The 57,671-nt window shown below is 44.5% G+C and carries 55 protein-coding genes, 3 tRNA genes, 1 rRNA gene and 1 pseudogene (2 of these 60 only partly in view); 40 read left to right on the forward strand and 20 right to left on the reverse strand.

Annotation, left to right across the window (positions count from 1 at the left end):
- From ACXMYH_RS00720 to ACXMYH_RS00735, 4 genes are all read left to right on the forward strand, one after another.
- Positions 1-1,528, forward strand: a 23S ribosomal RNA gene (locus tag ACXMYH_RS00720) (it extends 1,359 nt beyond the left edge of the window).
- Positions 1,529-1,598: 70 nt separating this feature from the next.
- Positions 1,599-1,671: transfer RNA gene (locus tag ACXMYH_RS00725), tRNA-Asn, on the forward strand.
- 143 nt (positions 1,672-1,814) lie between these two features.
- Positions 1,815-1,886, forward strand: a tRNA-Glu gene (locus ACXMYH_RS00730).
- Positions 1,887-1,899: 13 nt separating this feature from the next.
- Positions 1,900-1,970 (forward strand) — tRNA-Cys (locus tag ACXMYH_RS00735).
- 378 nt (positions 1,971-2,348) lie between these two features.
- On the opposite strand, the gene ACXMYH_RS00740 is transcribed toward ACXMYH_RS00735, so the two are convergent.
- From ACXMYH_RS00740 to ACXMYH_RS00755, 4 genes are all read right to left on the reverse strand, one after another.
- The gene (locus ACXMYH_RS00740; RefSeq protein WP_486555300.1) at positions 2,349-3,596 is read right to left on the reverse strand and encodes a tyrosine-type recombinase/integrase; all 1,248 of its coding nucleotides are present in this window, start codon (positions 3,594-3,596) and stop codon (positions 2,349-2,351) included.
- 80 nt (positions 3,597-3,676) lie between these two features.
- Positions 3,677-5,677, reverse strand: a complete 2,001-nt coding sequence (locus ACXMYH_RS00745) for a hypothetical protein (protein WP_486555301.1) — start codon at positions 5,675-5,677, stop codon at positions 3,677-3,679.
- 385 nt (positions 5,678-6,062) lie between these two features.
- Complete coding sequence (locus ACXMYH_RS00750) at positions 6,063-7,223, reverse strand: hypothetical protein (protein ID WP_486555302.1); 1,161 nt, start codon at positions 7,221-7,223, stop codon at positions 6,063-6,065.
- Positions 7,224-7,448: 225 nt separating this feature from the next.
- Positions 7,449-7,622: a helix-turn-helix domain-containing protein gene (locus ACXMYH_RS00755; protein WP_486555303.1), complete on the reverse strand. Its 174-nt coding sequence runs from the start codon at positions 7,620-7,622 to the stop codon at positions 7,449-7,451.
- 470 nt (positions 7,623-8,092) lie between these two features.
- On the opposite strand from ACXMYH_RS00755, the gene ACXMYH_RS00760 reads away from it, so the two are divergent.
- The 5 genes from ACXMYH_RS00760 to ACXMYH_RS00780 all read left to right on the forward strand — a co-directional run bounded on the left by ACXMYH_RS00760 (position 8,093) and on the right by ACXMYH_RS00780 (position 11,515).
- Positions 8,093-8,395 carry a ribbon-helix-helix domain-containing protein gene (locus ACXMYH_RS00760; protein ID WP_486555304.1) on the forward strand — a complete coding sequence of 101 codons (303 nt, stop codon included), beginning with the start codon at positions 8,093-8,095 and terminating at the stop codon, positions 8,393-8,395.
- A complete protein-coding gene (locus tag ACXMYH_RS00765) occupies positions 8,382-8,894 on the forward strand; it encodes a relaxase/mobilization nuclease domain-containing protein (RefSeq protein ID WP_486555305.1) in 513 nt (170 codons plus the stop codon). The genes ACXMYH_RS00760 and ACXMYH_RS00765 overlap by 14 nt, the downstream gene beginning before the upstream one ends.
- A gap of 86 nt (positions 8,895-8,980) precedes the next feature.
- On the forward strand, positions 8,981-10,243 hold the full coding sequence (locus tag ACXMYH_RS00770) for a Y-family DNA polymerase (protein WP_486555306.1): 1,263 nt from the start codon (positions 8,981-8,983) through the stop codon (positions 10,241-10,243).
- Between the two features lie 18 nt (positions 10,244-10,261).
- A complete protein-coding gene (locus ACXMYH_RS00775) occupies positions 10,262-10,576 on the forward strand; it encodes a thioredoxin family protein (protein ID WP_486555307.1) in 315 nt (104 codons plus the stop codon).
- Positions 10,577-10,963: 387 nt separating this feature from the next.
- A complete protein-coding gene (locus ACXMYH_RS00780) occupies positions 10,964-11,515 on the forward strand; it encodes an SOS response-associated peptidase (protein WP_486555308.1) in 552 nt (183 codons plus the stop codon).
- 60 nt (positions 11,516-11,575) lie between these two features.
- On the opposite strand, the gene ACXMYH_RS00785 is transcribed toward ACXMYH_RS00780, so the two are convergent.
- Positions 11,576-11,911: a helix-turn-helix domain-containing protein gene (locus ACXMYH_RS00785; protein WP_486555309.1), complete on the reverse strand. Its 336-nt coding sequence runs from the start codon at positions 11,909-11,911 to the stop codon at positions 11,576-11,578.
- A gap of 261 nt (positions 11,912-12,172) precedes the next feature.
- Here ACXMYH_RS00785 and ACXMYH_RS00790 point away from each other — a divergent pair, with 261 nt between their 5' ends.
- The 12 genes from ACXMYH_RS00790 (at position 12,173) to ACXMYH_RS00845 (ending at position 25,095) form a co-directional block, all read left to right on the forward strand.
- Positions 12,173-13,579: a hypothetical protein gene (locus tag ACXMYH_RS00790; RefSeq protein ID WP_486555310.1), complete on the forward strand. Its 1,407-nt coding sequence runs from the start codon at positions 12,173-12,175 to the stop codon at positions 13,577-13,579.
- Positions 13,580-13,601: 22 nt separating this feature from the next.
- The gene (locus ACXMYH_RS00795; RefSeq protein WP_486555311.1) at positions 13,602-15,110 is read left to right on the forward strand and encodes a hypothetical protein; all 1,509 of its coding nucleotides are present in this window, start codon (positions 13,602-13,604) and stop codon (positions 15,108-15,110) included.
- A 151-nt stretch (positions 15,111-15,261) separates the two neighbouring features.
- Positions 15,262-16,194, forward strand: a complete 933-nt coding sequence (locus ACXMYH_RS00800) for a DUF932 domain-containing protein (RefSeq protein WP_486555312.1) — start codon at positions 15,262-15,264, stop codon at positions 16,192-16,194.
- A 249-nt stretch (positions 16,195-16,443) separates the two neighbouring features.
- Positions 16,444-16,968, forward strand: coding sequence for a JAB domain-containing protein (locus tag ACXMYH_RS00805; protein ID WP_486555313.1), 525 nt, complete (start codon positions 16,444-16,446; stop codon positions 16,966-16,968).
- A gap of 197 nt (positions 16,969-17,165) precedes the next feature.
- Positions 17,166-18,098 carry a YqaJ viral recombinase family nuclease gene (locus ACXMYH_RS00810; RefSeq protein ID WP_486555314.1) on the forward strand — a complete coding sequence of 311 codons (933 nt, stop codon included), beginning with the start codon at positions 17,166-17,168 and terminating at the stop codon, positions 18,096-18,098.
- A gap of 18 nt (positions 18,099-18,116) precedes the next feature.
- On the forward strand, positions 18,117-18,875 hold the full coding sequence (locus tag ACXMYH_RS00815; RefSeq protein WP_486555315.1) for a hypothetical protein: 759 nt from the start codon (positions 18,117-18,119) through the stop codon (positions 18,873-18,875).
- 18 nt (positions 18,876-18,893) lie between these two features.
- Positions 18,894-19,193 (forward strand): hypothetical protein, encoded by a 300-nt coding sequence (locus ACXMYH_RS00820; protein ID WP_486555316.1) that lies wholly within the window; start codon positions 18,894-18,896, stop codon positions 19,191-19,193.
- Positions 19,194-19,195: 2 nt separating this feature from the next.
- Positions 19,196-20,113 (forward strand): DUF5688 family protein, encoded by a 918-nt coding sequence (locus ACXMYH_RS00825; protein ID WP_486555317.1) that lies wholly within the window; start codon positions 19,196-19,198, stop codon positions 20,111-20,113.
- Between the two features lie 48 nt (positions 20,114-20,161).
- Positions 20,162-21,058: a DUF5688 family protein gene (locus tag ACXMYH_RS00830; protein WP_486555318.1), complete on the forward strand. Its 897-nt coding sequence runs from the start codon at positions 20,162-20,164 to the stop codon at positions 21,056-21,058.
- Positions 21,059-21,173: 115 nt separating this feature from the next.
- A complete protein-coding gene (locus ACXMYH_RS00835) occupies positions 21,174-22,253 on the forward strand; it encodes a phosphoadenosine phosphosulfate reductase domain-containing protein (RefSeq protein WP_486555319.1) in 1,080 nt (359 codons plus the stop codon).
- Positions 22,254-22,344: 91 nt separating this feature from the next.
- On the forward strand, positions 22,345-23,700 hold the full coding sequence (locus tag ACXMYH_RS00840; RefSeq protein WP_486555320.1) for an ATP-binding protein: 1,356 nt from the start codon (positions 22,345-22,347) through the stop codon (positions 23,698-23,700).
- Positions 23,701-23,730: 30 nt separating this feature from the next.
- Positions 23,731-25,095 carry an ATP-binding protein gene (locus tag ACXMYH_RS00845; protein ID WP_486555321.1) on the forward strand — a complete coding sequence of 455 codons (1,365 nt, stop codon included), beginning with the start codon at positions 23,731-23,733 and terminating at the stop codon, positions 25,093-25,095.
- 83 nt (positions 25,096-25,178) lie between these two features.
- Here ACXMYH_RS00845 and ACXMYH_RS00850 read toward each other — a convergent pair whose 3' ends face one another.
- A complete protein-coding gene (locus ACXMYH_RS00850) occupies positions 25,179-25,859 on the reverse strand; it encodes a recombinase family protein (protein WP_486555322.1) in 681 nt (226 codons plus the stop codon).
- 189 nt (positions 25,860-26,048) lie between these two features.
- Between ACXMYH_RS00850 and ACXMYH_RS00855 the strand changes: the two genes are divergently transcribed.
- Positions 26,049-26,735 (forward strand): recombinase family protein, encoded by a 687-nt coding sequence (locus ACXMYH_RS00855; RefSeq protein WP_486555323.1) that lies wholly within the window; start codon positions 26,049-26,051, stop codon positions 26,733-26,735.
- 65 nt (positions 26,736-26,800) lie between these two features.
- Here ACXMYH_RS00855 and ACXMYH_RS00860 read toward each other — a convergent pair whose 3' ends face one another.
- The 10 genes and pseudogenes from ACXMYH_RS00860 to ACXMYH_RS00905 form a co-directional block, all read right to left on the reverse strand.
- Positions 26,801-27,076 (reverse strand): hypothetical protein, encoded by a 276-nt coding sequence (locus tag ACXMYH_RS00860; protein WP_486555324.1) that lies wholly within the window; start codon positions 27,074-27,076, stop codon positions 26,801-26,803.
- 14 nt (positions 27,077-27,090) lie between these two features.
- Positions 27,091-27,621: a hypothetical protein gene (locus tag ACXMYH_RS00865; RefSeq protein ID WP_118532673.1), complete on the reverse strand. Its 531-nt coding sequence runs from the start codon at positions 27,619-27,621 to the stop codon at positions 27,091-27,093.
- Between the two features lie 407 nt (positions 27,622-28,028).
- Positions 28,029-28,997, reverse strand: a pseudogene (locus ACXMYH_RS00870) (transposase); the annotation flags it as partial.
- A gap of 174 nt (positions 28,998-29,171) precedes the next feature.
- Positions 29,172-30,422, reverse strand: coding sequence for a sigma-54 interaction domain-containing protein (locus ACXMYH_RS00875; RefSeq protein WP_486555325.1), 1,251 nt, complete (start codon positions 30,420-30,422; stop codon positions 29,172-29,174).
- 59 nt (positions 30,423-30,481) lie between these two features.
- Positions 30,482-30,709, reverse strand: coding sequence for a hypothetical protein (locus ACXMYH_RS00880; protein ID WP_486555326.1), 228 nt, complete (start codon positions 30,707-30,709; stop codon positions 30,482-30,484).
- 140 nt (positions 30,710-30,849) lie between these two features.
- The gene (locus ACXMYH_RS00885; RefSeq protein ID WP_118532671.1) at positions 30,850-31,977 is read right to left on the reverse strand and encodes a 2-hydroxyacyl-CoA dehydratase subunit D; all 1,128 of its coding nucleotides are present in this window, start codon (positions 31,975-31,977) and stop codon (positions 30,850-30,852) included.
- A 1-nt stretch (position 31,978) separates the two neighbouring features.
- Positions 31,979-33,298 carry a 2-hydroxyacyl-CoA dehydratase subunit D gene (locus tag ACXMYH_RS00890; protein ID WP_243022342.1) on the reverse strand — a complete coding sequence of 440 codons (1,320 nt, stop codon included), beginning with the start codon at positions 33,296-33,298 and terminating at the stop codon, positions 31,979-31,981.
- A gap of 5 nt (positions 33,299-33,303) precedes the next feature.
- A complete protein-coding gene (locus ACXMYH_RS00895) occupies positions 33,304-34,089 on the reverse strand; it encodes an acyl-CoA dehydratase activase (RefSeq protein WP_118532669.1) in 786 nt (261 codons plus the stop codon).
- Between the two features lie 83 nt (positions 34,090-34,172).
- On the reverse strand, positions 34,173-35,375 hold the full coding sequence (locus ACXMYH_RS00900; protein WP_486555327.1) for a CaiB/BaiF CoA transferase family protein: 1,203 nt from the start codon (positions 35,373-35,375) through the stop codon (positions 34,173-34,175).
- Positions 35,376-35,414: 39 nt separating this feature from the next.
- A complete protein-coding gene (locus ACXMYH_RS00905; protein WP_486555328.1) occupies positions 35,415-36,197 on the reverse strand; it encodes an enoyl-CoA hydratase/isomerase family protein in 783 nt (260 codons plus the stop codon).
- A gap of 97 nt (positions 36,198-36,294) precedes the next feature.
- Here ACXMYH_RS00905 and ACXMYH_RS00910 point away from each other — a divergent pair, with 97 nt between their 5' ends.
- The 7 genes from ACXMYH_RS00910 (at position 36,295) to ACXMYH_RS00940 (ending at position 43,898) form a co-directional block, all read left to right on the forward strand.
- Complete coding sequence (locus ACXMYH_RS00910) at positions 36,295-36,519, forward strand: hypothetical protein (protein ID WP_486555329.1); 225 nt, start codon at positions 36,295-36,297, stop codon at positions 36,517-36,519.
- A gap of 201 nt (positions 36,520-36,720) precedes the next feature.
- Entirely contained in the window at positions 36,721-37,908 is a 1,188-nt protein-coding gene (locus ACXMYH_RS00915) for a thiolase family protein (protein ID WP_329752580.1), read from the forward strand.
- Between the two features lie 55 nt (positions 37,909-37,963).
- Complete coding sequence (locus tag ACXMYH_RS00920) at positions 37,964-38,854, forward strand: 3-hydroxyacyl-CoA dehydrogenase family protein (protein WP_118532659.1); 891 nt, start codon at positions 37,964-37,966, stop codon at positions 38,852-38,854.
- 48 nt (positions 38,855-38,902) lie between these two features.
- Positions 38,903-40,228, forward strand: coding sequence for an SLC13 family permease (locus ACXMYH_RS00925; protein ID WP_329752582.1), 1,326 nt, complete (start codon positions 38,903-38,905; stop codon positions 40,226-40,228).
- 188 nt (positions 40,229-40,416) lie between these two features.
- Positions 40,417-41,742, forward strand: coding sequence for an RNA polymerase factor sigma-54 (gene rpoN / locus ACXMYH_RS00930; RefSeq protein WP_486555330.1), 1,326 nt, complete (start codon positions 40,417-40,419; stop codon positions 41,740-41,742).
- 103 nt (positions 41,743-41,845) lie between these two features.
- The gene (locus tag ACXMYH_RS00935) at positions 41,846-42,526 is read left to right on the forward strand and encodes a DUF554 family protein (protein WP_329752584.1); all 681 of its coding nucleotides are present in this window, start codon (positions 41,846-41,848) and stop codon (positions 42,524-42,526) included.
- 340 nt (positions 42,527-42,866) lie between these two features.
- Positions 42,867-43,898, forward strand: coding sequence for a 3-deoxy-7-phosphoheptulonate synthase (locus ACXMYH_RS00940; RefSeq protein ID WP_486555331.1), 1,032 nt, complete (start codon positions 42,867-42,869; stop codon positions 43,896-43,898).
- Positions 43,899-44,009: 111 nt separating this feature from the next.
- Here the strand turns inward: ACXMYH_RS00940 and ACXMYH_RS00945 are convergent, their stop codons facing one another.
- The 3 genes from ACXMYH_RS00945 to ACXMYH_RS00955 form a co-directional block, all read right to left on the reverse strand.
- Positions 44,010-45,050, reverse strand: a complete 1,041-nt coding sequence (locus ACXMYH_RS00945; protein ID WP_486555332.1) for a DNA-3-methyladenine glycosylase family protein — start codon at positions 45,048-45,050, stop codon at positions 44,010-44,012.
- 163 nt (positions 45,051-45,213) lie between these two features.
- Positions 45,214-45,603 carry a thioesterase family protein gene (locus ACXMYH_RS00950; protein ID WP_021905862.1) on the reverse strand — a complete coding sequence of 130 codons (390 nt, stop codon included), beginning with the start codon at positions 45,601-45,603 and terminating at the stop codon, positions 45,214-45,216.
- 173 nt (positions 45,604-45,776) lie between these two features.
- Positions 45,777-46,016 carry a hypothetical protein gene (locus tag ACXMYH_RS00955; RefSeq protein WP_243019601.1) on the reverse strand — a complete coding sequence of 80 codons (240 nt, stop codon included), beginning with the start codon at positions 46,014-46,016 and terminating at the stop codon, positions 45,777-45,779.
- Between the two features lie 306 nt (positions 46,017-46,322).
- Here ACXMYH_RS00955 and ACXMYH_RS00960 point away from each other — a divergent pair, with 306 nt between their 5' ends.
- The 11 genes from ACXMYH_RS00960 to ACXMYH_RS01010 all read left to right on the forward strand — a co-directional run bounded on the left by ACXMYH_RS00960 (position 46,323) and on the right by ACXMYH_RS01010 (position 57,459).
- A complete protein-coding gene (locus tag ACXMYH_RS00960; RefSeq protein ID WP_486555333.1) occupies positions 46,323-46,952 on the forward strand; it encodes a lactate utilization protein in 630 nt (209 codons plus the stop codon).
- 23 nt (positions 46,953-46,975) lie between these two features.
- Positions 46,976-47,365 carry a zinc ribbon domain-containing protein gene (locus ACXMYH_RS00965; RefSeq protein ID WP_215702572.1) on the forward strand — a complete coding sequence of 130 codons (390 nt, stop codon included), beginning with the start codon at positions 46,976-46,978 and terminating at the stop codon, positions 47,363-47,365.
- 3 nt (positions 47,366-47,368) lie between these two features.
- On the forward strand, positions 47,369-48,064 hold the full coding sequence (locus tag ACXMYH_RS00970; protein WP_486555334.1) for an MBL fold metallo-hydrolase: 696 nt from the start codon (positions 47,369-47,371) through the stop codon (positions 48,062-48,064).
- Positions 48,065-48,077: 13 nt separating this feature from the next.
- The gene (locus ACXMYH_RS00975; protein ID WP_486555335.1) at positions 48,078-49,301 is read left to right on the forward strand and encodes a hypothetical protein; all 1,224 of its coding nucleotides are present in this window, start codon (positions 48,078-48,080) and stop codon (positions 49,299-49,301) included.
- 32 nt (positions 49,302-49,333) lie between these two features.
- On the forward strand, positions 49,334-49,708 hold the full coding sequence (locus ACXMYH_RS00980; RefSeq protein ID WP_015552238.1) for a VOC family protein: 375 nt from the start codon (positions 49,334-49,336) through the stop codon (positions 49,706-49,708).
- Positions 49,709-49,841: 133 nt separating this feature from the next.
- A complete protein-coding gene (locus tag ACXMYH_RS00985) occupies positions 49,842-51,116 on the forward strand; it encodes a dihydroorotase (protein ID WP_486555336.1) in 1,275 nt (424 codons plus the stop codon).
- A 148-nt stretch (positions 51,117-51,264) separates the two neighbouring features.
- Positions 51,265-51,951, forward strand: a complete 687-nt coding sequence (locus tag ACXMYH_RS00990) for a YjjG family noncanonical pyrimidine nucleotidase (RefSeq protein ID WP_021905869.1) — start codon at positions 51,265-51,267, stop codon at positions 51,949-51,951.
- 289 nt (positions 51,952-52,240) lie between these two features.
- Positions 52,241-53,065 carry a hypothetical protein gene (locus ACXMYH_RS00995; RefSeq protein ID WP_117515863.1) on the forward strand — a complete coding sequence of 275 codons (825 nt, stop codon included), beginning with the start codon at positions 52,241-52,243 and terminating at the stop codon, positions 53,063-53,065.
- A 191-nt stretch (positions 53,066-53,256) separates the two neighbouring features.
- Positions 53,257-54,756, forward strand: a complete 1,500-nt coding sequence (malQ, locus tag ACXMYH_RS01000) for a 4-alpha-glucanotransferase (protein ID WP_329752595.1) — start codon at positions 53,257-53,259, stop codon at positions 54,754-54,756.
- Positions 54,757-55,106: 350 nt separating this feature from the next.
- Entirely contained in the window at positions 55,107-55,319 is a 213-nt protein-coding gene (locus ACXMYH_RS01005) for a cold-shock protein (protein WP_015552243.1), read from the forward strand.
- Positions 55,320-55,821: 502 nt separating this feature from the next.
- Positions 55,822-57,459 (forward strand): ABC-F family ATP-binding cassette domain-containing protein, encoded by a 1,638-nt coding sequence (locus tag ACXMYH_RS01010; protein WP_118297534.1) that lies wholly within the window; start codon positions 55,822-55,824, stop codon positions 57,457-57,459.
- A 124-nt stretch (positions 57,460-57,583) separates the two neighbouring features.
- Here ACXMYH_RS01010 and ACXMYH_RS01015 read toward each other — a convergent pair whose 3' ends face one another.
- Positions 57,584-57,671: the 3' end of an MATE family efflux transporter gene (locus tag ACXMYH_RS01015; protein ID WP_486555337.1), read on the reverse strand. The gene runs 1,271 nt beyond the window's last position; the window shows 88 of its 1,359 coding nt (coding positions 1,272-1,359); the start codon falls outside the window, past its right edge; it ends in the stop codon at positions 57,584-57,586.

Genomic DNA, 57,671 nt, shown 5'->3' on the forward strand with positions numbered 1-57,671 from the left:
CTGGGTAAGTCGGGGCCTAAGGCAAGGCTGAGAAGCGTAGCTGATGGACAACAGGTTTAGATTCCTGTACCACATGATATCAGAACTGTGGGGACGCAGAGGGATAAGATGACCGGGGAACAGAACCCCGGGCAAGCGTAGGAGGTGTCAGGCAGGCAAATCCGCCTGATAAGCCAAAGACGTGACGCGGACCGAACTAAAGTAGGGAAGCATCTGATTCCAGCTGCCGAGAAAAGCCGCTATTGTGTATCATGTGCCCGTACCGTAAACCGACACAGGTGGATGAGGAGAGAATCCTAAGGCCGGCGGGAGAAGCATTGTTAAGGAACTCGGCAAAATGACCCCGTAACTTCGGGATAAGGGGTGCCAGAGAGATCTGGCCGCAGAGAATAGGCTCAAGCAACTGTTTAGCAAAAACACAGGTCTATGCGAAACCGTAAGGTGATGTATATGGGCTGACGCCTGCCCGGTGCTGGAAGGTTAAGAGGAGAGGTTAGAGCAATCGAAGCTTTGAATTGAAGCCCCAGTAAACGGCGGCCGTAACTATAACGGTCCTAAGGTAGCGAAATTCCTTGTCGGGTAAGTTCCGACCCGCACGAAAGGCGTAATGATTTGAGCGCTGTCTCGACAATGCACCCGGTGAAATTGAAATACCAGTGAAGATGCTGGTTACCTGCGCCAGGACGGAAAGACCCCATGGAGCTTTACTCCAGCTTGATACTGGGATTCGGTAATGCATGCACAGGATAGGTGGGAGGCTACGAGTACGGAACTCCGGTTTCGTATGAGCCGCTGTTGGGATACCACCCTTGCGTTACTGGGTTTCTAACCATGGTCCATGATCTGGATCGGGGACAATGTCAGGTGGGGAGTTTGACTGGGGCGGTCGCCTCCGAAAGGGTATCGGAGGCGCTCAAAGGTTCCCTCAGAATGGTTGGAAACCATTCGAAGAGTGCAAAGGCAGAAGGGAGCTTGACTGCGAGACCGACGGGTCGAGCAGGTAGGAAACTAGGACTTAGTGATCCGGTGGTATGAAAGTGGGATTGCCATCGCTCAACGGATAAAAGCTACCCTGGGGATAACAGGCTTATCACTCCCAAGAGTTCACATCGACGGAGTGGTTTGGCACCTCGATGTCGGCTCATCGCATCCTGGGGCTGAAGTAGGTCCCAAGGGTTGGGCTGTTCGCCCATTAAAGCGGTACGCGAGCTGGGTTCAGAACGTCGTGAGACAGTTCGGTCCCTATCCGGCGCAGGCGGAGGATATTTGAGAGGAGCTGTCCTTAGTACGAGAGGACCGGGATGGACGGACCGCTGGTGTACCGGTTGAGCTGCTAAGCTCATGGCCGGGTAGCCAAGTCTGGCAGGGATAAACGCTGAAGGCATCTAAGCGTGAAGCCCCCCTCAAGATGAGATATCCCATTCGAAAGAAGTAAGACCCCTTGAAGACGACGAGGTAGATAGGGCAGAGGTGGAAGTGCAGTAATGCATGGAGCTGACTGTTACTAATCGGTCGAGGGCTTATCCAGGAAGGTCAAGTGAAGATTCGAAGGTTGATGATGTTCAATATGTGGTTTTGAAGGTATGTTCCTTCATTATTCCTCGATAGCTCAGTCGGTAGAGCACGCGGCTGTTAACCGCGCTGTCGTAGGTTCGAGTCCTACTCGGGGAGTTTTTTCATACTATCCAATGTGTTCGGTAAACCTGATGAGATGTGGGTCTGAAACGCCCTGGTCACCAGTTCAAATCTGGTAATCGATGGATTCGCGTTTATCCGGTTGACAGAGGCAAGTAAATATGATAGTATATATTTAAGGCCCCATGGTCAAGCGGTTAAGACATCGCCCTTTCACGGCGGTAACACGAGTTCGAACCTCGTTGGGGTCATTTAACTAAATATGGCGACATAGCCAAGTGGTAAGGCGTGGGTCTGCAACACCCTGATCACCAGTTCAAATCTGGTTGTCGCCTCTCTTATGAGAGCCTCAGAATCCTTTATTTATAAGTGTTCTGGGGTTTTTGCTTTATAATTTTGATGTTTGCGCGTGTTTGCGGTCTGAAAACAGTGTGTTGTATGGGCATTTATTTATCTATATTCATACAATAAATTGATTTGATCTTGAATATGGCACATTTCCAATGCATTAAAGAGACTATATATCGTTTGCGCAAGCGGGCCTATCAATGGCAATGAATATTACTGATCCGCTCATACATATAAAAAATTTGCGGATCAATAAGATCCTTTGTCTCACTTATCTCTCGTAAAAAATATTTTGAAGAGTAGTTGTTTGCGCAAACAGCCATTCATAACTCTCTCATTAGGTTAGTAAAATGGTCACTATACCTTTAACCAAGGATAGCGGCCATTTTATTTGCAGTTTCTTCGTTGGAAGTGATATTGCATAAATAGTGTCGTGTCATGGAAAGCGTCGTATGTCCAAGCAGTTTTTGTAATTCGGTGTCTTCCATACCGTTCTTATACATGATAGATGCTGTCGAGAAACGCAGCTTATGAGAGGAACGGTATTCAATCCCTAATTCATCACAACATTTTTTCAAACGTCGATTGAAGGTAACGGTTGCCAATGGACTGTCGCCACGATAAAAGATAAATTCCTGATCGTCAGGTTGTAACTTTCGTACCTGATTAAGAATCGCTTTTGTTGCAGGTGTCAGTGGCATAGAGCGGATTCCATCTGCTGTATTACCCTTGATGGAATCGATGACTCGGTTCTTGTCATCTACAAATCGTTGTATACGAATTGAGTTCCCATCAATGTCAGACCATTTTAATCCCTTTAATTCTCCGATTCGCAGTACCATGTGAAAATCAAAGAGAATTGCCAGGGAGTAGAAGTCAGTCTCGTTGGACAAATGTTCAATGATCCGCAGCCGGTCCTCTTCTGTGTAAGGTGTTATTTGCGTATTTACAGGCTTGAAATCGAACTGCTTATAATTAATGCTATTCAGACAGTTATAGCCTATAATGCCTTGCTCAACGGCCAGGTAGAGCATTCCGTTTAGAATACTCTTCATGTCATTGAAACGCTTTCTTGTCAAGGTACGCCCTTTTGTGATCCGGCGGAAAAAGGATATGTAGTTCTGAACCGTGATGTCCTTTAATTTTTTAGAAGCTAAACTGGATTCCTTAATCAAGGCATTCCATAGAAAACGGTTCTCCTTTATGGTCTTTGGAGTAACGTTCGTTTCTTCTTCTCGCCATTTCATCCAGATCTCAAAATATTCAGTCAGAGTCACATTCAGAGTCCCAAAATAATGATCGTGTAATTTTTCAATGAGACTCGGATAGTCAGCGCTGCTGATTGTTTTGCGATTTATGAGGATATAAATCCGTCCGTCATCGGGACGAACTTTAATCCTGCTCAAATCGCAGACACCTTTGACTTTCTTTTCTTTGGTTGTAAAATTCATAATCTTACTACATGCCGATGGGGTCATTTTACCATTAGGAACCAAACATTGCAAGATAGGTTCCGGCATGTAGTCTGGATCAATATCCGAAGAATGCGGCGTTGATGCCGCCAAAATATTTGCAATGGCAATATTCTGTTCTCGGAATTTGCTTTGCGACATGCGCCGCACCTCCTTTCTCTGATGTCAGATGTATAATATATATTTAAGCAGGCTGGTAGTACAGCCCTGAAGACTCGGTGTTATTCGAGATATGCGAGCCTCCGACCTGTGTCTCTCATTTTGGTTAGCCAATCAGTATGTCTTCCACATTCTTTGGAACAACTGCTAGAAGAATCAGATTCCCTTGATGTGAGATCCAAAACCGGCTTGATTAAATCCTTAGGAAGATTTAGTACATATACCGATTCATCCTCCAGATAAATATCTTTGCTGAACCGGTCAAGGTTAATACAAGGGTACTCAAGCGAATAATTTAAATAGTTTTTTTCAGCATCGTTGCGTGGCTCTCCAAGTAATACTTTGTTTTCCTTAAGTGCTTTTCGAAAGTCTTTAAATGGTACAAGTTGTGTATGCGGGACAAAACTACTGGTACACGATAAGGCTGTTTCATAGGCAGTCATAAAAGCATCACGCTTTAGTACGAGTAAAACACGCTTGCGAGAGGCATTGCGATAATTTTCAACCTGATAGCAATCCTCAATATAAACTCCGTTGGCTCCAATGCGGTTATCGATAAATACGGTGTGACCATAATTCTCGCGTTCAAAGATATCGTATCTGCGTCTGGGGTAGATGGAGGTTTCGTATTTATAATCTGGATATATACGTTCTTCGGCAGATGCACTTGTAATCTTCATGTTTTTTAGGACGCTGAGCAGAGTGCCGCAGGTGTATTGCAGAGGATTGAACGTCATCTGCTTTTCAAAGCTAATTTTTAATATCTCAATGTACTGAAGCAGCAGAGTCTTTGCCTTTTCTTCTGTAATTGCCGGTATAGAGACTCCATACGTTAAATAGACCTTCAGCGCCCAGTATGAGAGCATGAAGTTATCTTGCTGGCGGTAAGAAGCGTTGTCTCTAACAGGGAATAAGTTAGAGAATTCATCTATGACTTCACTTGTTAAAGCATGGAGTTCTCCATTATCCATATTGTCAGCAAGATACTGGATAAAATAGCGGTAGCCTGTACGGAACAGGAGTGGGTTTTTTGTTTTCAAGGATCGGATAATCGATCTCCGGTTATCGAGAGATTCAGCATCAAAGTTGAAAAATACTTGGATCAAACGGTTGTTCCATGATTCGGACATTCTGTAGAAGGAATTGGCTTCTCCCGTTATGATAGGGAGCGCTATTCCATGATTGTCCAAGTAAAATGAACGCAATATGTCATCCATGACCGTAGTGCTCTTATTCTGGATATCGTAGGAGCTGGACTTTCGGTTATCATCCAGAATATTTGTACAGTCACAGAGACCGGAATAATCCTGTTTGTACTTTTTCAGTGAGTTCTGAAGGATAAAAGTATTCCGAAGATTCCCGGTGTGATCCGTCAGGATGCGCCCAACATGGATTGCAAGCTCCGTTTTACCGGTCTGGGTCTTTCCACTAATCATACAGCCAGGAGTGCTGTACGAAAGAGCTGCGTCTTTCAGTGGCTGCATGAGGCTTAACAATGCACAGCAAAAAATAGGGTAAAGCTCACCGGGAGCTTGATTTAAAATCTTCAGAATCTGCTTGTAAGTGTCTTCTGGAGTGCGTATTTTGTCATAGAACAAATAACCGTTTGAGGCCAGCGAACGGCAGTCACTTCGTTCTCCAGCTTTGTCGATCCCATATCCGGAAGTAAGGTAGATCCAGGATTGATTATCACGGATCCATCCCGTGCGTTTGGAAATATGGTAGATACCATCGAAGTCTGTACTGCTTGCAGTGTCACATATAGTTTGTAGGCAGGACAGTACCGGGAGCTTTTGAGACTTCTGACGGATCAGCGTGAGTGTACGCAGTTCTTTAAGGCTTTCATCCATATTCTCTGGGTAGTAGATAAAAGAGACTGGATGATTAGTGGTGTAATCTCGCAGCACAATGAAAAAACGATAATGGCAAGGTAATTCTGTAGATATACTTTCGGCGTAGCCATCATGTTCAATGAACTTCTCAATTCCGACGATATTGATGGAGAGAAGATCTTCGAGTGCGGATTTACTTGTTTCAAATGTTGCTGATGATGTCTCATTCATGAGTACTCCTCCTTTGGTTTTAATGAAAATATTAAGTATGGTGGCATTCTATCATATATCGTCGAACGATGTATGCTAAATAATGTGGGCTTGAGCTGGATACAATAAGATGTGAGAATGCAAAATATGCAGATGTTTTGAAAAATATCAGATAAATATAAAATTATAGATATAATAAATGGACAATATCGGGCTAAAATCTTGAAATTAGAGCTATAATTTGAATAACTAAAAATTTTATTGATTGCAAATAGACGTATTTAAAAGGTATGGTAAGGGTGAATTTGTTTATTTAGAAATTGTTTAGACAATTGTAGATATAAAAAAGCAAAGCCAGGCAAAAACAACCATGCTGTCAATGTCCAGCATGGTTGCAAACAAAATACTATTCAAATATTTGGTGCGGGTTAATTGCTAATCTATGGAGATTAGTAAGACTAAGAAAATAATACTCATCATATGCTGAAAAAAGGTCGTAGTAGGTGTCAAAAAGCTGGTCAATATCTTCATGAGAAACTTTTGAGTCAGCGATTATCAGATCTTGGGTTTCGTTAACCCATGACATAAAGGTAAACATTTCTCTGTACAGTGATTTAATACTACGCCCAACGGATTTCGTGAAGACAGCATCTATTATGTCAAAGGCATCAGGATTTTTTTCTACCACGTATCTAATCGGTTCAAGATGTTTTGCAAGGTTTTCAAGGGCACTTGATATGTCACGGGACGTGTTTATACAATCGAAGCACTTTTTTAGTTCATTTGTTTCCTTATATGTCAATTTTGCGGGAGGTTTGCGGTATGCATTAATAAAATTTTTAACTCCATGTCGGAATTTTTTATAGCCAGCTGGAAAGTTAACCAATAGGGATTGCATACGATATTGATCAATGATATTGTTGATAAATAAGCAATCTTGTTCAAGCTGTTTTTGATTTTTAAAGCGGAGTACGGTTGTGAAATTATCTTTTGCTTGAGTATCAGCAGGGGAAAATGGAAAAATATAAGAACAAAGAATATCTCGAATATCATCCAAATAAAAAGGAATTACCCCCCAAATATCGATATTGTGTAATATTAATATATGATGTAAAATGGTAAATAATGCATTAGAATATGCTTGGCGGTTTCCTGTAAAGGGCAAAGAATAGAATTCTTTATCCTTCTCATCAAGTTTAAAAAGAGGGAATGCATATGTCGAATGATTTATCAAGTCCATGCCAAATAACGAGCGTAATTTTTCATAGTTTTTTTTATCGATGTCTCTATCGATAGAGTTATTCGAGCATAAAGCGCGGAGAAGGTTATCTAAATCTTTACGAAAGCTAGTACCTGGAGAACCAGAAGTGAATCTATCCTCTATGATAGCAATTGTGAGTCGTTCGGCTGGGTATATCGTTCTTAAATAATCGAAATCAATACCTTGTTTACCATCCGAAAATTTCAAAGATATATCGTTATTAGAAAAGCACCAGAAATCTGTGGTTTTAACTTCTTTTAGAGAACCATCTTCGTAGAGTATTTTATACTGTCTACTTCTTCCCATAAATTCAAATACCTCCTTAATACATTTGCTGACGTTATAGTCAGTTTTACTATGGAATAGCTGTTGAGTTTCAACATGATTCTATTTTATAAAACCAGCAGTATCCAGATAAGAAGACATAGGAATGAAAATTCATTCTAAGAATTATTTAAAAAAAAGAAGAAAATTTTGTGGTATTTGTGGTTATTAGGGGTCCTACAGCAGGGGATTTTGAGTTTATTTATTTTAAAAAATATTTTTGCGCTTCTCCAGATCAGCAATTACGCTGAGTGGGACCCTGTAATTTCTTCCAACCTTATATGCAGGAAGCTGTCCATCCCGGATCATTCGGTAGGCAGTTGAACTGCTGATCTGAATCCTTTCACAGAATTCTCGTAATGTAATATACTCCTTATTCATCTATAAAAAACTCCTTTCGCATAAGAATTTATTTTTAAAAGAGATTCGCAAATCTCTTTAAATAAGTGTTGTTGAATACGCATGAGCATTTAAATACGTCATCCGAGCATAAGGACAAAATAAATGTAAAAGGCAGCAGGAAATTGATTGAGTGATTAGTGATTAAATCTATGTTGGTGGTATTTGACAATCTATGAGTATTCATGAACGTAATAGAATTTTAAAGAAGTATAACATATCACTAAATCTACAGAAATGTAGAAATCGATCATGAAATCGATAATGCCCGTATAGAGGATAAATCGTAGATGGTAATAGGATACTTATTGATAGATAAGGTATGGTATATAAAGAATGAGTAAGAGTGTTATTCAACATCATTTCCGGCCGTAGGCCTTCAAGAATAATACTTACGTCCAGCGTATTACCAATAAAATTCTCGTATGACAATTATCGGGATTGGAGCAATTATGCAAGAAAAGAATTTAACACCGATATCTGTAAAGATACCGAATAAACTAAAGGATCAGTTGGGGGAAAAAGCCCGCGAAGAGGGATACCAAAGTATATCAGAGTTTATTAGGGAAACCTTAGAAGAAAAGGTATTACCGGAGGCGGCAGTTGCGATAAATGAAAAGAAAATTTACCAGAAGATGGTCAGACTATTGGTTAATCTGGAAACACAGATGCAGCAGAATCATGTTGAAGATCCAAAGATTAGGAAGACCATTCAGGAGTTGAAGAAAGAGGTAAAGGAACATGGCTACTGTTAAGATTTTTGGACGTAAAAGCTATAACGAGAATTACAAAACGCACTATTATACGAATCGTGACTCAACGGCGACAGTATTAAAGTACATATATCGAGTTGGAAGAGACAAGGGGGATTTAGTGGAAAATTGCATAGGCGGTTTTGGTGTGAATATGCCCTTGGTCAAGAATATTTGTGATGACATGGAAATGGTTCGGGCTGTATATAATAAAACAGATGGAAGACAGATCCGGCACTTTGGAGTCTATCTCAATGAAAAAGAGATGGAACAGATCGACGATTTCAATGCCCTTGCAATCGACATTGATAAATACTATAGTGATCGTTTCCAAATCGTTCATGCAGCACACTGGAAGAAGGGAAAAATACATTTTCACATGTGCATGAACTCTGTGAGCTATGTAGACGGGAAAAAGTATACGGACAAAGATGGGGATTTGAAACGATTTAAGAGTTATGTGAACGGGTGTGTTCAGAGACATATGGGAAAGATTTCCTAGAATTAAGGTAAAAGCATGTCTTGACATATAGAAGCGCAGAGATTAAAATAATGAATAGAACAAATGTTCGATAAAGGGAGGACGCCATGAAACGGGTGATTTTCCATGTAGATGTTAATTCGGCCTTTTTATCGTGGGAGGCCTGTTATCGGATCCATCATCTAGGGGGCACCCAGGATCTGCGAAATTTGGTAAGTGCAGTGGGTGGAGATCAGGAAAAACGTCATGGAATCATCCTTGCAAAGTCGATTCCAGCAAAGAAATATAAGATCCAGACAGGTGAGACGGTGGTATCAGCAAAGCAGAAATGTCCGGGGCTGATCCTTGTGCCACCAAACTATGACCTGTATAACCGATCCTCGAAGGCACTGGTGAAGTTATTAGGAGAGTATTCTGACCGGATCGAGCAGTACAGCATTGATGAGTGTTTCCTGGATATGACTGGGTGTTGTGCTGATCCGATTCAGACAGCATACGAGATCAAAGATAGAGTAAGGCGGGAGCTTGGTTTTACTGTAAATATCGGTGTCTCTGAGAATAAACTTCTGGCAAAGATGGCATCTGATTTTGAAAAGCCTGACCGGGTTCATACATTATGGAAGTCAGAAATTAGGGAAAAGATGTGGTATCTTCCCGTAGGGGATCTGTTTTATGTGGGACACAGTTCTCAGCAAAGACTACGCAATCTGGGAATCTTTACTATTGGAGAATTGGCGGCGATGGATCCTGTAATTCTCCGATCCTTTATGAAATCACAGGGAGTACTGATCTGGCAATATGCGAATGGGATTGATGAATCTGCGGTGATTGATGTTCCGCCCCCAGCTAAGGGATATGGAAATTCCCTTACAACACCAAGAGATGTCACGGACAGGGAGATCGCAAAGCAGTATTTATTATCACTCGCTGAGACTGTTTCAGCAAGGCTCCGGGCGGATGGGGTAAAGATCGGTGTCGTGTCGATTAGTCTCCGTGACTGGAACTTGCAGTTTTGCGGACATCAAATCACTTTATCGGTGCCGACAGATCTGACATTAGAGATTTACGAGGCAGCTTGTAAGTGCTTTGATGAGCTGTGGGATGGAACGCCACTTCGACATCTTGGGATTCATACAAGCCGTGTATCGACAGATTCCTGCCGTCAAATTCAGATGTTCGAGCGGATTGATTATGAGAAAGTTCATAAAATGGAAGCAGCAGTAGATGGGATTCGCAGGAGATACGGAGCAGATAGTATTAAAAGAGCGTGCTTTTTGCCAGAATCAGGTAGAGAATGGATCGATCACATGGGCGGCGGGGTGAGCCGTGAAAAGCGTACCGTTGATTATTCCAGAGAGAAGATATTATAATAAAGGAGTTGATGTAGCGTGGCAGGGTTTGCGGATGCAACAAAATATGGAATCGAAACAGATAGCGGTGTACCGAAAGGAACCAGATATGAAATTGCGTGCATGACTTGGTTTACTTCGACCGGGAAAACTATGCCACGGTACTTTAAGTTCGAGGATGACAGTGGTGCGATCCAGACAGTGACGGATATTGTAGTAAATTACACCGAAGAGAAGAATTACAGCGGGATTCCGAGCCGAGAATATGGCTGCAAGGCAATCATTGGTGGTCTGAACCGGGAGTTTCGTCTGATCTTTTATCAAGAAAACTGTAAATGGGTGATGTTAATATGATGAGATATTTTGCGGATTCATATTGGAGAAGGAGACTTTATTATGTGTGATACAAAAAAATATTATAAAATATATGAGGAAATTAAAAACTGACTCCGGAAGACACATTGAGACTGATGAAAGACGCGAAAAGTAAAGAAGAACAGGATTTTTTCGGAGTTGTAGGTGATTTCCTACTCCAAAAGAGACAAAAAGAACTAATTGATAGGAACGTTTACTGATGACCATATAGGCTATTTGCAGAAGAATTCAAGACTTAAATAATACCAAAGTAATTTTAGGCAGTTTTATCAATAAGAAACTGCATTTACCCTACAAGAAGGCTGAGTATGCGAATTGGAAACATGAGGAGAGCACATGTGCGGACGGTACTTTGTAGATGATGGAATGGAAAGAGAGATAAAGAATGCGTTCCAGTCGGTTGATATTTCTAAGTTCCAGGCCAAGGCGGGAGATGTGTGTCCGACGGACTGGGCATTCATCTTGACTGGAACGAAAGAAATCTATCTGACACAGATGAGATGGGGATTTCGGAAAAAGGACCAAAAGGATCTGCTCATCAATGCAAGAGTGGAGACGGTAAAGGAAAAGCCCATGTTTAATGAGAGCATGCGGTACAATCGTTGTGTGATACCGGCATCGGGATTCTATGAGTGGAACAAAATTGGGGAAAAGGCTTCATTTCGTCCGCCGCACAGGAAAATTCTGTTTATGGCGGGAATTTGGCAGAAGGTAGAAGATGAGAAGCAGTTTACAATTCTGACAACGGTTCCGAATGCTTCAGTGGCTCCGGTACATGAGCGAATGCCGTTGGTGCTCGATAAAAATGAAGTTTCTCAGTGGCTTATGGACTGGAAGCAAGCTGAAGAACTGCTAACAAAAAAACCTGCACTTTTGGAGCGCAGGCAAGAGTTTGAGCAATTATCACTATTTGAGTAAGGCCAGCGACATGTGTTGGCAAAGTATAAGATCATTTATCAAATCTGAATAATTCTATAATCAAAGCTGATCGGTGATGTTGACCAACGCTTCAACTAAGCGGATATACTTCTTATATTGCACATCACCGTATTTTTTTGCCTCAGAGATGGCATGGAGAACTGTGTCATCCGTATCAGGCATCATATCTTTTAACAGATAATCTGCACTTACAGAGAAAGCCTGGCAGATCGAGACGAAGGTTTCAAGGGACATGACTTTGATACCTCGTTCAATGTTGCTGTAAAAGGAAGGAGAAATGCCACAGCGTTCGGCAGCAGCTTCCTGTGAGATTCCAAGCTCCTCGCGGCAGTGACGGATCCGTCTGCCAATTTCTACATAGTCCAATTTATCCAATGAAACGGTCTCCTCTCAGATTATTTCTTATATTCTAACGGATGCATTGCTGGAAAATAATGATCTATAAGAATAGAACTTGCCTATAAGAATACTAAGGGGTATAATTATGGATAAGTATGAGAGGAGGAAAATATATAGTTATTCACTTGAAGGGAGGAAATTTGCTACCTGCTAAGAGGGCTGAAAGAATAGTAACTTAAATACCATGTCCAATTTTCTATGCGATAAGCCTTATTATACTGAAAAGGAGAAAGTACTATGGATAGTGTTATAGGTAATACATGGATGTATTTATGCTTGATATGTGCTGTTTTGTTGTGGATTGTATATCATAAGCTAGTTCATGTTTATTATGTTGATTTGTTTAGAGGGATATGTAAAGAGATATTTTTTAGCTTATTTTTTGGTATCTTGTTAGGAACCGCTATAATGAAATACCCAGCTGTTGCAGTAGTATTTGTAGGTATTATTGTACTTTATCTATATAGCAAGAGAAGAAAGCGTACAGATGATATCAAAATGCAAACTGAATATAGCAGAATGAGCAATGCGACTGCACAAAAAAATGCAGAACCTGAGAATAAATATAGAGTAGATAAGTTTACATTTTATTCAGAGGTACAAGCTCAGTCGCTCGTAGAGCCATTCCAAACCAATATAGGTGAACGAATTAAAATAGCGAATACAAAATATCTCAAAAATGTATTTTCACAGATGGATGTAATCACTTCAAATCCTCCGCTTGAAATTGAATCACTTGAAAATGTAAAGAATTATATAGGTAGATTTCTGTCCGGGAAAGAACTTGTATATATGATCCTTCCAGATGAAAAAATTGTACTAGCGGATAAAGGTATTATAACTAAAAATACCAATCATGGTCGGCCAGCGGAATTTTTACATTATAAGCAGTATGTATATTTAGGACAGGATTTTGTAACGATGGCATCAGAGAGACATGCCGAAGCATTATGTAACTTCTTTAGATATGTATATTTAAATGAAGAGGCTCCTGAAAATAACGAATCACTTGTATATACTCAGGTATTAGCAAAATTGCAGTCTTTGCCTCAAGAAGTTGCAACAGCGGATGAACACTTTAGCACGCAAAAAGAATATGAGAAATATGTAAAAATGGTGAAAGCTAAGGTGCTCGAAAAGCTGAAAAAGGATGATCCTGAGACGTATCAGCAGTATTTGAAGAAGCAGTCTAACAAAAAAGAAGATTTTGATAACTGGCAGTTACGTGTAGGAATAGGTGCGATAGTAGTATTTGTAATTAAAATATTTTTATCAGGTTTATTCAGCGGAATCATACCGGCCATAGTGGTTCTGATTGTGGGTGGCATAATCGGAAACCATTTGGAAAAAAAGAAATATGGAGAAACATTAAAAGCTTTGCCTGACTTTATAAGGAAGGTGGAAGAAGAAGATAAAAAGGAGAATATAAAAAAGACTGGAAATGTTCGGGTAGATGAATATGAGAAAATTCTGCAAAGCTCATTTGGGGTTGAGTATGAGACTTGGAATGAGCCAAATCAGTCGAGTGATGAAAATGTATTGAACGATGATTTCGATCCGGAAAGAGATGCAGAAATTAAGAAAGAAAGAACTATTCTAACTGTAATTTTAATTGTGGTGTGCATTATTGCAATCAGGCTATAATTTACAGAGGGAAGGAGATTAAATGATAGCATCAAATAGCGTTGAAGTAATTGTAATGATTTTGACGATCTTAGTATTAGCTCTGGTAGTATTTGCAATATTTGTAGAAGTTAAAGTAAGAATGCAAGTGAACAAAGCTGCTAGCCAATACCAGGATAGATTAAGAAATAATGAATTGGTGAGGGTTCCCAATATCCCAATAGAGGAAATCGCTGTAAAGTTAAGACAGTTAATGCCATTTAAAAAATTTGATGTAACTGTCACAGGGGACGATATAAATATACGTTGTTATATAGATGAAAAAAAGCAACTGTATACAATAACGATATCCAAACAAAATGAATATTATACTCTGCATATAAAAGGAAAGAAAGCAAAGTATATTGTATTAAAACAAATTGAAGACATATTATCATTAGCCTGCTGGGGAAAACATGCTTATACGGATTTTAATCTGGAAGTAGAATTGAATGATTTGAAGAAAAAAGAAAATCTTTCATTGGTAAGTAAAATAGCTTGCCTGCTTGGAGCGATAGGCTGGATTGGATATATTTCTTATGCGTATACTTATATAAATCCAATTATTGCATTGAAAGCATCAGAACTCAACAACACCACAATTACTGTTGGAGAGATGGCAGATGAATTTTTTGATAACCCAAAATGGAAAGTACGCGCATCATTGCTAGATGAAGATGGATTTATCGATATTAGTGGAAAGTGCTATCATGTTAGTGATATTATGGGCGGTACTGTAAATCTGGTTGATTTATCATTGGAGTTTTTCTACAGCAACGGAGGAGCTTTTCATCTTACCGGTGCGAAAGTCGATGGTGAAAGTATAGATACAGACGAGATAGAGGCACTGGTAAGTGACTTGTATAAGGGGCACATGGAAAACGAACTTATTGATGGGAATGGCAACTTGCCAAGTTACGGACATTATATAAGTTATCAATCTGGTGGGGACATAAATGTTATAAATGAACAAGTAGAGTCTACTGAAGAGGACACTACGAGTTCAGAAACAACACCGACAGAGACAGAACCATCCAGCGTAGCCCAGGAAACAACCGTAGAAGAGACTACTCCAGAGGAAACATCAGCGCAGAGTGGTCAGCAAACAAGATTTGCAACAATCGATGAGTACAGAGGACCGTTCGACATTAGCATTATTCCCAATACCGTATGGAGTTGTACTCCAGATGATATGACCTCATCTAAGATGACTATAACGGAAAATGATGATGGTAGTCTTCACCTCACTATTGAAGCAACCTCAACGCATAACCCATATGTAAATAACTTCTCTGGAAATTCCGTCACTATTTCGGGTGCGCAGGATGCAGATCTCTATATTGTATTTGAGACAGATGGACAGGATCCAGATGGTGTGGGGGATCAGGTAGAAGTCACTTGGTATAGTATGGAAGCAGCGGACTTCCCACAAGTTAAGGGTGGTGAAGATGGATCATTCTTGAATGATTATTTGTACGATGGACAATATAACTGGGAATATGATCTTCAATAATAAGTAGATTATTGGAAGGGCACTGGAGGACCTTAGTTGGTTTCCAGTGTCCTTTAATTATGAGTTGATAGTAGATTGATTTATCAAACAATACGCATATATATTATATCCCTGAATAAACAGTAAACCATATTTCAAGGAGGTAATGTATATGTCAGCAAACGTAGAGACCATGTTTTACACCAGAGAGAAGCCGTGGCACGGATTAGGAACCAGAGTAGAGAATGCTTTGGATTCAAAGGAAGCGCTTGTAGCTGCTGGCCTGGACTGGAAAGTCATTCAGAAACCAATTATGACGGATGACGGGAACCGGATTCCGGGATTCAAAGCAAATGTCCGGGATACAGATCAGCAGATCCTTGGAGTTGTCACGGACCGATATAAAGTAGTACAGAATGAAGATGCCTTCGCCTTTACAGATCAGCTGTTGGGCGAAGGCGTTTCTTATGAGACGGCGGGATCCCTGCAGAACGGACGGCGGATCTGGATGCTTGCAAAACTGCCGCAGAGATATATTATCAGCGGAGATGAGATCGAGCCGTATCTGGTATTCATGAATGCTCATGATGGAACAGGTGCGATCAAGGCGGCAATGACACCGATCCGGGTTGTCTGCCAGAATACCTTAAATCTTGCACTGAGTTCGGCAAAGCGTGTATGGTCCACGAACCATACGGGAGATATGAATGGGAAGATCATGGATGCCAGAGATTCGCTGCTCTATGCTGAAAAGTACATGACAGAGTTAGGAAAGACGATTGAGCGAATGAATCAGATCAAGCTTTCTGACCAAAAGGTCAAAGAGTATATTAATGCGCTGTTCCCGATCTATGAAGATCCGACTCCACAGCAGGTGAAGAATATCCGCCGGATGAAGGAGGACATGATGGCACGCTACTATGATGCACCGGATCTTAAAGATGTGGGGCAGAACGGCTATCGATTTATCAATGCGGTATCAGATTATGCAACTCATGCAAAACCATTGCGGACAACGGCAAATTATAAGGAAAACCTTTTCGCCAGAACCGTTGAAGGAAATGCGATGATCGATAGAGCCTGTGAACTGTTAAAGGCAGCATGACGACAGGGCAGTATGAAAAGAAAATTACAAAATAACCTCCTGAATGAGCTATCGAAAGGAGGTGAGACCGATGCCGTGGATTGTGATTGAGCTTATTATCAAGATTTTTAGACCATAAGGAAGTGTAGAGGACAGGACGTGAGATGCGTTCCTGTCCTTTATTTATTTGCGAGAACCCGAGATGCATCGGTTTAACAAAGAATATCGATGAAGCTAATCAGAGGTAAGCTAAAGAACTGGAGGAATATCATGAACGAAGAATTACAGAAGAGAACGATTGAAGATATGATGAAACGTCCGATTCCCAGAAAAAGAGTAGAGATTGTAAAGCTTCAGATGGTTCGGGAGGGAAGCGTTTTATATGGGACAAGGCGCTTTACATCGGCGGAGGGTGCGGTTGAAGCAGTGCGCCCGATGCTTTCTAAGACAGACCGGGAGATGATGCTTGTCATGAGCGTAAATGCGAAGCTGGAGCCGATGGCAGTGGAGATTGTCGCAGTAGGCGGTGTGGATTCCTGTGCGGTAGATGTAAAGAACATCTTTAAGCACGCATTATTGAATAATGCTTCATATATTATCTGCTTTCATAATCATCCATCGGGATATACGCTTCCGAGCAGGGAGGATGAAAAATTTACAGAGCGTTTGGTGACGGCGGGACGTATCCTGAATCTTCCGATGATAGACCATATTATCGTAGGAGATGATGACTTTTATAGTTTCAGAGAAAATGGAAAGCTTGAGATCTTTCCAGAAAGTGATGCAGTTGCTTGAGAGAGCGACTGAATGGGAACAGGAATCACCTGCCGCGCCGGAGCGCCTTGAAATTATCAGGGATCTTTCGCCCCATATATACATTGAATAAATTGCTCCAAAACGCAGATTTGCATAATTCCTTTTGGGGCGAAAGATAACTGGGAATTTCGAGAAGCGGAGGTGCGGCAGCCAAATATAGCAAGAGGAGAGATTTGATGGAGACAAAAATGTCATTACAGGGAATCGAGAGAACAGAGTGGTTACATTTAAGGAAAACAGGTCTTGGCGGATCTGATGCGGGAGCAGTGTGCGGGCTGAATCCATATTCCAGTCCATTGCAGGTCTTTTATGACAAAACGAGTGAAGAGGTGCAGGATAAAGACAGCGAGTCAATGAGGCAGGGACGGGATCTGGAAGAGTATGTAGCACGGCGATTTATGGAAGAGACTGGAAAGAAGGTGCGACGGTCAAATTTCATGTACCGCTCAGAAGAGCACCCATTTATGCTTGCGGATGTGGATCGGCTTGTGGTAGGAGAAGATGCAGGCCTGGAATGCAAGACGGCGAATGCTTATAACGCTGATAAGTGGAAGGATGGTAAGATCCCGGCGCATTATATGATCCAGTGTTACCACTATATGGCAGTAACTGGAAAGAAGAACTGGTATATTGCTGTTGTCATTCTGGGGCAGGAATTTAAGTACGCGAAGATCAGCTGGGATGAGGAGATGATCCAGAACCTGATTACAGTGGAGGAGAACTTCTGGAAGAATCATATCCTGACGGGGAAAGCGCCGCAGCCAAATGGATCTGAAGCAGATGATAAGTTCCTTTTGCAAAGGTTCCCGGAATCCAGCGTTGAAGAAGCTCTTCCGCTGAAATCTTTCGATGCAAAGCTGTGCCGGAGAGCAGAGATCCAGGAACAGATTAAGGATCTGGAGCAGGAACAGGGGAAGATCGATCAAGAGATCAAACTCTACATGGGAGATCATGCGACCGCTGTGAGTGAAAAGTTTCGGGTAATATGGCAGTCTGTAAAGTCAGAACGCTTGGACAGTAAGAAGTTAAAGCAGGAGAATCCAGAAATTTACCAGAAATATACAAAGGCGATATCATCCAGACGGTTTGTAGTGAATTCGGCTGCATGATGAGGGGAGGATTTTATTATGGCAGATAAAGAGATACGTCTGCTTCATGCGGATGAAATTGAATGCAGAGTAGCAATGGTTACGGAGACAGGAGTGTCCCTATTACTATACAAGGATGCCCGCGTGGATCAGCGGATTCTTGATGAAACGTTCACGACGTTTGGCTGGAAGCGCAGCCATCAGGTAATTGACGGGAATCTCTATTGTACCGTTGAGGTATGGGATACAGAAAAGAGCCAGTGGATCGGGAAGCAGGATGTCGGGAAAGAAAGTTATACGGAGAAAGAAAAGGGACAGGCATCGGACAGTTTTAAGAGAGCGTGTGTAAACTGGGGGATCGGAAGAGAGTTGTACTCTGCTCCGTTTATCTGGGTTCCCGTAGAGAAGGTAAATATTCAGAAAATCAAGGAAAAGTATGTTACCAAAGACCGTTTTCAGGTCACGGATATCAATTATAACGATAAGCGGGAGATTATTGGATTGCAGATCCAGAATCAGAGGGGTGAAATTATTTATTCGTACTATGCGGGGAAGAGAAAGGAGGAAGCGCAGAGCCGGTCAAAACAGACCAAAGGGAACCCAACGGAGGTCAGGACGAAACTGGCGGAGAAAGCGATGCAGAACCGCATAGACGAGTTACAGAGGGAACTGGACCGTACCGGGGTATCATGGCAGACTGTGTTGAGAAGATATGGACTGTCCGATATCAATCAGATGACAGCGGAGCAATACCGGGATGCCATGTCAGGCCTTAAAAAGTCCAGATCAGCAGCTTAAGGAAGGAGACATAAGACAATGATATCATGTGATGGAATTTTGGGATTATTCAAAGAGGCAGCATCAAAGCGGATCGAACAGGTCCTTCTTGCGGAATGGCGGAAGAAAAAGGATTTTTACCAGAGAGAGGGACAGAAACGAGATGAACTGCTTGGAAGACTGAATGATGTGGAGAAGCAGCTCTTCGAGGAATATATGGAGATGGTCCTGGAGGGTAACAACGAAAAGGAAATGGCAATCTATCAGAATGGATTCTTAGACGGACTCTACGTAGCGAATAAGATCCAGAATTTAGATAAAATTGAACGGAGGAAATAGGGATGGAAGTAAAGATTACAATGGAGAAGTTTATGGAACTGGTAAAACGTACTGCAAAGCTAAAGATTGGAAGGTCAGCGACGATTGAAGAATCTACGATAGCTAAGAACAATGAACTGATTTATCAGGGGACAGAAGCAATGATTCATGGAAACAGGATCCATCGAAGTGCCTATCTGGAGCAGTTTTACGGATTCTTTGATCATGATGCTGATCTGCGGGAGTGTATCGGTAAAATGATCCGGGTGGATGTAAAACCAGAAACGATTACAGAAAGCAACTCTATTTTCAGAGATATGTCTGACTGGGAAAAAATGCGTCCAAGGGTATGCTGCCAGATCATCAATAGGGCGAGAAACTTAAAATTACTGCGTAAGGTTTCAAACACGGAATATCTGGATTTGGCAGTTGTTTATAGCCTGGAATTTAAAGAATATGGACCCTACATATATAGCGTCAGAGTCACAAAAAAGATGCTGGAGCAGATGAACGTATCAATGGAAGAATTGCATGAGCAGGCTCTTATCAATATGAAGAGGAAGTTCCCCTATAAGATCGAGCTGTTGGAGGATATTATTTTAAATCAGACGGCTTTTGACAGGGATCATATACCGAATGGAGACAGGTTGGATCTGCCGGTTTATGTGATCCAGAATCGGTTGGAGGCAGATGGAGCGTCAGTAATTCTTGATAAGGAGCCATTTGAGAAACTTGCGCATCAGCTTGCTACAGATCTGATCGTGTTCCCGACATCGGTTCATGAATTGATGGCAATACCAGAGATGCCGAATGCACCTGTTGAGGATATGAAAACGCTTTTAATGGAGATGAATCTGGGGTGCGTAAAAACAGAGGAGCAGCTGTCACCGCATATTTATCGGTATAGGCGGGGGAAAGAAGAGTTGGAAATAGCAGCCTAATCGATGTGGATCAGAAATCTTATATAAATGCCTATGGAGGAAATGGATATGAAGACATTAAGAGAATTTGCAGAGGATGTTTTAAATCAGGTAACAACCGGTACGGGATATCTGGGAGAAATTGTAGAGAAAGCAGAAAATAATGGAAAAATCACTGTGTGCATCTCCATTAGAAAATCAGGTAGTATGGTTGGACCGATGATCAAATTAGAAGGTTATTATGAAGAATATAAGGAGAGCCAGAATGAGGAAACACTGTATGGGATAAGCAGGGAAATAGAGACTATAGCCAATAAAGCGTGGGAGCAGGAGACGGAAATAGTAGAACTTGGAAATGAAATCAAGAAGGGATTTCCTGCGGTGAAAGACCGGATTCATATGCGGTTAGTGAACGCAGAAGAAAATCAGAACCGATTGAAGAATATTCCGTGGATTTCTTATTTAGATCTGGCGATTACGTTTCATCTAAATTTTGATGGGGATGGTGATGAGCAGAAATCGATTGAAGTGAATCACCAGCTCATAGATACCTGGAATGTGACACCGGGGGATCTGTACCAGACAGCACTTGCAAATATGGAAAGAGAAGACGATGGAACATTTTACCGTCTGTCAGATTTTGTGGAGAGTGTGTTACATACAACGTCTGAAAGTAGCGGTCTGGATATGTATATTATGACAAATAAGAAGTGCGCTTATGGAGCAACCGAGATTTTACGCTCGGGAGAATTGAAAAGAAGAGCGGAGGAGTTTAAGAGTGATCTGGTGGTACTGCCATCATCCGTACATGAAGTATTGGTTCTTCCGTATGAGGAGTGGATGGATCTGGACGTATTTCGCAGAACGGTACAGAATGTAAATGATGATGCGGTAAGAAGGGAAGAACAGCTTTCAAATCAGGTATACTTGTATCAAAAGGACAAAGACAGTCTGATGGTTGCGTAAATAGGAAATAACAGGTGGAAATGCCGACAGGATCAAAAGAAACGATTCTGTCGGCATTTTATATTTGGTAATGAGATAAAAATAGGTGGATCATCCACACAGAAAGAGGAACGATATGGCATTTTTATTAAAAGAGACGTTTAAATTTCCAAAGGATAACTTTAAAAGCATGAAATATCAGCCGTATGAGCTGAAACCTTCATTTTCAATGTACCGGGTGTATGAATGGTATCAACACTGGAACGGAATGGTATATGTATCGTTTTCTGGGGGATTGGACAGTACAGTGCTGGCCTATCTGGTTTGCGAGGCATATAGAAAGTACCATCTGGAGGGAAAACTTCCGCTGGTATTTGTAAACACAGGAACGGAATTTCCAGAAATTCAGGTATTTGTCCAGGAGTACACGGAGTGGTTAAAAAGGAAATTTCCAGAACTGGATATCGAACTGGTGACGTTATACCCTAAACATGGAATCCGATGGGTGATGGAACATAAAGGTTTCCCGATTATCAGTAAGGACACGGCGGGGAAGATTAAAAAGTTACGCTATGGAAAACTGAGCGCACGCTATCGGAATTATTTACTGAATGGAGATGAGAGAGGACGTTTTGGTATGCTTGCGAAAAAATGGCAGTATTTGACTGATATTGAGAAGGTGCCGGAAGATATTTCGGATGCTTGCTGTGAGATCCTAAAAAAGGAACCGCTGCGACGGTATGCGCGGGAGAGTAAGAGATATCCGATGATGGGAATTACGCAGGATGAGGGATTTAAAAGAGAAAACCAGTATAATCATACAGGGTGCAATGTCTATGATGGCCATACAATTAAGAGTCAGCCGATGGGGTTCTGGATAAGGGAAGACGTACTGCAATATAAAATGGATCATAGAATTCCTATCTGTTGCGTATATGGAGAAGTGGTATGGGATGAAACGGGAGAATGGGTTACGACAGGCGAGAGCCGAACTGGCTGCGTGATGTGTGGATTTGGTTGTCATCTGGAGAAAGAGCCGAACCGAATTCAGAGGCTGCGGTGTTCAAAAAATCCGGTACATCGTCGGATGTGCGAAGGAATCTTAAAAATTGAGAATCATGGAGTTACATATGAGGAGGCGTTGCAAAGATGCCATATTGCGACAGAATGCGATGAAGCGCTCAAAGATGATGGTGATAAGAGAAAAACCGCATAAAATACTATTTTTTCAGGTGATGATAGGAATTCTAAGTGGAATTTGCTATAATGATAACAATGATGGCTGAAGTGAGAGAGGAGGGTCAGAAATGGCTGGATTTGTAAAGAATAAAATTGAGTTGGATCGTGATGTGCAAAAAGAACTTTTAGACTGGAAGAGTAACCGCAATGATACTGTTTTACAGGTCGAAGGACCGAGACAGGTTGGAAAAACTCATGAAGTCAGAAAATTTGCATATAGCCACTATAAACAGGTTGTTTATGTAAATCTTGTTCGAGATGAGTATGGATTTGAAGATCTAATGCTTACGGATCATTTCATGCAGGAATATTGCAGAAATGCAGGAATCGGTGAGTATGTAGATGATGAAAGCACGATCCTGGTAATTGATGAGATTCAGGAAAGAGCAAATGTCTATAATGCAATTCGTGATTTGAGAGAACAACTTGGATGCGACATTATTGTCAGCGGAAGCTATCTTGCAAGGACAGTAAATTCCAAAGACTTCTTTCTTCCTGCCGGGATTGAATATCTTCAAATGTACCCATTGTCATTCAAAGAATTTTGCAGGGCATTGGGAATCGAGAAAGAATTGGAAACGATCAGTTTAAGCTCAAATTCCAGTGAGGAAGAATATCAGAAAATTGAAGATGCTTATCAGGTATATCGAAAAATCGGCGGCTATCCACAAGTCGTAACGACTTTCATAAAAACCAAAAAAGTTGCCGCGTGTAAGAGAATTCTTGCTAATTTGATTCGTACATTTACGGCAGAGTCAAGCCGATTCTTTCCAAATAGCACGGCACTTAGCATTTTTAGAGAAGTGTATAAAGGTGTTTTGGTACAGATCACAGAAGAAAAGAAAGGAACAGGGAAGACATTTCTGGAATTTGTAACGAATTTTGTAAAAGATAACGTAAAGGAGCCAGTGAGTAGAAATGAAGTGCGTGCGGCGGCTTCATGGTTGCTGTATTCTGGGATCATTGGTTACTGCGATCTTTACAATAATGGTGATGTGACTGATGTCGTCAGCAACAGGAGAGCGTATTTTGCTGATCCGGGAATCGCAAACTACATTTCTGATATGATTACGGTTCCGAGAGATGCGATTGAGGGAATGCTGACAGAGACTTTCGCGTATACAGAGTTGAACCGTTTATATCAGGCTGCTCCAGGAGAAAAACGTGTACGAGGTGATAAACCATGTTTTTCTATCTGTGGAGATTATGAACTGGACTTTGTTGTTGTCGATAAAGAGGACACTCGTTATGGACTTGAAGTAAAGACAGGAAATAATCGCGCGAAGTCATTGGAATATTATAAGGACAAAGGTCTGATAGATAAAGGCTTCCGGTGTGCAGTATCATACGGTGGACAGGGAAAACGCTTTGCAACGATACCGATTTATACGATCGGATGCCGATTCCCCTATGAGACAGTATAAAATGGATGAATGAGTGGACGGGAGGACAAGATGCAAATCGATTTAGAAAGAAAAGCATCTAGTAAATTGCTTGCATGGAAGAATAAACCGAACCATTCTACACTTGAAGTGTCAGGGGCAAGACAGGTTGGAAAAACTTATTTGGTCAATAAGTTTGCGGACCGGGAATATAAAAGAAAAATTTATGTAAATCTTCTGGAACTTTCTGGGGAATTACTGGTGAGCCATTACAGAGATCTCATTCAGGACATGAAACAGGGAGAACGGTATGAGAATCCTGTGTATGAGTTGATTAAACGATATGACCCTACGTTTGTTGATGACTCAGACACGGTTGTGATCATTGATGAGATTCAGGAATCGGTAGATATTTATAACCGGATTCGGGAGTTTACGAGAAATCTGGCGTGTGATTTTATCATTACAGGAAGCTACCGTGGAAGAATTCTGAATGACGACTTTAAATATTCGGCTGGGGATTTGGACGCAATTGATATTCAGACTCTCAGCTTTGAAGAGTTTTTAATGGCATTAGGAAAGGAAAAGCTATACCAGCAGCTGGATTTATATGGAAACAGCAGTGAAAATACGTACCGGGAGCTGGAAGAGCTTTACCATATATACTGCACGATTGGCGGATATCCGGCAGTTGTGCTAACTTATATGGAGACAGGTAGCATCTCTCAGTGCCAATTGACTCTTGAGAAGATCGTTCGCCTGTTCGCAAATGAGAGCCGGAGATACTTTAAAGACATCCTGGAATACGATAGCTATGAGAACCTGTTTACGAGTGTCGCAAGACTTCTTGTGAGGGAAAAAAAGGGATTCGAGGAAGACAGTTTCAGTGAAGAACTTCAAAGCCTTGTTGTGAGAGAATACTCAAGCAATCTTTCAAAAGCTGCGGTAAACCGGGCAATTGACTGGCTCCACAGTGCAGGGATTATCGGATTTGCCGGAAAACTGACTGGATGTGATATTCTGTCTTACAAGGCAAAATCAAGAGCGTTCTTCATGGATCTGGGACTTACAACGTATTTCCTGACACAGACAGGATGTAGTGCAGGTGATATACAGGGAGTAGTCAATGAAAATTTCGTGTATCTTGATCTGAAACGGAGAATTTCATTTCCAAGGGAAATTGCATTGGAAACCCCGGCATTTTCTACATGGGGAAAATATGAGATTGATTTCTTTGTCAAGTCAATTCATGCAGGCCAACACACATATGCTGTTGAGGTTAAGGCTGGAAAAAACAGTGGAAAGACCGCAGAGGAGATCCGGGAGAAGAGAAAAGCAGATTATGTTTTGTACGCAAAGGGAAATACGCATGGTGGAATCCATGGAAATACTTACACGATCCCGATTTATGGGATAGCGAAGTTTCAGTTTAATTAGAGGAAACATTTTATAAAATTTGAGAGCAGAAGCTATGTGGATGGCAGCTGCTCTCATTTTTTGTTGGGGCAGCAGGTGAAAATCTATGCATTAGTTGCCTGCTGTAGGTCCTTGCGATATCTATAATAGGTGTTACGGCTGATGCCAATTACTTTCATGCAGTCAGTCGGACATAGATCTCCGCCAAAGAATTTGTCCCGCTTGATGATGATATTTTTTGCCTTCCGTTCCTTTTCTGTAATACAGCGCCCATGTGGACGACCGAGTTTTTTCCCGGCTAAGCGGGCGGTTTGCAGACTCTCAATGGTACGCTGACGGAGATCGTCAACTTCTTTCTGTGCCTGGTCAAAGGCTATTTTAATTTGCTTTTCAGCCAATTTCATCAGATACTGCTCCACGCCTTTAAGAATCAGATCAGCATCAGTACCGGTCATTGGAATATCAATCTGAAGAGATTCACGGTACACAGCAGTATCGATTTGTGGTTCATTTATAAATTCTAATGTAATGCCCCGCTGATAGAGCGCTTTGTAGTCTGCAAACCCTTCATCCGAAGTACGAGACATTCTGGAAACAGAGTCGAAGACAATCTTATCATTTTCTTTTACCAGGGAGATCAGATTTACCCACTTAGGGCGGTCCTGTGTTCGACCAGTATAAACTTCGATGATCATTATGGCATCTGGGTAGCGAGATTTAATGTTGCGAATCTGGCGGTCGATGTTTTGGTGCTTGCTGGAAATTCTTGCGTATCCGTATATCAATGAGGTATCCTCCAATGTGTATGATAAAAAGCTTACATTTATATTATACAATACATGCTCTAATAATGGAAGATATAAGTGTATGAAAAAAACGGTCGTTTTTTTATACAGTTTCAACTTGCGTATATTGCCAATCATCTGTACACTATAAATATAACATTTTTTTCATACAATCGGGAGAGATGTGCATTGAACTATGGATATATAAGGATTTCTACAAAATTTCAGAACGTGGAACGACAGGAGCGCAACATCCGCCTGATGTGTCCGGATCCGAACCTTGTTATCATCAAGGAAATTTTTACTGGTAGCACACAGGATCGGCCTAAGTGGCGGAGATATTATCCCAGATTTATGCCTGGAGATAATATATATTTTGATTCGGTTTCCAGAATGGCCCGTGATGAGGATGATGGAGTAAAGGAATACCTGGATCTGTATAAAAGAAAAGTGAACTTGTTTTTCTTCGTGGAGCCTGGGATCAACACGGATGTATATCGGGAAGCCTGTCAGATGCAAATTCCACGGACTGGCACGGAGGTTGATATAATTCTGGAGGCCATCGAAGCATATCAAGTGAAGCTTGCAGAAAAGCAAGTCCGTATTGCCTTTCAACAGGCCCATAAGGAACTGGATGATCTCAGGCAACGAACGATCGAGGGATTAGAAACAGCCAGACGTTCTGGAAAGCAGCTCGGCCGGCCTCGTGGCCGGTGCATCACCGAGAAGGAACGAAAGGCAAAAAATATTATTCTGAAACGTGATACGCTCTTTGGTGGAGATCTTTGTCCATCTGACTGCATGAAAGTAATCGGCATCAGTCGCGGCACTTACTACAAATATAGAAACGACTTATCTAAATTTCCAATTGCATAGTAAAAGGCGGAAATGCATCCATGTGTATTTCCGCCTTAAGTTCCTTTAACATAGGCGACCAGTGATCACCTATTTACATAAAAGATAAAGATATCCATGATAATAAATGCTATTCCAAACACATGGTTAGAAACTTTAAATAATAAGGGAGTATCTTTTTCAAGTATATCTTTTTTAAATTTTGCAAGCATTGCACACTTCAATACGCAGAATATAAAAAAAGCCAAAAGTCCGGTTATTTGTAAATTCTTATAATTGTAATAGGATGCCCATGCAATAAAAATACAAAATAATATCCCTGATAAATTAAAATACGAATAGACATTTCCCTTATATTTCATAGCATACCTCTCAATTAATAAATCTCATAAGATACATAGCCCGGGGTCCAACCTAAAACACCATCGTTTGTATATCCATAGGTATAACTAATATGGAGTACAACTGTATATCCATATATCATACTTCCAGCCGTAAGTAATATATTGGCAGCATAAAGCGCGGCTGCTAAAGTCACATAAGGCGAAGCAGCCATAATTTCACTAGCAATTCCAGCAGCTGTTGCGGCATCGTCAACGTGAATCGTTACATCAATAACGCATGTTTGCCCAATGGATGGGTTCGAAGGAAAAGCTTTCGCCCTTGCGGAATACGGCTGGGTATTTTCATAAGCAAGGTCAACTAACCTTTCAGCTTCAGTTTCTGTAGCTCCGTATTTTGTCATTAATACCTGGATCAGTTCATCCCTGCTGAGAGAATCGAAGTATGCCTGCTCTCTGGCAATTTCCCCGGATGACATGTATAATCTTAATGGTGCAGTTTCTGCAGCCAAGACAGTTGACGTAAAAGTGGTGCAAATAAGAATTGCTGTAAGAATAAGACTCATAATTCTTTTTCTAATTTTTTTATAAAAGTACCTCCTTGATTTGATAGTGTCAAATTGTGGGGGTGCTTAAAATAAAAGTATTTATTTGTTCATTGGATTCACTCCTTTTATGTTTAAATATAGTGAAATTAAGTATGTGTTTCGTTTTTCTATGTGTAAATTCTATCATAGTTGTTTTAAAAGCGCAATATTAGCAAATCAATCATAAAAATTCTGCAAGTTTTCAGTTGAAATGTAAGAAATTCTTCATTTTTGATGTGGATGTAGTAATATTGTCATTTTACTATTCGCTTAGCTATATCCGCACCTAAGAAAATGATTTTTTGCAACCGATTTATTTCGAGCAGTTGACCTTTCCCGAATTACAAGGTTGCCTTCCATAAAAAAGGGGCTGTCGCAATAGCAAATTCCATATCTTTCAAAAAAGGGATCAGGGTGCATGTATCGGTTGGACGCGGGCTAATATCAATCCATATGATGTATTCAGAGTCCACTCCGTGCTGGATGTTATAAGCAGGTTTTAACTGTCCATTCAGCATCGCATCTTCTTTCATTCTCATGAAGGTCGCATCCGGGTCTGTTTTGGAATAATTGTTTCTATCTCCAAGCGTATACAGTTTTTTCGTATATTCCTTTAGTTTCTCCAGATATTGATCCAGCTGTTCCAGGGATTTCTGCAACTGTGTTTTTCTACGTCCAATTCCATGCACGAACACAATTCCCTCCTGTACTTTGACGCGGCACAACTGCTTTTTTAACCGTTTTAATGTATGGATGGATATCTGGTCATGGTATACGGTCCTGATTCCATAGAGTTCTTCGCATTCAGCCACAAAAGAAGTTAGTTTTGTGTATAACCGAGCCTGATTTTTCGTAATAGCCCGTTTCCATACAAATGTATATTTATTGGCTGCCGATTCAATCTTGGTGCCATCAATAAAAATGGTCTTTCCCGAAATCTCACCAAGAAGATAGAGCAGATCTGACATTTGGGCAAGCAGAACCTTTGCGCAGGCAGAAAAATGTAGGGAGATAAAACGCGCAATCGTTGCATGATCAGGGGCAGGCATTCCTTCAAGGAGATACATAAAGTTGATATCCCGTTTACATGCTTTTCGGATATCTCGACTTGAGTAGATTCGATTCATTGCTGCATAGATAACGAGTTTCAGCATCTGACGCGGCGTTGCCTGATTTTTTCTGATCCTGCCATAAGTTTTATATAGTTCAGAAAGGTCCATTTCCTCCACAAAGGCACTTACCAGACGAACTGGATCATCAGATGGAATAGAAATCTCTAAATCCAGCGAAAGTTTGATTTGATAATACAGCGAAAATGAGGTATAATCCCTCTGTATTATTTTGTTTAGTCGCATAAACTGATTATACCACGAACGCCGGGCTTTTCGAAGCTCGGCGTTTTGTGTTGGATATATAAAATGAGCTGCCGCACGTTAGTGCACCAGCCCCTTTTTATTGGCAGAAGCTTCCGGTCGATCAAAAAGGCTTATCTCTTTTATATGGGAAGAGCTCCGGACCCGTGTTCTATTCTATTTATCATCATAATGGCACCGTGGCGAAATATGGTACTCCTTGATTTTATATTGCAGGCATCTCCGTGAGATTCCAAGATATTCGGCCGTCTTTTCACGATGTCCGGAGCAGGTCTGGAGGGCGGCGATAATTTGGTCGCGGGTAGGCATATTGGAGCGCCTGACACCGGAAATTGTGGCCGGAACGGTGACACCGCCGGGAAAATGACTGGTAATACTGTCTGAAAATGATATCGGGAGTGGTGCCTGTGGAATCGGTCCGCTTGGGAAAATCGCAGAGACCGTGGATTTCGTCTCAGGAATATCCTTGCCAGAGTCATGTCGCTCATCGGGAGTAATATCCAGCAGACCATCCGGAATCTGGCTGATCATTCTGGTGGCGCGTGGGGTCATGACGACCATACGCTCCACAAAATTGCGTAGTTCCCGGACGTTTCCCGGCCATGAATAGCGCTGTACTGCGTCCAGAACAGAATCGGAAAATTCCTTTTGAAGATTATACTTTTTTCCAAAATAGTGAAGAAAATGAAGGCACAGGGGAATAATATCTTCTTTACGGTTGTGGAGTGGTGGAATCGTAAGAGGAATGACCTGGATCCGGTAATACAGGTCCTCACGAAATTGCCCTTGCTCCACGAGTTTCTGGAGGTTCCGGTTTGTTGCCGCGATTAGGCGAAAATTGACCTTTTTTGTTTTTGTGGAGCCGATTCTCTGAATACTTTTTTCTTCCAGTGTTCGGAGCAGCTTTCCCTGTACATTGATTGGCAGTGAATTAATCTCATCGAGAAACAGGGTACCACCGTCTGCAGCTTCCACCAATCCTATTTTTCCATCCTTTGCAGCTCCGGTAAAAGACCCTTTTTCATAGCCGAATAGCTCTGCCTCAATCAGATTTTCAGGAAATGCGGCACAGTTGACCGTAATCAGCGGTTTGCCACACCGCTCACTGTGTTCATAGATATAGTGGGCAAGAACTTCCTTTCCGCTTCCAGATTCTCCGTAGAGAAGGACTGTGGAATCCAAAGAAGCCACATTCGCTGCGACGGACAGGAGCTGTTGAAATGCGGGACTTTTCGCCACGATATCCTGCTTTTCACGGACAGCAGGTTCCTTTGTATCATAGTTGATGATCTTATGTTCTTTTAACAGGGAATGATACAGATCTTCAAAAGTCTGTATATCCTGCATCATACTGATCACATACTGGATATTTCCGAATGCGTCGAAGATCGGTATTCCGGTGACCATACGCAGTCGGGTCACTCCATCCATATTGTGGAAATTACGGTAGGTCTGAAGCCGCTTTACTAGCTGCTTTTTTCCATGACAAGATCAAAGACGCAGACATCCATGATCTTCAAAAAATCATGGACATTGTGGCTGAGAAATTCCGCGCGGGGAATATTTCTCCAGTTGATCAGGTTTGTATTGACAAACAGGTAATTTCCCTGCGGATCGAACAAGGCGATCCCGACATCAATGTTATCGAGTATTTCAGCAAAAGGAAGTAAATTATGAAGTTCAGAATCGGCCATACAGGAGTTCCTTTCATATTTTTCTTTTGTACTATTATATCATACAAAAACGCAGAAATCAGGAGGAAAATTTATGGGGGTCCTGATTCCTGCGTTTTTCTTATAGGAGAAGAAGGGGATTGAAGGTTTCTGCTGGAAAATCAGAGCATTTCGGCAAACGTCTGGATGCGGGTGCGAAGCTGCTCAAAGCTTGTATTTAACGGATCGACTTCGACGGTCAGGCACGGATAACCGGCTTTTTTCAAGTCACCTTCGAACCATGGCTGGTCGTACTCTTCCGGATCACAGAATTTCATCAGGCAGTTGATGACACCGTCGGCATCATTTTCCTTGCAGAGCTCGGTTAAAAGAGCACCGCGCGGCTTGCCGATTTCGTGGATCAGGCTGCAGCAGGTACGATCTTTCCACTGGAGTGCGAGACGCTTGAGTCCGCCGCCTCCGGAAAGTGGGGTATCGGTGCGGATCTGGCGGCTTTCCTGTGCCAGATCATCTCCGACAACGGCGATGTTGTTTGCTTCAAGAATTTCCAGAAATTCTTCCGGTTCACCGGTGATGCCGGTGAGAACGACTTTTTTGCCGGTAAACTTATAGTCCGGCAGCGCTTTGAGAGCCTCATTGATCTCTTTTACGATAGCGGTGTGCTCGGATTTTTCGAAGAAGAATGCGCTCTTCATTACTGCATGACGGACAGTAGGAGTGATAACATCAAGATGCTTGACTGCCAGTGCAGAGAATTCCCGCATAACGGCATTGTGTTCATTATAGATCTCAATGGATCTGCAGAGTGCTTTTTCCGTCATCATCTGACCAGTAGTGGTGGCCAGCATGACAAGAACATTCTCGTACTCGCTGATCAGGTAGTCTGTGCTTGCCGGTGAGGTGCGGTTCTGCGGATATACGATGGGGATCATCGGAATATCCGGAACGCCGAAGCGCCAGTTCTGGGTCATGCAGCGGAGTGTATCGCAGATTGCCGGGATAATAACACCGCTGATTCCTTTATAAGTGCCGTTGAGGCCAAATTCCAGGTTTGCCTGCATGATCGGGCAGGCAAATGCAGGGAGATAACTCTTTACGAGCTTTAATTCGGTGTGACCGCCCCAGAGTCCCATTGGAATCATGCCGCTGGCATGGACGAGTTCCTCCGGAGTGTATGGTTCAAAGCAGCCAATTACTTTTTTTCCGGCTGCCAGATATTTATCGAGCTGTGCCCGGGGATTTTTACAGGCATTCTTAAGACATTCAATATTTGTATGTAAATCAGCCATCTTAAAAGTCCTCCTTATTCTGTTTCATAACTTCCACAAGACCTTGGATGCGCGTTTCAAACTGTGCTTCACTGTAATTTCGGTAGTCAGCCTGATCTCCGTCAAATGCGGTAAACGGTACACCGGCGGCCTTGGAGAGTTGGCGCTGAACTTCCATCATCTGGCAGTCCATAACCTTACAGCTTCGGTTGACATGGTAGATCGTTCCTTCGCATCCGAAGCGTTTCAGCGCTTCAAGACGGCGGTCAATCATGGTGCTGGCATTGTCGCCGTTCGTGGAAGCGAAACAGTAAGCCCGTGCCATGCCGTCGAGGTCCTCATATTCGATTGCCCATGCTTTTCCGTAACTGGAAGCAACCATGTTGATGCCGTATTTTTTTAAGGTACGGAGGTTGTGGCTCAGATACGGCCAACAGGCAATGCCGTCCCAGGAGATACGGAACTGTTCCTCGACCGGGAATGTGGAAGTGCCTTCTTCAATATGTTTTTCAATCTCGCTGTTGAGCTGTTCCAGAATTGCGGTGGAGGAAGTCTTTCCACGGTTGCAGACCATTGCAGACATGTAGTTGAAAAGCTCAAATCCACTTAACGGAGAAGGCTTGCGGTCAAGAAGATTGTTGGCGCGCTCCCAGAGGTAGCTGTTTCGCTGACTGATCTTCATGACTTCTTTAAAGCGCTCATCATCCCAGGTCTTTCCGGTAAATTCACAGAGATCCTTGATGAGCTGGTCGATCTGTGCACGTACATAGCGGACACGGGTCTCGGTCACATAATCCCACGGGTTGTAACATGTATCGATAAAGAAGATCGGAATATTCATCTGCCTTGCCAGATTTTCATACCATTTGGTGAGCTGGTTGCAGATATTGTTTGTGAGGAGAAGAAAATCTGGTTTTACCATCTTTCCGCCATCCGGAAGCTCCACATCACTCTCGCCGTTTAAGACGGAGGCATATGCTAAATTAACTTTCGCATATGCGCAGAGGTCGTTGGAGTAGCCGAGAGGACCTTCGCATTCCTGAAGAAACGGGTCAGCCTGGTGTCTGGCAGCGATTCCTGCAGAATGGTTTTCCGGATAGAGGACATTGAGACCTAAGGTTTCGGCGATTTCCTGCGGGAAGATAGAGGCGGACCAGCCGACTTTCTCGCCGCGTTCTTTTGCGAGGCGGGCATTATCGAAGAGAGCAGCGGTCTGCTCGCCCAACATGATCATGCTCTTCGGCTTTGGACGCTTCGGTTTTGCTGGTGCTGCGCCTGCGGCTGGTGCAGCAGTCTGCGGAGTGCTGGTCTCTATTTTTACGTTTTCTGTATGTTCACTCATAATATTCACTCCTTTGATTTCGATAATTTTTCATAAGCCAGTACGGCTGCGCCGATGGCGCCGGCGGACTGACATAAAGGATCAACAAGGATCGGACACCCCATCTCGCGTTCCATGGCCCGGACAACACCGGTATTTAACGCAACGCCGCCGCTCATGGCCATACAGCCGGGACGTCCCAGCCGGAGAGCCATACCTGCGACACGCTTGGCTACAGAATTGTGGATTCCAGCAGCGATATCAGCAAGCGGAACCTTGGCAGATAGCTGGCTGATGACTTCAGACTCCGCAAATACGGTACAGGTGTTGCTGATGGTAGCGGGATGTTCACTGGTCTCGGATAAAGGACCGAGCTGTTCGATTGGGACATTTAAGACACGCGCCATGACATCGAGAAAACGACCGGTTCCGGCGGCACACTTGTCATTCATCTGGAAAGCGGCAAGCTTTCCCTGCGGAGATATAGTGAGCGCTTTGGCATCCTGACCGCCAATGTCGACGACGGTGTCCACCTGTGGAAGAAGAAAATGGATTCCTTTTGCGTGACAGCTCAACTCGCTGATCTGGGCGTTGGCTTCTGGACAGGTTAAACGTCCGTAACCAGTCGCTACGGTGTATGTGATCTGGTCTTTGGAGATTCCGGACTGCCTGAAAATCTCGTCCAATGCCGTCTCTGGACCGATGGTGCCGGTTCCGAGCGGGATAACGACATGGGCGGCAATCTTGATGCCGTCTTCCAGAATAACCGTTTTACTGGAGGTAGAACCGATATCGATTCCTAATGTATACATAAAGATTCCTCCTTGATATGGAGTGGCAGCCGGAGACTGAAATGGGGGGGGTATTCCGGCTGCCCTGTCTGGCAAAGGATCTATTAGCGGATATCGCCTGCTTCGTACATGGATTTGATCTTTTCGTCATCATATCCAAGTTCTTTTAAGATCGCAGCCGTATCACATCCGATCGGCCCGGAGATCTTGTGCGGGATCTTGTCCGGATCGATGGAGCGGAAGTGGGACGGACCGTTTGTGAAGACGGTCTTCGTTCCGTCGGAGTATTCATAGTGGTAAGCATAATTGTTTGCGATGACCTGCGGATCATCCGGAACATCCTTGAAATGTGCAAGGACTTCGTGCGGCAGGTCATGGGCATTTAAGAGTTCATGCCAGTAAGGAAGCGGATGCTCTTTAAATTTCTCATCGAGAATGGCAACCAGTTCCTTTTTGTTTGCATAATAAGCAGTGGATGTGGAAAATTTCGGATCCGTTGCCAGTTCCGGAAGACCTACAACCTGACAGAATTCCGGGAAGCGGCGGTAATCCACAATGGCCAGATATAGCCATTCGCCGTCGGCTGCCTGGTAGGTATTACTGCAGGCATGGCTGCAGTCCGCATGGGTTCTCGGGAACTTACGTCCGTTGAAACCATTTAAGAGTCCGGTGGATAAGATAAAGGTACCGATCTGGAGGAGGGAAACGTCGACCTTCTCACCTTCGCCGGTGCGTTCTCTGCGGAAGAGTGCTGCGGCGATGGCACCAGAAAGAGCTACGGCAACACTGTGATCACCTAAGCCTGCAACTGTCATCATCGGTGGACCTCCTGCCGGGGCCATATCTGCCAGAAGACCGGTTCTTGCGCAGAAAGCGGTGTAATCATAGCCGGGACGGTCTTTTTCCGGACCTTTCTCGCCGTATCCGAGGACGGAAGCATGGATGAGCTTCGGGTAAGCGCCTTTTAACTGATCATATGTAAGTCCCATTTTCTCAAGAGCCTGCACGCGGTAGTTTGTTAAGAATACATCGGCTGTCTCCAGAAGCTTCATCAGTGCCTGTTTTCCGTCAACAGTTCTTGTATTGATGGAAAGGAAGCGCTTATTCAAGTTTTGCATATCGAAGTTTGGATTGGCGATGTCTGTCTTTGGGGAGAGAGAGGTTCCGGCCTGATCTCTCCAGGCATCACCGTTTGTGGACTCTACTTTTATTACATCAGCGCCCCATTCAGCCAGGATGCGTGCGGTCATCGGGCCAGCCAGCATGGTGGAAAGTTCAACTACTTTAATGCCTTCCAACGGTTTCATAAATCATATCCTCCTTCAAATGATAAATGTCATATCTTCTTATCGTCCTGTAAAATGGGCATCACGTTTTTCAAGAAATGCCGCAGTACCTTCTTTTCTGTCATCTGTCGCAAATGCCACAGTCTGGGCAACGCGTTCAAAGAGAAGACCAGTGTTGATATCGGTGTCCATGCCCACGTTGATTGCCATCTTCGCCATGGTGATCGCAATCGGTCCTTTCTTCATGATCTTCATCGCCATCGCTCTCGCAGCTTCCATCAGTTCTTCGCGGGTATCGCCGGTTACCTGATTGACAAGGCCGATTTCTTTAGCCTCTTCAGCGGTAATGATGCGGCCCGTGTAGATCAGTTCCTTCGCACGTCCGACACCTACAAGACGCGGAAGACGCTGGGTTCCGCCGGCTCCCGGGATAATACTTAAATTTGTTTCCGGCTGTCCAAATTTGGAACGGCTCGTGGCGATTCGGATATCACAGGCCATTGCCAGTTCACATCCGCCGCCGAGGGCGTATCCGTTGATAGCGCAGATAACTGGTTTATAGAGGTCTTCCAGCTGTTTTAAGGCGATAGTAGAAATTCCCTCTAACATTTTTAAAGTTTCACGATCATGGATCTCCTGAATATCGGCACCGCTCGCGAGTGCCTTGTCGCCAGATCCACTGACGATCACGACTTTGATATTGTCATCAAAACGTGCCATCTCAACGGCTGCCTGGATATCCTTCCACATTCCCGGGGTCAAAGCGTTACGTGCCTCCGGCCGGTTGAGTGTCAGATAGAGGATCCCGTCGTTTATCTCATAGAGAACATTTTCAAATCCCATGTAATAGATCTCCTTTCGTTTGCCTGAATCAGGCGAGTTTCCTTTGCGTTTTTATCTAACCATCTATATAGCAAGATGTGTGCCAAGTTTGGAAAGAATGGCGGAAAAGAATGGAATCGGCATTAAAATGGCTGGTCATTTCTATATAGAGGGGAAAACAGAAGAACTGTTGAGAAAAGATAAAAATGCACAAAAAATAAATATGTGCAATCAATGTGCAAACATTGCACATATATGCACAAACATGTGCAGGGAATTGTGCAAGAAAATCATTTCCCATGCACACAGGAGAGGCGGGATGGTGGAAACAGACAAAAAATGAGCGGAATACAACACGGAGAAAAAGAGATGGAAGAAAAAGATGAATTGACATGTATAAGGAAGAGAAACAGATCAGTGCATGTTTTTGATGTGTGGAAAAGAAAAAATGAGAAAGAATGCGAAAAATTGGCACAGTAATTGCTCAATAAAGAGAGCAGAGAGCATGACAAGCAATGTGCAATTTAACAGGAGGATTTTAGAGATGGAAGAAGTTTATATCGTCAGTGGAGTAAGAACTGCAATCGGTAAATACGGCGGATCATTAAAGAATGTTCCAGCTCACACATTAGCTGCGGAAGTTATAAAGGAAGCTGTTAAGCGCGCGGGCATCGAGAAGGATATTATCAACGAGGTAATTCTTGGAGAAGTACGTCAGAGCACAGAAGCTTCCAATATCGCACGTTCAGCTCTTCTGGAAGCAGGTCTTCCGGAGACAATCCCGGGATTTACTGTAAATCGATTATGTGCATCAGCTATGCAGGCAGTCAATTCCGGATGTCAGGAGATTTGGCTGGGAGATGCTGACTGTATTGTTGCGGGCGGTACCGAAAACCTGAGCCGTGCACCGATTTACCTTCGTGGAACACGTTGGGGCGGAAACAAGAATACGCTGGTAGATTCCAATGTTGAGGCTGGAACAACCGCTCAGCCGTATTCCGTATACGGAAGTGAACTCAGCATGTCGAGAACGGCGGAGAATGTTGCGGAACGTTTCCACATTACCCGTGAGGAGCAGGATGCCTTTTCCATGGAAAGCCAGCACCGCGCCGCAAAAGCCATCGAGATGGGGTATTTTAAAGATGAGATCGTTCCAATCGAGGTAAAGGAAAGGAAAAATACATTTATCTTTGACACAGATGAATTTGTAAAACCGACAACGACCATGGAGATCCTTGCGAAGCTGAGACCGATTGTAAAACCGGATGGAACCGTAACAGCCGGAAATGCCTGCGGTTTAAATGATGGTGCTTCCTGTCTGGTCTTAATGAGCGGAAAAAAGGTAAAAGAAACAGGAGTGAAACCTATTGCGAAGATCGTTGACGTGACGGCTGCTGCCCTTGATCCGGAGATCATGGGATACGGACCTGTCGTAGCAACAAATAAGATCTTAGATAGAAATAATTGGACCATTGATGACCTTGATCTTGTGGAATTAAACGAGGCCTTTGCGGCACAGGCAGTTGCCTGCATCAGGGATCTCAAGTTAGATCCGGCGAAAGTCAATATCAATGGAGGCGCGATCGCACTGGGACATCCGCTTGGATGCACGGGAGCAAGATTGATTGTGACTCTGATAAGCAATTTAAAGAGAACAGGAGGGAAGCGTGGTCTTGCAACACTCTGCATCGGCGGTGGACAGTCGATGGCTACACTGATCGAAATGGTGTAGGGAGAAAAATTAACAATTTATATCTTGAGAATTATATGGTGTGAGGTAAAATGTTATGAAAGCAGAAAATATCAAAACCGTTGCTGTCATCGGTGCAGGCGCCATGGGACAGCAGATCGCGATGAACACAGCACTCAACGGACGGGAGAAAGGCTACAAGGTTATTCTTTGCGACAGCTTCCCGGCAGCAATCGAGAAAGCAACAAAATGGGCAGCGGATTATCTTGCCGGACGTGTCGCAAAAGGACGTCTGACCCAGGAAGAGGCAGACAAGGTAGCTGCAAGTCTTGTTATTAACGGCGATGTGGATGAGGCAGCAAAGGAAGCAGATCTTGTGATCGAAGCGATCATTGAGGATCTGAAGACAAAGAGAGAATTATTTGCCCGTATCAGCAAGATCTGTAAGCCGGACGCAATCCTGAGCACAAATAGCTCCAATATCGTAAGCTCGAAGCTCGCAGATGTGACAGAGCATCCGGAACGCCTGTTAAATATCCATTATTTTAACCCGGCACTCGTGATGAAGCTTGTTGAGATCGTAAAAGGTCCGCATACATCTGATGAGACAGCGGAAACAGCAAGACAGTTTGCCATTGATACAGGAAAAACCCCGATCGTTTTACATAAAGAGGTTCCGGGATTTGTTGTAAACCGCATCAATGCAGCTGTTGTCCATGAAGCGTTATCTCTCTTAGAGCAGGGAGTTGCTTCCGTGGAAGATATCGATACAGCCTGCGAAAAGGGTCTGAATTATCCGATGGGACCGTTCCGTCTGATGGATCTTACAGGAATCGATGTAAACTATTATGTACGTGTAGACCGTTACGCAGAGAGTCATGATCCGTATGACGCGCCAAACCCATTGGTAATTGAAAAGTTCAAGAAAGGCGAGTTTGGAAGAAAGACAGGAAAAGGTTGGTACGATTATTCGGATAGCAAAAAATAAATACAATACCGGCCGGGAAGACCGGCTGGAAGAAGGGGGTACAATATTATGTCATCCAGCACAATAGCGATTATCATTACCTTTATCACGATGATACTGTTTTTCAGCAATAAATTTGCCATGAGCGTGGTATCCTGTGCCGCGGCATTAGCAATGGGTATTTTGATCCCAGAGATGAAGCTGTCACAGATCTATTCCGGATTCGGCGGAAGTACCGTTGTTATGGTAGCCGGCATGTGTATCGTCGGTGATGCCCTGTTCCAGACAGGTGTTGCCCAGAAGCTTGGCGCAAAGATTGCGGCGACTCCACTGGCAAAAAATGAGCGTGTGTTCATTATGTCTGTTGTTATTATCTGTACACTCATGAGTGCGTTCCTTTCCAACTCTGGAACTATTGCAATGTGGATGCCGATCATTGCATCCATCGCAGCAGGATCCAACGGAAAGATCCGTTCCAAGATGGTAATTTTCCCAGCAGGTATTGCCTGTATCATTGGCGGTGGATGTACATTAGTCGGTTCCGTATCACAGCCGGTCGTTAACGGTGTGTTAATGGGAACAGCCGGATTTGAAGAAGGTTTCGGCGTGTTCGAAATGACAAAGATCATGGGACCGGTTGCTATTGTACAGGTTATCTTCTGGGGAACTATCGGTTATACACTTCTTGAAAAGGTATTAAAGCCGGGCAGCCCGGATTTTGATAAGAACAATGCCTTCGCAAATCCGGAACTGTTATCCACAGAAGATAAGGAAAATGTACCGGCATGGAAGGGAACCGTATCATTAGTTGTCATGGCGGCATGTATCGTTCTGTTTATTGCAAGTGGATATAAACCGTTTAAGAGCTATTTCAACATCGCGAATATCGCTATGCTCGGTTCTGTAGTTCTTTTCCTGACAGGCTGCGTGCCGGTAAAGAAAGCTCTCCGTGATCTTCCGTGGGATATCCTGATCTGTATCGGCGCTGTAACAGCCATTGGTACCGGACTTGATGTTTCCGGCGGCGGCGCAGTTATCGCTGACACAGTCCTCAATATGTTCGGCGGTGCAAACGCATCCGTAGTTGTCTTAACCGTTGTTATCTGTGTACTTTCCAGCGTTCTGACTCTGTTCCTGCAGAACAGTACCGTTGCCGCTCTGATGTCCCCGATCGTTATTTCCATGGCGCTTACTATGGGAATCAGCCCGGTTCCGTGGTGCGTAGTCCTTGCGATCGGAACAAACCTTGCGATTGCAACTCCGATCGGTACAGCTGTAAACATGCAGATCCTTCCTGCAGGATATACCTGGAAAGACTTCGGTCTGATCGGTGGACCACTGTTCCTCATCACGGTCGTTCTGGTATCGATCCTGGCATGTGTAGTATATTTCTAAAAACAGTTTAAATTGAGATCTAAAGCTGCCATAGAGTCGTATAGCGATTTTATGGCGGCTTTTTTGCGCGGTTTCAGACCGGAAAAGAGACCTTGCAGGAAGCCGCTTAAAAGTGGTATACTATAATTTACAGAAAATGGTCATAAAAGACTGCAAAAGATGAAATATGGGAAAGCGGAGGTTTAATAATGGAACTGAAAGCAGGAATTTCCTTGCAGACCAAACAGGCACTCTCACAGATGCAGGTGGAGTCCTTAAACATTCTTGCAATGTCCATGACAGAATTAAAGGATTTTCTGCAGAAGGAAGAAATTGAAAATCCACTGCTGGAATTTTCGGCAGAGCGCGGAGAGGAAGCTGCGCCTGTTACATATAAGGAGACGGAACGGTTTTATAATGGTACAGAACGGGAAAACAGTCGGGAGAATGAGCTGTATGAGATCGAGGACAGCGAAAAGTCCATTGAGGATCTGGTAAACATGCAGCTTCACTGGAAGAAGATCAGCGAAACGGATCGGAAGATCGTGGATTTCTGCGTACAGTCCATAGAACAGAGCGGATATTTTCTGATTCCGGTTCCGGAGATCGCAAAACGGTTAAATGTTCCGGAAGAACAGGCCGGGAAGGTTCTGTCCATGCTGAAGGAGCTGGAGCCGCAGGGGATTTTTGCGTCCGGACTTGAGGAATGTCTTCTGATTCAGGTTCAGGGGATGGATGAGGAAGAGATCTTGTCCGAAATGATAAAACATCATCTTCAGAATATCGCGGAGGGAAAGATCAGTACGATCTCGAGGGCGCTGAAACTCTCATCTGCGGAAGTGCGGAAGATGATCCATGTCATTAAAGGGCTGAATCCGCGCCCTCTGAACGGAATCGGTGGTGATAAGGCCCAGTATATTGTCCCGGATGTTCTTTTAAGCCATCAGGACGGGGTGTGGAACATCGAGCTGAATGATAAATGGACCGGAAATCTTCAGAGTAATGACTACTATATCCATATGATGGAAACGGCTCAGGATCAGGAATTAAAGTCATACTTTGAAAATAAGTTACGAAGGGCACGGTTTATTATAAATGCGGTGGAACAGCGGCGGGAGACACTTACAGGCATCACCAGAGAGATACTGAAACGCCAGGAGCCGTACTTCCTCGGAACGGGGCAGTTAAAGCCGATGACGTTGGAGGAGATCGCTGATGCCCTAAAGATCCACAAGTCTACGGTCAGCCGAGCGATCCGTGACAAGTATCTGAGGGCACCGTCGGGCTGTTTCCTGTTCCGGAGCCTGTTTACAACAGGGATTCCATCGGGAGATGGGAATGGCGACGTGAGCAGAAATGCCGTGAAAGCAAAATTGAAGGAACTCGTTTCTGCGGAGGACAGGAAAAAACCGTGGAGCGATGAACAGCTTGCCGGACTTTTGCAGGATGCCGGAATGCCGATCTCAAGACGTACGGTTGCCAAATACCGTATGGAGTTGGGAATCGGTGGGGCGTTCCAGAGGAAGGATGGTTGAGGAAACCGGTGAGCGGGATGAGTGGATGATCTTTTTAAAGAAGCTTTAAAGATCATTGGAACAGCAGAATCTGTGGAAAAAATAGAAAGCGCAGGAATACCATATGCCATCTGTAATTTTACTTGATGTAGCCGGTGTGATCGTTGGAACACTTGCCGGGTGCGCGATGAAGAAACATATTTCGGGATCTTTAAATGAGAGCATCAATCTTGCTCTGTCAGTAATCTCGGCGGCGGTCGGTGTGGGACTATTGGGAAAAGCGGTCCATATGTCGGCAGCGGTGCTGGCACTCCTGATCGGCGGTACGATCGGCCATATCATTGGAATTGACAGACGGCTTGCGAATATCTCGAAGCTTCTTCCGGCAACCGGTGGAAGCGAAACAGCACAGACACTTCTGGTTGCTTTTACCTTATACTGTATCAGCACCACGGGAATCATTGGCGCACTGACACTGGGATTTGAGGGAGACACAACCGTGCTTATGACAAAGACGATCATGGATTGTGTTGCGTCAATATTTTTTGCAGGGAGCAGCGGATGGGTTCTATCACTCATCAGTATCCCGTTGGGGATCATGCTGATGATTTTTTATGGTCTCTCAGAATTCCTGATGCCGCATCTGACGGCTGAGATGATCGGGGATTTTTCAGCCTGCGGCGGCCTAATCCAGCTCTTAAACGCGCTGCGGATCGCGAAGCTTAAAAATCCGCCGGTGGCAGATTATATTCCGTCGCTGGTACTGGTATTTTTTATCAGTATGTTCTGGACGAAATATATGTAAAATTTCACAGTCCGAAGGAGTTCTCTTTACAGACTGCAGAATTAAGAGCGCGGCGGGTTACTGTTTGAGTAGGGCGTGAACAAGTAACAATAGCGGTGTCGAAAAAAATAAAATATAGAGACATAAATACTTGAAGTCTCAAAAGATGTGTACTATAATAACAAATATCCCGCATTGACATGTGTGCAGCGCGGGACATTTTTAGAAATGAGCACGTCAGCAGTTAAAAGCGATAAAGTGCGGAAATAAAAATACGCGGTCAGGGATGCGGCAGCCTGATGTTACCGGACTCGGTACAGGGTAAATTGTCGTGAGAAAAATACATTTGAGGGAGAAAATCATGTCATTCAATTACAAAAGTTTACTTCCGACACCGGCACAGATCAAGGCGGAATTCCCGCTGACACCGGAGTGTGTGGAATTAAAAGCGGCAAGAGATAAAGAAGTCGCGGATGTCATCACAGGAAAGAGCGAAAAGTTCCTTGTAATTATCGGACCGTGTTCCGCGGACCGAGAGGACGCTGTATGCGAGTATATGGGCCGCCTTGCGAAGGTCAATGAGCAGGTAAAGGATAAACTCGTGATCGTCCCGCGTGTATACACGAACAAACCGCGTACCACCGGCGGCGGCTATAAGGGAATGCTTCATCAGCCGGATCCAGAGAAGAAGCCGAATATGTATGAGGGACTTGTTGCAATCCGTAAGCTTCATATGCGCGTAATCAAGGATTATGGATTTACAACCGCTGACGAAATGCTGTACCCAGAAAACTACAGCTATCTTTCCGATGTACTTTCCTACGTTGCGATCGGCGCGCGTTCTGTTGAGAACCAGCAGCACCGCCTTGTATCCAGCGGTATGGACGTTCCGGTCGGAATGAAGAACCCGACCAGCGGTGACCTCGGGGTTATGTTAAATGCAGTCTATGCAGCCCAGCATGGCCACGATTTTATTTACCGCACATGGGAAGTTGAGACAAAGGGCAATCCGCTTGCACACACGATCTTAAGAGGCGCAGTCAGCAAACATGGCCAGTGTCTGCCGAACTATCACTACGAGGATCTGGAGCTTCTCTACAGCCTGTATCAGGAGCGGGAACTGTTGAATCCGGCCTGCATCGTTGACGCAAACCACTCCAACTCCAACAAGCGTTATATGGAGCAGATCCGTATCGTGAAGGAAGTTCTTCACAGCCGCCGTCACTCAGAGGAGATCCACAACTTTATCAAGGGCGTTATGGTCGAGAGCTACTTAGAGCCGGGCAGCCAGAAGATCGGCGAGCATATTTACGGAAAATCCATCACGGATCCGTGTCTTGGCTGGGATGATACAGAGAAGCTGATCTATGACATTGCGGATGAGATCAAATAAGAGATAGAAATTATCGGTATCAGCGCGCGGAAAGAGTACACTGAGAACAGTAAATAGAGCGATTATAAAGCCATCGGAATGAAGAACGAAAGTTACCATTCCGGTGGCTTTTTATTTGATTTCGCTCGTATCCTGCAGTGTTTTCCGTGAAAGTTCTCTCTCATAAAAGAAAATATACTGCTGCAGCACACCCGCAAATCCGGGATATTTCGAAAAATTTTCTTCAATCAGCGCCTCGCAGAGCCGTGTTTCGGGAACATGTCCGGTACAGCAGCTTTTCGGGGCATACTCCCGCAGCAGGATCTTTTTGATCCAGGTGTCTACCGGGAAAGCGCTGATATGATGCAGGCCGAAGAGGCAGATGCAGTTGGCGACCTTGATGCCGATTCCGTAGCAGGAGAGGAGAACTTCCATGGAGTCAGCGTAATTCAGTTTCATCAGGCGGTCAAGATCCAGCTTTCCGGAGCAGATGTCCTCGCAGGTCCGCTTGATGTACTTGGCGCGGTAGCCGAGCTTTAAGGCGAGAAGATCATCCAGAGAGGCGCGGTTTAACTCTTCAGGGGATGGAAAAGCATAATAATATCCGGATGAAGGATCTGTGATTGCTGGTGCGGCGGATGTAGATAACTGTTTCTGAAAAGTCGCAGAAGCATGCTGCCCTGCGGATATATCGGAAAACTGCACGTTGGGCAGAATTGACGTGTGGGTACGGAAATTGCACTCTGACGGAATTTTATGCCGTGTTCCATATTTTTCGCTCAGCGCTTCCACCAATGCCCGGATCGCCGGAATCGTTTTCTGCTGTGAGATAATAAACGTAATGATCATCTCCCAGAGATCCTGATTCAGGATCCGTATCCCATTGCCGAAAGCTGCCGCCTTCGAGAGATAATCATCCATCGGATCGATCGCCCGGATATAAGCATCATAATCCGTCTCAAGGTCAAAATAATGTTCCCAGAATGCGAACTCATCATTTGGACAGTGGAAAGTCACCTCATCTCCATGCTGTTCTATGATGAGAAAATGTCTGCCGCTGATAACCCGGTAAGCCGTCTGTGAACGATTCGGATCACACGGAACCATGCGGAAACACTGACCGGAGTCGGCAATCTGGCGGATGTTGAAGTTTTTTAAAGCTTTTGTGATCATAAAGTCTCCATAAAGATGTATGAAATAGTTCCCGGATAAAGTGGGAAAGTATTCGAAGTTCGATGCAAAGTGCGGGAACTGCAGGTATCAAAAATACCACCCGGCAGGAAATTCCAGCGGGTGGTAAAAATGAATTGCATATTTCAGTCTGGCGGAAGAAAAATTACTGCTCAGCCTTCTTATTCGCTTTCGCCTGAAACTTCTCGTTCTGGATAATGAAGCGCTCGTGGCGGCCTCCGCCGATTTTTCCTTTGGCATCATAAGCGGCAACATCGAATACGAGACGGCGTCCGTCGACTTCGACAAGTTCAGTCTCACACCATACGGTCATTCCAAGCGGTGTCGGTGCGTCGTGTGTTACGTTTAAGAGTGTACCCACGGTACCGCAGCCCTCGTCGAGCTGATCAGCAACGCTCATCCAGGCAGTCTTTTCCATTAAAGCGGTCATAGCCGGTGTCGCGAACACGTCGAGTGTGCCGCTTCCCATTGTTTTTGCGGAGTTTGCGTCAGAGACAACAACTTCCTGTCTTCCTTTTATTCCAGTTTCCAGCATAAGTTTGTCCTCCATGATTAAATGAATACCACAGTTTACAATACCGGAGATCCTGACAGTGACAGCGAAGATCCGGGATTTAAACCGGGAAAGTGTGGTCAGAGCGGCGTTTTCCTGCCTGACACTGACATATAAAGTATAGAATACTCGTACACGAATTGCAAGAAAAAGACTTACTGGTTTGTGATCATTTTTTTCAGATTCTCAAAAAGCTCCAGATCGGATTTGGTCACACGGATGTTGGAGGCGAGTTCTTTGCCATCCGGTTCGATAACCTTAAATTCGATGATCATGTTTTCCTGAATGCCATGTTTGTAGACCGCACGCCAGAAAGCCGGGAATTTCGGGTGGTTTCTGGTAAAGGTCTGCCAGGAGTTTTTGAACTGCAGAAACATCATTGGGTTTATACTCAAAATATTTTCCTCTTTCCTAAAATTGTGTTTCGGATAGTCACGCAGCGGGTCAAATGGACGCCGGTGCCACTGTTTGCGCAAGGCACAAACAGTAACATGCTGATGGATTCCAGTATAAAATATTTGAGCAGGAATTGCAAGATATGGGAAGAGTATGCTACAATTAGCACTGAGAAAGTGGTTGCTGTATACGGATCGGAATTTTCCGAACTGAAAATTCTGCTCAATACAGCGGTGGATTTTGCCGATCTGGAATGCGAAGCATCGGCAAAACGATGGTCAGCAGTTGTAAAGGAGCGAGATACAATGCTGGAGGACGCAAAAAAACGGATGGCAGAAAATGTCATCTGTAATTTGAAAAAAAGAAATATAGAGGGGATCTATTGCCGGGATAAGAAAGCGGCAGTGGAAACGGTCCTCTCGCTGATCGAACCTGGCGCTTCCATCGGCTGGGGCGGCTCGGCATCGATCCGGGAGCTGGGAATCCTGGCTGAATTGGAAAAATCCGGGCATGAGATGCGGGATTATCCGATGAAAGATAAAGAGACGATGGGAAATCCGTCATATCTCGGCTCCTGCAGTGCGGACTGTTTCCTTATGGGAACGAATGCGATCACTGTAAAAGGCGAACTGGTCAATATTGACGGTGCGGGAAACCGTGTGGCCTGTCTGATCCATGGACCAAGGCAGGTGATCATTGTTGTCGGAATGAATAAGCTGGTGCGGAGTATTGAGGATGGGATTGACCGGATCCAGACGCAGGTCTGCCCGATCATTGCAGATGCTACCGGCCGGAAAACGCCATGTGGTGTAAAGGGAGTCTGCATGGACTGCCAGTCCCCCGACTGTATGTGCTGTTCGATCGTTGTTACACGGAGATCCCGATATGACGGACGGATCAAGGTTGTGATCGTTGGGGAAAATTTAGGCTATTAAAATAAGATTACTGGAGGAACCCAATGTTTTTTATTGGCGGAATTACTCAGGGGACAAAAGAACTGGTTTATAACGCGGCGGCGATGATCTGTGGCCGCTGCGGGAGATATGGACGGTATCAGGTGTTTATGACCTATATGTGCCTGTCCTTTTTCTTTATTCCGATCTTCAAATGGGGACGGAAATATTATGTGAAGACAAGCTGCTGCGGGACCGTTTACCAGCTGGACGAGGAAGTCGGAAAGCGGATCGCCGCAGGAGAGGATGTGCCGATCCGGGAGGAAGACCTTACCCTTGTTTCAGAGGGGCATGATGCCCCGGCCTGGGATGTGCCGGTGAAGCGGTGTTCAAACTGTGGCTATGAGACGAAAGAAAATTTTGACTATTGCCCGAAGTGTGGAAAGAGGTTTTAAGACATGAAGATCACATACATTCATCACAGCGCATTTCTTGTGGAGACGGAATCGGCGTATCTGCTGTTTGACTATTTTCAGGGAAAACTGCCGGAGTTTTCTGAGGAAAAGCCGCTCTATGTGTTCGCCAGTCACAGACATCCGGATCATTTTTCAAAGGTGATCTTTGAACTGGAGGAGAAACATCCGAAGATCCATTATATTCTGGCATTTGATATCTGGAGTAAGCGGGTTCCGGAATCTTGTAAAGGAAAGACAGAATTTTTAAATCCGGGACAGGTGCTGGATGATGGGACACTGAAGGTCGAGGGATTTAAGTCCACGGATGAGGGCGTCGCGTTCTGGTGCAGTGTGGATGGTCTGGAGATCTACCATGCAGGCGACCTGAATCACTGGTACTGGGATGGGGAAGATCCGCAGTGGAATAAGAATATGACGAAGGCGTATCAGAAAGAGATCTCGAAGATGCATGGGCGGACGGCGGATATTGCGTTTTTGCCGCTGGATCCGAGACTCGGTGAATATTTTTACTTGGGAATCGATGATTTCGTGAAGGAAGTCGACGCGAAACATATTTTCCCGATGCACTTCTGGGGAGAATACGATGTGGCGGAGCGGCTGAAAAAAATGCCATGTTCGGCGGGATACTGTGACAGAATCGTTGAGATCCATGAAGAGGGAGAAAGCTGGGAAATCTGAGAGGGGGAATAAAATGCAGCTTGCGACCTCAATGAATATCGGAAAAGTGATGGATGAAGAAGCGAAAAGAGAACGGTTTGCTTCCTGGTATATTACATTACCTGGAATTCCTGAGTACGAAAAAGAAATGATAGAGAAGTCATTGAAATATAACGTGTGGAAAGAACTCATAACACTATTCGTTATTTATATGATCTTATCATTGACATGGTTTTTCGGCGCTGGGCTGTATGATCCTTTTCAGAGCATAACAGGCTATAAACTCACAGGAAAAAAGAATGTCATTGCAGTTGTACAGGAAGATGGACAGTCATTGCGTCTGAAAGATCCAAATAAAGGTGAGCATGTACAATATACACTTGCGGAACTTGGAATGGATCCGGTAAAGTATTCTTATGGAAACAGGCTTCAGACATACTGGGAAAAAGAAACGGATGGTGAGTATCATTTCCTTGCCATATTGCCGGAAAAACAGGTATCGAAAATAGAAGGTCTTTATTATGGGGTGATGGGAGTCGGATATTTTACGATCCTTATTGGCGGAATCAGCGTATTTTTCATTCGAAGGAAGCGGTACACAGGATGGTTTCCGCGCTTCTACGACAGGATGGAAAAGTTTTATTCAGAGTATGATGTCTGGAGAAAGTACAGTGTTGAAAAGGGATATGACACAATAGATGCCATTATTGCTTACGGAAATGAAAATCAGCCATCCTTTGTAAAAGAATTTTCTTGTACCCGGCTTACAAGAGAGGAAGAGAAGAAAAAGAAATCAAAGATAATCGCTGTATGGTTGACGACTATAGCTGGCATGACAGGAATCGTACTGATCATTTCACTGCAGGTGAGTATTGCGTCAGAAATCGAACAAAGGAAAAATGAGGCAAGAACGGCAGCTGTTTTAGAAAAACTGCAGGCTGCGATCAACGAAAAAAGGCCCGGTCCTGCTGATGGATCAGAAGATTACAGCTATGCAGATATGATCGACCGGGCGAGAAATACATTTCCGGAAGAAGATGTTTACTACAAGCTTCTGACAACCGAAGAGTACGTTGCTCTAATTGTCACAACAAAGAAAAAACAAAATGTCTGCTTTGACCGGTATGTACCGGTACATGGCTCAATTGGCGAAGAGGGAACAGAGTATAAGCTTGCAATTTCTATGGTATCGGACGCAATCCAGCCGGATGACATTTTGCATAATTATACAGGGATTCTTTTGTCCCCGACATCGTAATGTGAACAAATATAAATTGAGAGGAGAACACCATGAAATTCACATTTGCGCATAACAATTTTAATGTCACAGATCTTGACAAGTCCTTAAAATTCTATGAGGAAGCTCTTGGATTAAAGGAAGTAAGAAGAAAAGAAGCGGCGGACGGGAGCTTTATCCTGGTATACCTCGGAGACGGCGTGACACCGCACCAGTTAGAACTCACATGGCTCAGGGACTGGGAGAAAGATCACTATGATCTTGGAGACAACGAGTTCCATCTTGCATTCCGGGTAGATGATTTCGAGGCGGCTCACGCAAAGCACAAAGAGATGGGATGCATCTGTTTTGAAAATGAGAAGATGGGGATCTATTTTATCACAGATCCGGATAATTACTGGCTGGAGATCGTGCCGACAAGAAAATAATGAAAAGGTCCGACAGCCAGATATATGAAAAATTCACACATCAGGCAGAAATGACGGAAACTGTTCTCACTGGAAAAATAGCAGCCGGTCAGGGATAGGAAACATAGAAACAGATAAAACAGGAGGAGCTAAGATGATTCTGATTAAAAACGGACGTGTGGTAGACGCAAAGAGCAATACAGACGGGATTCTGGACGTTGTCATTGACGGCGGAAAGATAAAGACCATCGGAAAAGTGGAAGATGACGGAAGCTATGAGCAGGTGATCGATGCAGACGGCTGTGTCGTAGCGCCGGGCCTCATTGACGTCCATGTTCACTTCCGCGATCCGGGACTTACATACAAAGAGGATATCCAGACAGGTTCCGCCGCAGCGAAAAAAGGCGGATACACAACGGTTGTCACCATGGCAAATACAAAACCGCCGGTAGACAATGTGGAGACCGTAAAATATATCATCGAAGAAGGAAAGAAGACAGGCATCAATGTTCTTCCGGCCGCATGCGTTTCTGTTGGAATGAAGGGGCAGGAGCTCACGGATATGGATGCCTTAAAGGCAGCAGGAGCTGTTGGATTTACGGACGATGGAATCCCGCTGATGAACGAGAAACTCGTCTACGAGGCCATGAAGAAGGCGAAAGAGTTAAATGTACCGCTGAGCTTCCATGAGGAAGACCCGGCATTCATCTCCGAGAACGGAATCAACGCAGGTGCAGTCGCAAAAGAGCTTGGAATCACAGGTTCCCCGGCACTTGCTGAGGATTCTCTCGTAGCTCGTGACTGCATGATCGCCCTGCACACAGGCGCGTCAGTCAATATCCAGCATATCAGCTCCGCCACATCTGTAAAGGCTGTGAAGCTTGCGAAAGAGCTTGGAGCAAACGTGACAGCGGAGGTCACACCTCACCATTTCACATTAGATGAGACCGCTGTTTTAGAACATGGCGCAATGGCGAAGATGAACCCGCCCCTTAGAACCGCGAAGGACCGCGATGGAATTATTGAAGGAATCAAGGACGGCTCCATCGATATGATCGCCACCGACCACGCTCCGCACAGCGCGGAGGAAAAGGCAGTTCTTCCGGTATGGAAAGCACCGAGCGGAATTATCGGTCTTGAGACTGCTCTCGGCCTTGCGGTGACAGAGCTTGTGAAGAAAGGCCACCTGACAACCATGCAGCTTGTGGAGAAGATGTGCGTGAATCCGGCGAAGCTGTATCACTTTGATAAGGGATATCTAACAGAGGGAGGGGATGCCGATATCGTGATCTTCAATGAGAACGAGGAATGGACCGTTACAGATGATGAGATCGCGTCCAAGTCCCACAACACGCCGTTTATCGGAACAAAACTTTTCGGACGTGTGAAGTATACGATCTGCGGTGGAAAGATTGTATACAAGGATTAAGAACATTCAGCAGAGCTCCCTGGCATCGGGCTGATAAGACTCAGAGAGTCCGGTTGGAGCTGGATCCGGGGAGTGCAGCTGTTTTCAACAATGCAGGAGGAGGCAAAGCTGAGAATTGTGAGAAATAAAGAACAGGAGAAAACAAGTCATGAAAAAATACCAGGTGCTTCTTTTTGATGTGGATGGAACACTTCTGGATTTCGACAAGGCGGAGAGGATCGGCATCGAGCGGGTACTCACCCACTTTGGCGTACCGGCTACAGAGGAGAATGTGCAGAAGTACCACCATCTGAACAAAAGCTACTGGCAGAAGTTAGAGCGCGGGGAGATCACGAGAGAGCAGGTGTTAAGCCTGCGATTTGAGGATTTCTTCAGTGACTTCGGAATCAAGGTAAATGGCGCTGAGGTCGATGGATTGTACCGCCAGACATTAAATGAGAGTGCGTTTCTCTTAGACGGAGTCATGGACCTCCTTAATGGCTTAAAGAATCGTTATGAGCTTCATATCGTCACAAACGGCGTGGCGGAGACCCAGTATAAACGTCTCGCGGCAGCAGGCCTGGACAAGCTGTTTCAGGGAATCTACGTTTCCGAGGAATCCGGATACCAGAAACCGCAGCAGGAGTATTTTGATTACTGCTTTGAAAAGATGGGCAGAAACGATGTGGAGAACATGCTGATCATCGGTGACTCCCTGACTTCTGACATCCGTGGAGGAAACAATGCCGGAATCGATACTCTGTGGTACAATCCGCACCACCAGGAGAACACGGCCGGGGTGCATGTGGATTACGAGGCGGATACGCTGGAAAAGATAGGTGAGATGTTGAGTTAATTTCGGAAAGACAGCAGCAGGCAATTTTTCTGAAAAGTTATGTAAACTAAAAGCGCCTGGAACGAGATAAAATCCATGGAAAATCATTTTGAAGGCTGGTTTTACCGCTGGTATCTTTCAAAATTGCAAAAAGTCATAGCAATACTGAGAAACATTGTCAGACATCTTGACAAATACGAGGATTTTTCTTATAATTAAGCTTTCCCGGAGAGCATTGTCCGCCGCATACGGATCCGGTGAAGGGACAGAAAGAGCGGCGGCGAATATATAGAAATGAGGGGTGTATTTCATGAACAAGAACACGACAGATATCACATTATCAGCTTACTTTAACGACATCGTGATTGGATATTACGAGGACGAGGACCTGGTAAAACAGTTTGGAAGACAGCTTGGATTCGACGTGGATATGGACACCTTTATGGCGGTATCATTCCAGTATCCGTCTGATATGAACGTAAAACCGGAAGACCGCGAGAAACTTACAAATGCGGCAAATGCGATCATCGCTCTATCCGACATCAACAAAAAGATCGGCGGCAAACAGATCATTACCTGCGACAGCGGTGACTGTGTGATCCTGATCATGAAAGATAAGTCTGGAATGCGCGACCTGATCCCGCAGATCAAGGAGACTGCTCTTCAGGAAGTTGAAAAGATCGAGTCCGACAGAAAGATCCGTGTCGGCATCGGTACGATCGAGAGCGGCATCAAAGGCATCAAGCATACATACAGCAATGCCCAGGATGCGGTAAAGGCCGGCGAGATCTTCAAGAAAGACCGTGTGATCCTTGAATACATGGGAATGGAGATCTACAGCAGTATCAACCAGATGGTTGTAAACTTCGGTGACCGCCTTACCAGAACCGTATTAAAACAGCTCGGTGAGACTGAGAAGCGGGTTCTCGCGAAATACTACAAATGCAAAGAGGACATCGCTGAGACTGCAAGACAGCTCGGAATGTCTGAGGATGATGTAAAAACAAGCTTAAATATGGTCCGCATCAACACCGGACTTGACGTAAACGATACAGAGGATAACTTCAAGCTCCACTTCATTATGATCGCGAAGAAAGTTCTTGAGAATGACGAGAGAATCAAGAAGAATCGTTAATTCACCAGGAAATTTCTGCAGCTGTCTGCGTAAGGCATGAACAGCAGCGCGTAAAAGGTGGACGATACAGAAGAAATCAGCAACAGCCCTGCGCATAATATGTGCCGGGCTGTGAGCCGTTATGGACGGTAAAATGCTGAATGGTAAAAGACAAACCGGCGGGGATCTGCCGGACAGAAGGGGATACACATATGAAGACAATGCTGGAGCGCGGAGCCGGAATTTTAATGCCGGTGTCAAGTTTGCCGTCACCGTATGGAATCGGTACATTTGGCAGTGCGGCCTATGAGTTTGTGGACTTTTTGAAGAAGGCAAGACAGAAATACTGGCAGGTTCTGCCGGTCGGACCGACAAGCTACGGGGACAGCCCGTATCAGTCGTTTTCCGCGTTTGCGGGGAATCCGTATTTTATCGATCTGGACACACTGGTGAAAGAGGGACTTCTCACACAGGATGAGATCAACGCCTGCTACTGGGGCGATAATCCGACCCAGGTGGCATATGATGCAGTGTTCTGGTACCGTTTCCCGCTGCTTAAAAAAGCGTATGCGAGAAGTGAGTACCGGGAGGAACAGGGCTACGAGAAGTTCTGCATGGACAGCTGGTACTGGCTGAACGATTACGCGTTCTACATGGCACTAAAGTTCCATTTTGATAATAAAGAATGGCTGGCCTGGCCGGAAGACATCCGCTTCCGCAAAAAAGAGGCAGTGGAGTCCTACCGTGAGGAGTTAAAGGACGAGATCGACTTCTGGAAATTCCTGCAGTATAAGTTTTACCAGCAGTGGGGAAAACTCCGCACATACGCGAATGAACAGGGAATCTCCATCATCGGTGATATTCCGATCTATGTGGCGCTTGACAGTGCGGACGTCTGGACACATCCGGAATTATTCCTTCTGGACGAGGAAAACCTGACTCCGCTCAAGGTTGCCGGAGTTCCGCCGGATGCCTTCAGTGAGACGGGACAGCTCTGGGGCAACCCGCTGTACCGCTGGGATGTCCAGGAAAAGACAGATTTTGCATGGTGGAAGGAGCGTATGAAAGCGTCCGCCCGCCTGTATGATGTAGTCCGCATCGACCACTTTATCGGCGTGACCCAGTATTACGCGATCCCGGCCGGTTCCGAGGACGGAAAGACCGGAGAATGGTTAAAGGGACCGGGAAAGAAACTCACGGATGCGATCAACATGGTCATCGGGGACACGAAGATCATCGCGGAGGACCTCGGGATCTTTGTTCCGGAAGTCAAAGAACTTCTCGAGGAGACCGGCTATCCGGGAATGAAGATCATCGAGTTTGCATTCAGCGGTGACCGCTTCAACGAGCATCTCCCACATATGTACTCTCCGAATTCTGTCGTTTACGGCGGAACCCACGACAATGAGACTCTGGTGGGCTATTTTAAGCCGGAAGAGCGCCAGTGGTGGGAATTACAGTACATTGCGGATTACATGGGCGTCTCCCATCAGCATGAGGTCGTAGACAAGGTCCTGAAGACCGCCTATGCGTCTGTCGCGAGTGTTGTCATCTTCCAGGCTCAGGATATCCTGAAACTGGACAACTGGGCGAGAATGAACACTCCGGGAACAGTTGGAAACAACTGGAGATGGAGAATGAAACCGGGCGAACTGAACCAGGATCACATCAACCATCTTTCATGGCTTGTGGATACATTTGGACGGTTCTGACGGTGCGGTCACAGGACAAAAATACCGAGTGACAGAGTCGGCTTTTGTCGATAACAACAGATGTGTGCCGTACGCGGTACAGTGCCGGAAAATAAGGAAAAACGGGCGGTTTGCAAGGGGAAAACAGACCGCCCGTTTCTTGGAAATTCGATTGACACCGGACCGGAATTGTGATATTGTTAAGTTAATTCCGATGCACTATTGAACTCACATGTTTTTGTAAGTCATTTGCGCGATACGATGAATTACAAAAGCATGTGAGTTTTTTGAAATAAAGACCATCAGCGATGTGTGGAGATTTCCAGTAGGGCTTAGTACGGAAAAATTCAATTTTTTATGGAGGTACCAAAATGAACAACGGTACAGTTAAGTGGTTCAATTCTGAGAAAGGCTACGGATTCATCTCCAACGACAACGGCGGCGACGACGTATTCGTACACTTCTCCGCAATCGTAGGCGACGGCTTCAAGACTCTTGAAGAGGGCCAGAAGGTTACTTTCGACACAGAGCAGGATCCGAAGAACAGCAAGAAGCTTCGCGCTGTTAACGTAGTTAAACTCTAATTCGAATAAAAGAGAAAACAAAGAGCTGCCGTTCCGGGAATATCCGGAGCGGCGGTTTTTTGTTTGTTTAACAGTAAATTCCGATGGAACTTCCTGTTAAATAAAAAGGCATTGCATGCCTAAGATGCGCGCTCGCGTGAAGATGAAGGATGTCGCAGGCGACCGCGCTCGGCGCGAGAATGTGCCAGGGCATATTCTTTTTATGATAGAAATTTCTGCACCTCTATAAAATTTCCCCCTAAAACAGGCTTTTTTCAAGAAAAGCCTTGCAAAATGCGGCATTTCCTAATAGAATAAGAAGGACTTTGGTAACTGCTCGGCTTGATTTTATGATTTGTGGACAGTTGCCATTTTGATTATGCCCGGATATATCGATCTGTGGCAGAGTGTTTGTGCCCGGCGCGGGATGCGCTAAGGCGCATTTTGTGTTATGATCCACATTGTACGTGGATCCGTAAGTATTTCACAGGTACCCCTTGTCAGTCAAAAGGAGATTTAGAAAATGATTAGTGCAAATAATGTGACACTCCGTGTCGGCAAAAAAGCTTTATTTGAAGACGTAAACATTAAATTTACAGAAGGAAACTGCTACGGTCTCATCGGTGCCAACGGTGCCGGAAAGTCCACGTTCTTAAAGATCTTATCCGGTCAGCTCGAACCGACAAACGGTGAGGTTGTGATCACTCCGGGCCAGCGTCTTTCTTTCTTACAGCAGGACCACTTTAAATACGACGAATATACAGTTCTTGATACCGTTATCATGGGCAACAAGCGCCTCTACGATATCATGAAGGAAAAAGACGCGATCTACGCAAAAGAAGAGTTCACTGATGAGGACGGGATCAAGGCAGCAGAACTTGAGGGCGAGTTCGCAACAATGAACGGGTGGGAAGCAGAGTCTGACGCTGAGAACCTCTTAAACGGTCTCGGAATCGAGACAGAGCTCCACTACAAAATGATGAAAGACCTCCTCGGCGCGCAGAAGGTCAAGGTTCTCCTCGCACAGGCGTTATTCGGCAACCCGGATATCCTGCTCCTCGACGAGCCGACCAACCACCTGGATCTCGATGCGATCGCATGGCTCGAGGAGTTCCTGATCAACTTCGAGAACACAGTCATCGTTGTATCCCATGACCGTTACTTCTTAAACAAGGTCTGCACACAGATCGCTGATATCGACTACGGCAAGATTCAGCTCTATGCCGGAAACTACGACTTCTGGTTCGAGTCCAGCCAGTTAATGATCAAGCAGATGAAGGAAGCAAACAGAAAGAAAGAGGAGAAGATCAAAGAGTTACAGGAGTTCATCCAGAGATTCTCCGCGAACGCTTCCAAGTCCAAGCAGGCGACATCCAGAAAACGTGCCTTAGAGAAGATCGAGCTCGATGAGATCCGTCCGTCCAGCAGAAAATACCCGTATATCGACTTCCGCCCGGCGCGTGAGATCGGTAATGAAGTGCTTTCTGTTGAAGGACTTACAAAGACGATCGACGGTGTAAAGGTTCTCGACAACATCTCCTTTACACTCGGAAGAGAAGATAAAGTTGCACTTGTAGGCCCGAACGAGATCGCGAAGACAACACTCTTCAAGATCCTTGCAGGCGAGATGGAGCCGGATTCCGGAAGCTACAAATGGGGTCTCACAACGACTCAGGCGTACTTCCCGAAGGACAACAGCGCCGAGTTCAACAACGATGATACGATCGTAGACTGGCTGACCCAGTATTCCCCGGAAAAGGATGTTACTTATGTCCGCGGATTCCTCGGAAGAATGCTGTTTGCCGGTGAAGACGGTGTGAAGAAGGTAAAAGTTCTCTCCGGTGGTGAGAAAGTGCGCTGTATGCTCTCCAAGATGATGATCTCCGGCGCGAACGTGCTGATGTTCGATGAGCCGACTGACCATCTCGACATGGAGTCCATCACTGCGTTGAACAACGGAATGAAGAAGTTCCCGGGTGTGATCATCTTCTCCTCCCGTGACCACCAGGTTGTAGAGACAACTGCAAACCGTATCATGGAGATTGTCAACGGACAGCTGATCGATAAGATCACAACCTACGACGAGTACCTTGAGAGCGATGAGATGGCGAGAAAGAGATTCACATATACTCTTACTGAGAGCGAAGAGAATGATGACTGATCTTGCGGCCTGACTGATCTGCTATAAAAATCAGCAGCGTGTAAAAATAAAAAAAGAGCACAGGTTCTGTGGATTCCATGGATTAAACTAAGGAATCTACAGAGCCTGTGCTTTTTTGATCAAATCAGTTTTCCCCGGCTTTTGCCAGGATCCCCTTCATTGAAACGATATATACGATCGCCGACACGACCGGTCCGGCGATATCGGAGACC

This window comes from Pilosibacter sp. NGB245 (assembly GCF_057397225.1).

Coding starts and splice junctions, on each gene's coding strand:
- ACXMYH_RS00740 (WP_486555300.1), bottom strand. CDS start 3,596: ATGTCGCAAAGCAAATTCCGAGAACAGAATATTGCCATTGCAAATATT.
- ACXMYH_RS00745 (WP_486555301.1), bottom strand. CDS start 5,677: ATGAATGAGACATCATCAGCAACATTTGAAACAAGTAAATCCGCACTC.
- ACXMYH_RS00750 (WP_486555302.1), bottom strand. CDS start 7,223: ATGGGAAGAAGTAGACAGTATAAAATACTCTACGAAGATGGTTCTCTA.
- ACXMYH_RS00755 (WP_486555303.1), bottom strand. CDS start 7,622: ATGAATAAGGAGTATATTACATTACGAGAATTCTGTGAAAGGATTCAG.
- ACXMYH_RS00760 (WP_486555304.1), top strand. CDS start 8,093: ATGCAAGAAAAGAATTTAACACCGATATCTGTAAAGATACCGAATAAA.
- ACXMYH_RS00765 (WP_486555305.1), top strand. CDS start 8,382: ATGGCTACTGTTAAGATTTTTGGACGTAAAAGCTATAACGAGAATTAC.
- ACXMYH_RS00770 (WP_486555306.1), top strand. CDS start 8,981: ATGAAACGGGTGATTTTCCATGTAGATGTTAATTCGGCCTTTTTATCG.
- ACXMYH_RS00780 (WP_486555308.1), top strand. CDS start 10,964: ATGGAAAGAGAGATAAAGAATGCGTTCCAGTCGGTTGATATTTCTAAG.
- ACXMYH_RS00790 (WP_486555310.1), top strand. CDS start 12,173: ATGGATAGTGTTATAGGTAATACATGGATGTATTTATGCTTGATATGT.
- ACXMYH_RS00795 (WP_486555311.1), top strand. CDS start 13,602: ATGATAGCATCAAATAGCGTTGAAGTAATTGTAATGATTTTGACGATC.
- ACXMYH_RS00800 (WP_486555312.1), top strand. CDS start 15,262: ATGTCAGCAAACGTAGAGACCATGTTTTACACCAGAGAGAAGCCGTGG.
- ACXMYH_RS00805 (WP_486555313.1), top strand. CDS start 16,444: ATGAACGAAGAATTACAGAAGAGAACGATTGAAGATATGATGAAACGT.
- ACXMYH_RS00810 (WP_486555314.1), top strand. CDS start 17,166: ATGGAGACAAAAATGTCATTACAGGGAATCGAGAGAACAGAGTGGTTA.
- ACXMYH_RS00815 (WP_486555315.1), top strand. CDS start 18,117: ATGGCAGATAAAGAGATACGTCTGCTTCATGCGGATGAAATTGAATGC.
- ACXMYH_RS00820 (WP_486555316.1), top strand. CDS start 18,894: ATGATATCATGTGATGGAATTTTGGGATTATTCAAAGAGGCAGCATCA.
- ACXMYH_RS00825 (WP_486555317.1), top strand. CDS start 19,196: ATGGAAGTAAAGATTACAATGGAGAAGTTTATGGAACTGGTAAAACGT.
- ACXMYH_RS00830 (WP_486555318.1), top strand. CDS start 20,162: ATGAAGACATTAAGAGAATTTGCAGAGGATGTTTTAAATCAGGTAACA.
- ACXMYH_RS00835 (WP_486555319.1), top strand. CDS start 21,174: ATGGCATTTTTATTAAAAGAGACGTTTAAATTTCCAAAGGATAACTTT.
- ACXMYH_RS00840 (WP_486555320.1), top strand. CDS start 22,345: ATGGCTGGATTTGTAAAGAATAAAATTGAGTTGGATCGTGATGTGCAA.
- ACXMYH_RS00845 (WP_486555321.1), top strand. CDS start 23,731: ATGCAAATCGATTTAGAAAGAAAAGCATCTAGTAAATTGCTTGCATGG.
- ACXMYH_RS00860 (WP_486555324.1), bottom strand. CDS start 27,076: ATGAAATATAAGGGAAATGTCTATTCGTATTTTAATTTATCAGGGATA.
- ACXMYH_RS00865 (WP_118532673.1), bottom strand. CDS start 27,621: ATGAGTCTTATTCTTACAGCAATTCTTATTTGCACCACTTTTACGTCA.
- ACXMYH_RS00875 (WP_486555325.1), bottom strand. CDS start 30,422: ATGGTCACCGGAATACCGATCTTCGACGCATTCGGAAATATCCAGTAT.
- ACXMYH_RS00880 (WP_486555326.1), bottom strand. CDS start 30,709: ATGGCCGATTCTGAACTTCATAATTTACTTCCTTTTGCTGAAATACTC.
- ACXMYH_RS00885 (WP_118532671.1), bottom strand. CDS start 31,977: ATGGCTGATTTACATACAAATATTGAATGTCTTAAGAATGCCTGTAAA.
- ACXMYH_RS00890 (WP_243022342.1), bottom strand. CDS start 33,298: ATGAGTGAACATACAGAAAACGTAAAAATAGAGACCAGCACTCCGCAG.
- ACXMYH_RS00895 (WP_118532669.1), bottom strand. CDS start 34,089: ATGTATACATTAGGAATCGATATCGGTTCTACCTCCAGTAAAACGGTT.
- ACXMYH_RS00900 (WP_486555327.1), bottom strand. CDS start 35,375: ATGAAACCGTTGGAAGGCATTAAAGTAGTTGAACTTTCCACCATGCTG.
- ACXMYH_RS00905 (WP_486555328.1), bottom strand. CDS start 36,197: ATGGGATTTGAAAATGTTCTCTATGAGATAAACGACGGGATCCTCTAT.
- ACXMYH_RS00910 (WP_486555329.1), top strand. CDS start 36,295: ATGGCGGAAAAGAATGGAATCGGCATTAAAATGGCTGGTCATTTCTAT.
- ACXMYH_RS00915 (WP_329752580.1), top strand. CDS start 36,721: ATGGAAGAAGTTTATATCGTCAGTGGAGTAAGAACTGCAATCGGTAAA.
- ACXMYH_RS00920 (WP_118532659.1), top strand. CDS start 37,964: ATGAAAGCAGAAAATATCAAAACCGTTGCTGTCATCGGTGCAGGCGCC.
- ACXMYH_RS00925 (WP_329752582.1), top strand. CDS start 38,903: ATGTCATCCAGCACAATAGCGATTATCATTACCTTTATCACGATGATA.
- rpoN (WP_486555330.1), top strand. CDS start 40,417: ATGGAACTGAAAGCAGGAATTTCCTTGCAGACCAAACAGGCACTCTCA.
- ACXMYH_RS00935 (WP_329752584.1), top strand. CDS start 41,846: ATGCCATCTGTAATTTTACTTGATGTAGCCGGTGTGATCGTTGGAACA.
- ACXMYH_RS00940 (WP_486555331.1), top strand. CDS start 42,867: ATGTCATTCAATTACAAAAGTTTACTTCCGACACCGGCACAGATCAAG.
- ACXMYH_RS00945 (WP_486555332.1), bottom strand. CDS start 45,050: ATGATCACAAAAGCTTTAAAAAACTTCAACATCCGCCAGATTGCCGAC.
- ACXMYH_RS00950 (WP_021905862.1), bottom strand. CDS start 45,603: ATGCTGGAAACTGGAATAAAAGGAAGACAGGAAGTTGTTGTCTCTGAC.
- ACXMYH_RS00960 (WP_486555333.1), top strand. CDS start 46,323: ATGCTGGAGGACGCAAAAAAACGGATGGCAGAAAATGTCATCTGTAAT.
- ACXMYH_RS00965 (WP_215702572.1), top strand. CDS start 46,976: ATGTTTTTTATTGGCGGAATTACTCAGGGGACAAAAGAACTGGTTTAT.
- ACXMYH_RS00970 (WP_486555334.1), top strand. CDS start 47,369: ATGAAGATCACATACATTCATCACAGCGCATTTCTTGTGGAGACGGAA.
- ACXMYH_RS00975 (WP_486555335.1), top strand. CDS start 48,078: ATGCAGCTTGCGACCTCAATGAATATCGGAAAAGTGATGGATGAAGAA.
- ACXMYH_RS00980 (WP_015552238.1), top strand. CDS start 49,334: ATGAAATTCACATTTGCGCATAACAATTTTAATGTCACAGATCTTGAC.
- ACXMYH_RS00985 (WP_486555336.1), top strand. CDS start 49,842: ATGATTCTGATTAAAAACGGACGTGTGGTAGACGCAAAGAGCAATACA.
- ACXMYH_RS00990 (WP_021905869.1), top strand. CDS start 51,265: ATGAAAAAATACCAGGTGCTTCTTTTTGATGTGGATGGAACACTTCTG.
- ACXMYH_RS00995 (WP_117515863.1), top strand. CDS start 52,241: ATGAACAAGAACACGACAGATATCACATTATCAGCTTACTTTAACGAC.
- malQ (WP_329752595.1), top strand. CDS start 53,257: ATGAAGACAATGCTGGAGCGCGGAGCCGGAATTTTAATGCCGGTGTCA.
- ACXMYH_RS01005 (WP_015552243.1), top strand. CDS start 55,107: ATGAACAACGGTACAGTTAAGTGGTTCAATTCTGAGAAAGGCTACGGA.
- ACXMYH_RS01010 (WP_118297534.1), top strand. CDS start 55,822: ATGATTAGTGCAAATAATGTGACACTCCGTGTCGGCAAAAAAGCTTTA.